This window comes from Arthrobacter sp. Bi83, from assembly GCF_918698095.1.
In the GTDB taxonomy this organism is placed as follows: domain Bacteria; phylum Actinomycetota; class Actinomycetes; order Actinomycetales; family Micrococcaceae; genus Arthrobacter.
In genome coordinates this window covers 1-40,632 of record NZ_CAKKLY010000045.1, presented here as the reverse complement: position 1 = coordinate 40,632, position 40,632 = coordinate 1, and the positions used below count along the sequence as shown (strand labels likewise).

Sequence of the window (40,632 nt, the reverse complement as noted above, 5' to 3'; positions counted from 1 at the left end):
CCTCCACCCCCTTCCACCCACCCCTCTGCTTTAAGGAACAACGATGTCCCAAATATCGCAGCTTCAGGCCATGGACACTGCCAGCCGGCGCAAAGAGGCGCGCACCGTCATTGCCTCCAGCTACCTGGGCAGCACCATCGAGTACTACGACTTTCTCCTCTACGCCACAGCTGCGGCCGTGGTCTTTCCCAAGGTCTTCTTCTCCGGCATGGACGACTGGGTGGGTGTGGTGGCGGCGTACGGAACGTTCGCTGCCGGCTACGTGGCTCGACCGCTGGGCGGCATCATTTTCGGCCACTTCGGGGACAAAATGGGCCGAAAGGGCATGCTGATCATCTCCATGCTGGTCATGGGCCTGGCCTCCACGCTGATCGGGCTGGTTCCAGGCGCCTCCGTGGCTGGCCCGTGGGGCGCCGTAATGCTCGTAATCCTGCGCGTCTTCCAGGGCATCGCGGTAGGCGGCGAATGGGGCGGCGCTGCCCTGATGGCCTTGGAGCATTCCGAATCGGGCAAACGCGGCTTTGCCGCTTCCTTCGTCAATGCCGGCGCTCCGACCGGTGCCGTCCTCGGCACGTTCATCATGGGTGCTTTCTCCTCGCTGCCCAACGACCAGTTCCTTGCCTGGGGCTGGCGAGTGCCGTTCCTGCTGTCTTTCGTGCTGCTCGGCGTGGGCATGTTCGTCCGGCTCAAGGTGTCCGAGAGCCCCATCTTCAAGGCGGCCCTTGAACAGGAACGGCTTGAACAGGGGAAACACGCAACGGCCGCGGCCAAGCAGGGGATTCCGCTGCTCCAGGTCATCCGCAAGCCCAAGACCCTGATCTTCACCATGCTCGCGGGCGCAGCCGGTTTCGCGCTGCAGGTAGTCCTGGCCACGTTCGCCGTCACGTTCGCGGTTTCCAAGGGCGCCGACAGGCAGGGCGTGCTGTATGCCTACGCGGCGGCCTCACTCATCTCCATCGCGTTCGTTGTGATGGGCGGACGGCTCTCGGACAAACTGGGGCGGCGGCCTGTCATGATCGGCGGGCTGGTGCTCTTTATCCTTTACCTGGTGCCGATGTTCCAGCTGCTGTCCTCCAACAACATCGCGCTGATCTTCGTTGCCTTCACCGTGGGCCTCATGATCCACTCCACGCTGTTCGGCCCGCTCGCTGCGTTTGTCTCCGAACAGTTCGGCACCACGTCCCGCTACACCGGTGCGTCGCTGGGCTACCAGCTCGCCACGCTCCTGGGCGCAGGGTTCACGCCGGGCATCGTGGCGCAGATTTTCAAGGACTCGGGCCAAAACACGGCTTCGGTGGTTTGGTACCTCGCCATCATGTCGGTTGTTTCCATCGTCTTCATCCTGCTCACCAAAGAACCGAAGAACAACGATCTGCAGACCGTGAAGCTCTGACCCGCCTCCGCAGGACTACCTTGAGATAAGAAAGGACCAACGATGGAGAATTCAGGCATCGGTTCGTGGCTGCGACGGCGCAGCCCGAAGTCCGGCACCAAGACCGCCCTCATTTCCGGGGACCATGAACTCAGCTACGAGCAGTTGGCCGAACGAGCCGACCGGCTCGCGAACGCCCTGCGGGACCGGGGCGTGGCCCAGGGGGACAGGGTTGGTTACCTCGGCGAGAACCATCCAGCTTTCCTGGAAACGCTCTTCGCCTGTGGCCTTTTGGGTGCCATCTTTGTTCCGCTCAACACCCGGCTGGCGCCTCCGGAAATCCAGTATCAGCTTCAGGACTGCGCAGCCGGGGTCCTGATTTACGCCGAAAGCCTCAGCGACCTCGCCGCCCGCGGCGCCGCCGGGACGGCGGTGGGCAGGCTCATCGCCGTCGACGACTCCGGGGACGGCTCAACTGGGGGCGGCCCAACCGCCGCCGGCCGTCCCGGTGATTCCGCACCGGCCACCGACCAAACCACTTCCGGCGGGAAGAGCCGGGCTGCCGGGCAGCCGGCGCGGGAGGAGTACCGCGACGTCGTGGCTTCCGGTGCGGCGCAGCCCCTTGATGAGGCCGTCGGCCTGGATGACGGTGCCATGATCCTCTACACCTCCGGCACTACGGGTCGTCCCAAGGGTGCCCTGCTCACCCACGGCAACATCACGTGGAACTGCATCAACGTCATTGTGGACTTTGACTTCTCATCCGCCGACGTGGCCCTGATGATTTCACCGATGTTCCACGTGGCATCCCTGGACATGGGTGTGCTTCCCACCCTTCTCAAAGGCGGGACAGTAATCCTGGAAGCCAAATTTGATCCCCAACGGGTCCTGCAGCTCATCGGACAGCACAGGGTCAGCACCATCAGCGGCGTTCCCACCACGTACCAGCTGCTCTGCGAGCATCCGGACTGGGCGACGGCGGACATCAGCTCGCTGAACAAGCTCACCTGCGGCGGTTCCGCGGTACCCCTTCGCGTGCTGGAGGCCTACGAAGCGCGGGGACTCAGGTTCTCCAACGGCTATGGCATGACTGAAACGGCGCCGGGGGCCACGACCCTCCCGGTGTCCCGGTCCCGGGACAAGGCTGGCTCCTCAGGCCTGCCGCATTTCTTCACCGACATCCGGATTGCGGACCCGCTCGGGAATCCCTCTCCGGCCGGAACAGTCGGGGAAATCCAGATCAAGGGACCGAACGTCATCCATGAATACTGGAACCGTCCCGAAGAATCGGCAGCCTCCTACGCCGACGGCGGGTGGTTCAAATCCGGCGACATGGGGTACAGGGATCCGGACGGTTTTGTCTTTGTCTCTGACCGGCTCAAGGACATGATCATCTCTGGCGGTGAGAACATCTACCCGGCGGAAGTGGAGCAGGCCATCATCGAACTTGAGGCCGTCGGAAGCGTAGCTGTCATCGGTGTGCCCGACGACAAATGGGGAGAGGTGCCCCGCGCGGTGATCCTGCTTCGCGAGGGCGCGGACCTGAGCGAACAGCAGCTCCGCGAGTATCTGGACGGCCGGCTCGCCCGGTACAAGATCCCCAAGTCGGTGATGTTCGTCAGCGAAATGCCCAGGACCGCCAGCGGCAAGATCAGGAAGGCCGAGCTGCGCCAGATGTCCAGCCAAGCCTGACCCTGCTGGCAACCGCCTTGGACCGGGCGGAGAATGGACGGTACCAAGACATTCGCCAGTTCCGCGTTTGTAAGGGGCGCCATGGAGGAATCACTGCGTCGGCCGGGGTCCGTTGCCGGTACAGCCGCGCCGGAGCGCGACCAGGCCATCGACTTGGCGCGGTTCGCATGCCTCACCCTTGTGGTGGTGGGACACTGCATGATGACCAGCCCGGTGCTGCACCCCGACGGCACGGTCACCACAGTCAACACCCTCGCGGAACAGGACTGGTTCGAACCCGTTATCTGGATCTTCATGGTGATGCCGCTCTTCTTTGTGGCCGGCGGCATCACCGGGCTGCAGTCATGGCGGCGCACGCAGGCCCGCGGCGGCAACGGCTATGAGTTCGCCCAGACGCGGCTGCTGCGGCTCATCCGGCCGGCGGCGGCGCTGCTGGCCGTGATGTTCCTCGGTTTGTGGGGTGCCCTGCTCCTTGGCGTTGCGCCCCAGGTGGTGGAACTCATGGCCAGCGGGGCCGGCATGCCGCTGTGGTTCCTCGCAGCCTATCTGGCGGCGCAACTGAACATCCCGCTCCTGGCCCGGCTCCATCGGCGCGCACCTTGGCTGACACTTTGCGGCCTGGCGTCCCTAATTGTGGCGATCGACTGTCTCCGCGGCGCCATGCCGCTGCTCGCCTATGTCAACATGATTTTCCTGTGGTGCGCCGTGCAGCAGCTCGGCTTTTTTGTGGCCGACGGTTATCTCGCCAGGCGCAGGATTTCCTGGCTGGTCGGGCTGATCGCCGCCAGCAATCTGCTGCTCCTCGTCGTTACGGGTCTGGGTCTGTACCGGAACAACATGCTGGTGAACCTGAATCCTCCCAACTTGTGCCTGCTGCTGCTCGGCGTTTCGCAGGCCGCCACGCTGCAGCTTTCCGGGCCCGTGCTGGGCCGGCTCGCTTCCATGCGGTGGGTTCGGACAGTGGTGGCATTGGTCGGCCGCCGTGCGATGACCGTCTACCTCTGGCACCTGCCCTTGCTCGCCGCCATGACCGGCTTGCTCCTGCTCACCGACTTCCCCAAGCCCGTGTCCGGAACCGCCGAGTGGTGGTGGTCGAGGCCGCTGGTGCTGCTTGGCGTTGTTGCCCTGCTATTGCCCGCCGTCGCATTGTTCGGCCGGCTGGAGGAACGGCCGACGGCGGCGCACTCGCGCGGGCGGCCTTCTGCCGCGGTGGTGACCGCCGTCGTCGTCGTCTTTATCCCCGTGGCTGACGCCGCGTTCAACGGGCTGACGCTCACCCTGCTGGGCGGGGGCGCCGCCTGCTTCACGCTCGCTGTCCTGCTGCTGGGCCGGGTGCCGGTCCGCGCGGAGGAGCCATTGCCAGCACAGTCATTAAGTGCCAATGTCGAACCATGACGGAGAACACGGTATCCACCGAGGACCAATTCACCCCGGATGTCACGACCTTCCGGAACGATGCGCTCCACCGCTACGAGCTGCACGTCGGCGGGAAACTGGCGGTCAACATCAGGATCATGGACAAACCCGGCCACGTCGACTTCATTCACACGGAGACGGCCGAAGAGTTTATGGGCCAGGGCCTGGCCAACGTGCTGGTGCACTTTGCGCTGGACGACGTCGTAGCCGCGGGAAAACGCATCATTCCGCACTGCCCGTTCACGGCGCACTACCTCCGCAAGCATGAGATTTACACGCAGTGCATCGACTGGCCGGAGGAGGCCGCCCCCAAGCTCCTCGGTACGTGAGAACTCCGCCGGATACGGCAGAACACCTCGGGACGGTCCACCGGCCTTAAGCTGGCGTGCGTGCCCCGGGCGTTGGCGCCAAGCGTTCGTGCCCGACGTTCGTGCCCGGTGCCGCGACTTGTGACGCCCGCGACAGTTCCGTACGATTAAGTCTGGGCTATGCAGTTGGCTTACGGACTTTCCCTTGGAGAATTCTTTGAATCACAAACTGCGTGTCCTGGTCCGCGTGGATCTCGATCCCGGACGTGTCACCCTCGAAATTGGTGGCTGCCTGACCCAGACGAACTTCCCCGTGCTGCTTCACCTCCTGCTCCGCGCCCAGAGGCTGGGTACCGGCCCATGCATCACCCTGGACTTCCGCGGGTCTTCGCACCTTGAGCCGTCAGTACTGTCCTACCTGCAGAACGCCGCACTGCCGGAACCGCATGACAACAGCGAACATGCGGACGTGCATCCTGAACTAGGAAATGCTGCCGCTGCTGCCCTTGAAGACGCAGACATGTTCCAACTGACCATCCTCGAACCCGACGACATCCCGGTCTGCCCCATTCATTCCGGGGACGCCGACACCGAGCTGGTACCTGGCGCGCTGCCGCCGCTGACCGGGGCGGTTGGCCACCTGCCCGCCGTGAACGGAAAACTTGCCGGGCTGGTTGAAGCGGGGAGTGCCAGATGAATGAGAAGGACCTTGCCCGATACCTCGACGAAACCGTCGATCCGGCGGCGACAGTGGCGGCGATGCCCGAATCCGCGCTCGCAGAACTGGCCGATGCCCTGTACCGGCATTTGGACACCCCCAGCCCCGCTTTCGGTGCCTACGCGTGGTACATCCAGGTCGCGGACGAACTCCAGATGCGGCGGCCGGCAGCCACCGCGCGTGAGGCGGCGGACTCCGATGATCACAGCTCCGGAGGGCTCGCCGGCCATTCCGGAGGGCTCGCCGGTACTGAGGTGCCGGCCGGATAGCTTACGCGGCTGCGGCTGAACGCGGGCACCGCACCACCCCGTCTGGTGGATCCGGGTGGATTACGACGGCGGGGGCTGCTTTTCGCGGTTGCTGCCCCACTGGGTGGCGTGCCAGAACAGGAGCCCCAGCAGGCCGAGGACTCCGGCGAACAGCAGGAAGGGTGCGAAGCTCATCCACATATAGCCCATCTGCGGGGACTCGACTGACGTTGGCGCGTTGAGGGATTCCTGAGCGACGTTGAACGCTCCGAAGGCGGCCAGGATCAGACCTGCAACAAGGACCCACAGGACCGCGATGAACGGGTTGACCGGGAAGCGGCCTCCCCGCGGGGTGAACCCTGCCCCGGAGGCCTCGGCCGAACTCCATTCGCGGGCGCCAGGGCCGTTGGCCCCGGGGCTGTGGGTCCCAGGTCCGGGCGGGGATTCGCGGCCGGGATTCGCACGACCGAAATGGGTCGGATTTCCGTGTACATCAATCTCGCGGAAGTCGATCGGGTCAGAACCGGCGTCGGGCATGTCCCCCTGCTTCCTGCCGCGCCCCGACTGTACGCCTGGGCACAGGCCCTGTTGAAACCTTGTAGGCACTCTACTCCGCGCTCCCTCCGGCAGCCACGGATTCTGCAGCGAACGGCCCGGAGGCAAACCGCCCGGATGCAATTAGGCTGGGGCCATGACACCCAGATCCGGCAGTACAGCCCTTGTCACCGGCGCCACCGCGGGACTCGGAGCGGAGTTCGCGCACCAGCTCGCGGAGCAGGGCCACGATGTGGTGCTGGTGGCCCGCGATGAGGCGCGGCTGCAGTCGGTGGCAGCAGAGCTGACGCGGCGGTTCGGAACCACGGCTGAAGTGCTGCCCGCGGACCTGACGGACGACGACGGCGTGGCCGCCGTCGTCGCGCGTCTCTCCGACGCTTCTCGTCCCGTCGAAATTCTGGTGAACAATGCCGGGATCGGGCTGCTGCACGATTTCGACCAGAACAGCATCGAGGACGAGAAGAAGCACCTGAAACTGCACGTGGAAACAGCCATGGAGCTCAGCCACGCCGCACTGCAGGGGATGCTGGAACGCGGATCGGGCAGGATCATCAACGTGGCGAGCGTGGCGGCGTTCCTTCCCCGCGGTTCATATTCGGCGGCGAAGGCCTGGCTGCTGAGCTTCAGCCGCTGGGCCAACCTCGCGTACTCCCCGAGGGGAGTAAAGGTCACGGCGGTCTGCCCGGGATTTGTCCATACGGAGTTCCACGACCGGATGGGGATGGATAAATCCGTGGCTCCCGGCTGGACCTGGCTGCGTCCGGGCAGAGTGGTCCGGGAAGGCCTGGCGGACAATGCACGGGGCAAGGCGGTTTCCATTCCCACCAAGCGCTATAAGGTCCTCGCTGCTGCCGCGCGGATCCTGCCGGACCGGATCACGGCCGGGCCCCCGAAGAAGCCGAAGGAGCCGGGGCGGGCCTCCGCCGGGAACGGATAAGCACCACCACCAGGATGCCGGTCACGGCACCTACGAGGGTCTCCACGCCGCGCTCGGCAATGAGGATGTAGGGGTCGGCCGGAGCAGCCAGCTGCGTCATGAGGAGAATGACCGGGGTGAACGAGACCATGGCCAGGCCATAGTGCCGCGTCATGAACAGCTCAGTGGTGAACTGGAAGGTGATCACCAGGAATGCGAGGACGGCGGCTTCGGCTCCCGGAAAAAGGTGCAGCAGGGCCCACGGCCCCGGCAGCAGCACGACGGCGACGATCACCAGCCCGAGCAGCGTCCCGATAATGCGGTGGATGCCGCGGTGGACGCTGCTGGGCAGGTCGGCCCCCGCGAGCGGAACGGCGGCCGCCGCCATGGCCCAGTGCGGATGGCCGCTGCCCGTGAGGACGCCGACCGTACCGGCTGCTCCCACCGCCAGTACGTAGCGCGCGGCGTGGATGACGGCCTTCCGCCGTAGCCGTCCCTGCAGCCGGACGGAGTCCCTCGCCGCGCCGGGGTTCCAGACACGGCCGCGGACCCAGCCGCCGAAACCGACGAAGAGCGAGAACGCGGCCGATCCGGCGCCGATAAGCAGGGCGCCGTACCAGGGAACTGCCGTGGGGACTGAGGCGCAGGCGCCGAGGGCGAGAATGCCGAAAAAGGGGCCATTGGGCTTGAGGCGGACTTTGTCCGAGTAGACGGAACCCACCCCGGCAAGGAGGGCTTCGATGGCTACAAGCCACCACGAATGAAGGTGGTTGACGGAAAGGAAGACACCTACCCCGACGCCGGAGAGCAGCACCAGCGCCGCCTGCAGTTGGTGCCGCAGCCGGAGCTGGTGGGGCTCATTCCGTCCGTACATCCCGGTCAGTGCCCCGAACACGGCATAGATGATCAGGTCCGGCCGGCCGCAGAGGAGAAGCAGGAATGACGGAACCGCCACGCTGACGGCTACCCGCAGTGCGGAGAGATGGTCGTTGTTGGATGGCCCCAGGCTGTGCAGCTGCCGGACGTGGCGAAGGACAGGCCGCACGGGAGCTCCTCCAACCGTCTACGCTGGCTGCCCCCGGCTGGAGCAGCACCCTAGAAAAAGTAACACCGACGGAGTGACTCCGCAGTGGTTAAGGCGACACAGTGGTTAATGCAACACAGAGCGAAGGCCCGCCCGGCGTGCCGCCCCCAAGGACAGCACGCCGGACAGGCCTTCATCACGGAGACGGAGCTGCTACCGCATCAGGCGTTGGCAGGAACCTTGGCCTGGTCTGCGTCCCGGTCCTGTGTGTCCTGGGCCTCGAACGGCAGTTCGTCGAGGTCAATCAGCGGGTTCTCGTCCTGCGTGGCCACGAGTTCACGGGCCTCGGCCTGCGTGTCGACGCTGGGCATGGAGCCCGGCAGCGGCCGCTGCGCGGATTCCTTCAGGAAGTAGATCGCGACTGCACCGATGGCCGAGGTGGCCATGAGGTAGTAGGCAGGCATCATGTCATTGCCCGTGGCGCTGATCAGGGCGGCCACGATGAACGGGGTGGTGCCGCCGAAGATCGCTACGGCGAAGTTGTAGGCGATGCCCATGGCGCCGTAACGGCTTGCAGTGGGGAACTGGGCCGGCAGGGCCGAGGCCAGGTTTGCCACGTAGAACGTCACGGGGAAGGCGACCAGGGCCAGGCCGGCCAGCGTTGACCAGATGCTGCCGATGCCGATCAGCATGAAGGCCGGGGCGGCCAGCACCACGGTGCTCAACGCGCCGATCCAGAGCACCGGGCGGCGCCCGATTCGGTCAGACAGCTTGCCGGTCAGCGGAATGCAGAGGCTCATGATGACCAGCACGGGGATGGTCAGCAGCGTGCCGTGAACGGGATCGTAGCCCTTGGACTCTGTCAGGTACGTGGGCATGTAGGAGGTGAGGGCATAGCCGGCGGTGTTGGCGGCGGCCACCAGGATCATGGCCACGATGAGGGAACGCCAGTAGGCCTTGACGATGCCCAGAGGCCCCTTGACGGCAGTCTCGTCTCCGGCGGCTGCATCCTTGGCCTGGTCTTCCTGGGCGTCCAGGGTGGCCTGGAACTGCGGGGATTCTTCGATCTTGCTCCGGAAGTAGACGGCGATGAGGCCCAGGGGGCCGGCGAGGAGGAACGGCAGGCGCCAGCCCCACTCCTCCATGGCGGTCTGGCCAAGGGTCAGCTGCAGCACGGATACGAGGGCGGCGCCGAGGGCGAAGCCCAGGTAGCTGCCCATGTCGAGGAAGCTGGCAAAGAAGCCGCGCCGCTTGTCCGGGGCGTACTCGCTTACGAACGTGGTGGCGCCGGCGTATTCACCGCCCGTGGAGAAGCCCTGGATGAGCTTGAGTACAACCAGGAGCGCCGCGGCCCAGATGCCGATCTGCGCGTAGCCGGGCAGGAGGCCGACGGCGAAGGTGCTGGCGGCCATCAGCATCAGGGTTGCGGCCAGAACCTTCTGGCGGCCGACCTTGTCACCGAGCCAGCCGAAGATCACGCCGCCCAGCGGACGGGCAATGAAGGTCGCGGCGAAGGTGCCCAGCAGGAACAGCGTCTGGACTTTGGCATCCGCCTCGGGCAGGAACACCGGTCCCATGGTGGTGATCAGGTAGCCGAACACGCCGACGTCGTACCACTCCATGGTGTTACCCACGATGGTTCCGCCGAGCGCCTTCTTAAGCATGGGCTGGTCAACGACATTGACGTCGGACACCTTGAGCCGCCGACGTGCGAGCAGCTTTGGTTTCTTTACACCCTGGGGTGCCACTTGGTTGGTTCCGCTGGCGTTAATAACGCCTGCTGAAGAGTCGGTCGTGCTTCGGTCTGTGGGCATTTGGGCGACTCCTGTGGAGGTCATTTGCTTGCGACTTGTAGCTGCCCCGCTCCGGGCAGGCCTTCAATTTTACGCGATTTCCATGGCAAATCAGAGTTTGGTGCCGTATGATCAACAGTTTCACCGCCCTCAGGAAGCAAATATCAGATTTGTTTTGCCCGGTTTCACCGCGCCATTCCGGGGAATCCGGGCTCCGGGTGGCATCGTTATCAAACTTTTTGTTCCGGGGTCCGTTTGGGGCCGTATTTTCCGGGTAATGGGCCGCCCGCGAGCGCTTTTGGACTGCCTATCGAGGTACCCGAGAAGGTACCCTGCAGACGCGACAGAAGGCCCCTCGATTGGCACAACAGGCCTGCCGGCGCGGCCACAGGAAGCCAGGGCGGGAGTTCCCCGATTGAACCGTTCTTCGCCGGTGGTCGTCTGAGTGGGTAAACCCGGTATGGATGATCCGGGGAAGCCCGGAGCAGATTCGTTAATTCCAGACAGGGGTGTTCGGCATGGACTACGTAATCAACGGTCTGCCAATGCATGTGTTGCTGGTGCATGGCACCGTGGTCTTTGTTCCGCTGGCCGCCTTGTGCACCGTGCTGAGCATCGTCTGGCCAATTGCCCGGCGGCGGCTGGGAATCGTGACCCCGCTGATAGCCCTGGGGGCGCTGGTGCTGGTCCCGATCACCCAGCAGGCCGGGGAGTGGCTGATGAAGCGTGTGGATACGACCCCGGCAATCACCGCGCACACCGGCATTGCCAGCTCATTGCTGCCCTGGGTCATTGGCGTGTTTGTCGTAGCCATGGCGCAGTGGCTGTGGTTCCGGTACGGGACCACGCAGGCGGATGGAATGCGGAAGAAGCTGGGAACCGCCGGCTCCCGGATAGCGGGGGCGGTCGCCGTCGTACTGGTACTCATCCTGTGCGGCGGAACGGTCTTCAAGGTGGCGGAGATCGGGGAAGCCGGATCCCGTGCCGTCTGGGAGAACTCCTTTAGCCAAGAAGCCCAGGACTGATTGGCTTCCCGGGGGTTCCCGCGCGGCTGGTTTCTGCCTATCGTGGAGCCATGGGAACACTGATCTTTGAGTAGCTGGCCGGCTGGTGGCCTTCGGTTCGCGCCGAGTCCCAATGACACAACCTTTCGTGATTACAGCAGCGACGCCTGAATCACGGCCCTCATACGGGTGAACGCTTCGTTTCATTGCAGAAAGGAAGAACAAATGGGTGACATGAATATAGGAAGCTCCATCAAACCGGATGTGGCTGCACATCTGACTGAGTCTATGGACAGGCCGCCGCTGCCCACTCCGGAAACCATCGCCGTCACCGCGGCCATGGGCGGAGCGCGTCAGTGGCCAGACGGCAACGGTAAGCGCCGCCATCCCAAGGACCGCGGTTCGAGCCACGGCCGCGCAGGGCAAGAGGCTGCCGTGACCGCCGTCCACCGGACCGGCCGTCCCCAGATGCCGCACTCGTCCTAGTACCGTTCGAGACTGAAATGGTCTGGCGACACCCGAATTCGGGTGTCGCCAGGCCATTTGCGCGTCTTGGGCCGTTGTGCGCCTCCCGGTGACTTTGAGGTTGCCCGTCCGGGTCAGGAACCGGCGGATTCGGCGACGACGTCCTCCGGCTTCTTATCCAGCCGCCAGCCGCGCCACACCGGGTGCCGGAGTTTTCCGCTGCCGGTCCACTCGCCGAAAGTCACCTCGCCCACGAGGCCGGGCGTAACCCAGCGGGCGTCGGCTGCGTCGAGGGCGGGAACCTCTTCAAACGGCGAGGTCTTCCGGGTCAGCCCGTCCATGGTCTGGCGCAGTTCCTTCAATTCGCGGCTGCTGAAGCCGCTGCCAACGCGGCCCACGTAGCGGAGTTTCTTCCCGTCGGGTATGCCCAGCAGCAATGACCCCACGGTGTCCGACCGTTCACCCCTGCCCGGCCGCCAGCCGCCCACCACCACTTCCTGCGTCTGCTCAATCTTGAGCTTGATCCACGACCGGCTCCGCTGGCCGCTGACATAGCGGCTGTCAGCGCGTTTGGCCATGACCCCTTCCAGGCCAAGTTCCCGCGCACTTTCCAGGATGTGTTCCACACGCTCGTCCAACGTCTCGGAGAGCTCCACCGGGAACTCCGACGGACGGTAAAAGTCAGCGAGCCGGTCCCGGCGTTCCTCGAGGGGGAGCCTGCGCAGGTCCTCGCCGCCGTCGGCGAGCAGATCGAAAAGCATGAGCCGCACCGGGATGGCGGCACGGGCCTTCTTCACATCACCGGGTTTGGTTAGCTTCATCCGCCCCTGAAGGAGCCCGAAGTCCGGCCTGCCGCGGGGTCCGACGGCGATGATCTCACCATCCGCTATGAAGTCCTGCGGCGGCCAGCAGTCCCGGTCCGTCAGTTCCGGGTAGCTGGCGGACATGTCGTTTCCGTTGCGGCTGATGAGTCGGATCTTTTCGCTGTCCGCCACCACCAGGGCACGGATCCCGTCCCATTTGAGTTCGAAATGCCACTCGCTGCCGTGGAGGTCGGCGGTGGTGCCCGCGGTGGCCAGCATCGGGACAGGGTCCTCGATGATGCTGTTTCGTCGGGATGCGGCCTTCGTGGGTGGGCCATTGGTGGACGCGGCCTCGGCAGCGGTGTCCTCACCGGGCGCCGCCTTGGCGGGCGCAGACTCCGTTGCTGCCGTTGAGGCGGCGCGCTTTGTCCGGATACCGGATCCCTTGTCCATCAGGTGGATGAGCCACTGGCTTTGCTCGCTCTGGCCCTGCCCGGTGTGGATCAGGGCGAATCTCCTGGTACCGCCAAGCCCGCCGCCCTCCTGGCCAGTGAGCGTGGCGATGACTTCCTTGCCGTTAACCCACTTTTCCAGTTCGTACACGCCCCTGTCCCAGAGACTGACCGTGCCGGCGCCATATTGACCCTTGGGAATGGTGCCTTCGAAATCCGCGTAGTCCATCGGGTGGTCCTCGGTCTGGACGGCCAGATGGTTCTTGGCGCCGGTGTCCGGAACGCCCTTCGGCAGCGCCCACGAGACCAGTACGCCCTCGTGCTCAAGCCGGAAGTCGTAGTGCAGGCGGCTGGCATGGTGCTCCTGTATCACGAAGATTTCGTTCGCATCCTGGTTCCCGGCGTTCTCTGCTGCGCTGGCCTGGGCGTCTTCCAGGACCCGGTCGCCGCTGCCCTTGGCTGAGTGGTGCTTTTCGGCGGTAAAGGGCTCCGGCGTTTCACCCTGGTCCCGCAGGGAGCGGTACTTGTCCAGACGCGGATCCTCATGGCCGCCGCTTCGGCGAGCGCCGCCGTCGGCCGTTCCAGCGGCCGGCGTTGCGCTGTGGTGGCCGGTGCCGACGTGTCCGGGTAAGTGGTCCCCGTGGCTGTGGTCCGCGCTGGAGGGTACGGTGTGGGTGGCTCCGCTGCTCTCGTCAACGATGGCAAAGGGATCCTTGCCGGCTCCTACCCGGCGCATGACCTCCTCGTAGTCCAACTGCCGGAGGGACGCGGAACTCAGCTCCCGCCAGGTCCGCGGAGCAGCCACGGTGGGCGTCAGCCGTCCGCGCAGCGAGTACGGAACGATGGTGGTCTTGGCCGCGTTGTTCTGGCTCCAGTCCACCAGGACCTTGCCCGTTCGAAGTGCCTTTTTCATGTCGCTGACGGCAAGATCCGGGTGGTCGGCCTCGAGCGCGCGGGCCAGTTCATGGGCGAAATCGGAAATCTGGTCCGAGGTCTGCGTGCCGTCGAGGCCGGCGTAGAGGTGGATGCCCTTGCTGCCGCTCGTCACCGGAACCGGGTCCAGTCCCACGTCCTTGAGGATGTCCCGCGCCAGCAATGCCACCTGCACGCATTCAGGGAGGCCTGCCCCTTCGCCGGGATCCAGGTCCAGGACGATCCGGTCAGGCGGCAGCGCGTTGCCGTGCGAGTCCACCCTCCACTGCGGGACGTGGATCTCCAGCGAGGCGATCTGCGCCAGCCATGTCAGCGTGGCGGGGTCGTTCACCAGCGGATAGTAATTGGTGCTGGTCTTGTGGGTGATGGCGGCCCGGGGAACCCACCCGGGAGTGGAATGGTCGAGGTTCTTCTGGAAAAACATCTGCCCGGGCTCTTCCGCCGTCCCCACGCCGTGGACCCACCGCTTCCGCGTGGCCGGCCGGTTGGCTGCAGCCGGGATCAGCGCGGGGGCCACAGCGGCGTAATAGGCCAGGACGTCTGCCTTGGTGGTACCGGTCGCAGGGTAGAGCACCTTGTCCAGGTTGGTCAGCGTCAATTCGCGGCCGCCGACCCGCACCCGTTCCTTACCGCCGGCCAAAGGGCTTCACCTCCGGCGAAGTGTGATGTTCACTTGTCTCATGAGAGCGATCTGGAAAGGCGCGATTGCGTTCGGGCTGGTCAACGTCCCGGTCAAGGTGTACAGCGCCACCGAGGACCATGACATCAGCCTCCATCAGGTGCACAACGCCGACGGCGGCCGGATCCGCTACCAGCGCCGCTGTGAGGTCTGCAGCAAGGTCGTGGACTATGCCGATATCGACAAAGCCTTCGAGGACGACGGCCGGACCGTGGTCCTTTCCCGCGAGGAGCTCAAGGCCATTCCCGCGGAAAACAGCCACGAGATCGAAGTGGTCCAGTTCGTTCCGTCCGAGCAGCTTGATCCGATCATGTTCGAGAAGAGCTACTATCTGGAACCGGATTCGAAGTCGCCCAAGGCCTACATGCTGTTGCGCCGGGCGCTCGAGGACACCGACCGTGTGGCAATCGTGCAGTTCGCCCTGCGGGACAAGACGCGGCTGGGTGCTCTGCGGATCCGGGACGACGTCCTGATGCTGCAGGCCCTGCTGTGGGCCGACGAGGTGCGTGAGGCAGGTTTTCCTGCCCTGGAGACGACCATCCGGATCTCCGCCCAGGAACGTGAAATGTCCGCCGCGCTGGTGGAGTCTATGGCCTCCGATTTCGAACCGGAGCAGTTCACGGACGACTACCAGTCCCAGCTGCGCCAGCTCATCGAGGCCAAGCTGGAGAAGGGCGACTCCCTGGATACGGAAGAGACCTTCGGCGTCGAGGCCGGGGAGTCCGGCAACGGGGAAGTCATCGACCTGATGGAGGCGCTCAAGCGCAGTTTGGACCGGAAACGCGGGGCAGGCGGCGGTGAAGAGGTCGGCGGTGCCTCCAAGGCTCCGGCAAAGACGGCCGCGAGGTCCGGTACCAAAACTGCGGCCAAGGCAGCGTCCAGGACAGGCACGGCGGCGAAGACCGGTGCGGCCACCAAGGCTGCGGCCAAGACTGCGGCCACCAAGACTGCTGCCAAGCCGGCCGCCACCAAGACTGCTGCCAACAAGACGACGGCCACGAAGACTGCTGCCAAGCCGGCCGCCACCAAGACTGCGCGGAAGGGCGCTTGAGGAACCGGATACCCCGGCCGCCGGTCTCATGAGCGCACCGCTCAGGAATTTCTGAGCGCGGAAATGAGTTCGCTCTTCTTCTTGCCGGAATAGCCTTTGAGGCCGATCTCTTTGGCTTTGGCTTTAAGCTGGGCCACGGTCCAGTCGTCGTAGTCGCCGGACTTCCCGCCTTTGCGGCCAACTTCGGAGCGGCCCTTATTGGCGGCGGCGTTGGAGATGCGGGCCGCTTTCTGCTTCGAGGCTCCATCCTCACGGAGCTCTTCGTAGAGTTCGGGATCCTTGAGGCTCGGGTTCTTTCTCTCAGGCATGGCTACCTCCGCGGATCGTGGTTTGTTAGTGCGCATCCATTTACTCGGCGTCGACTTCTCCGCGATCCACGGACGAGCGCCAGGCGCCGGTCTCAATGCCGCGTGATTCGATGAACTCCTTGAAGCGCAGCAGGTCGGACGAAACCTGCGTTTCATCCACGTGCGCGGCGGCGCCGGTCTTTTCGAGGAGGCCCTCCGGCTCCCATTCAAGTTCCACGTTCACACGGCAAAGGTCCTGACCGAGGCTTTCAAAGGTGACTCTGCCGGCATTGCGGGGTTTATCCTTGCTGACCCAGGCGATGCACCGGTCCGGCGTTTGCTCAAGGATCTGCGCGTCGTATTCGCGCCTGATGCCGGCTACCCTCGTTCGGAAGTGGAGCGAGGTCTCGTCGATCTGCTCGACGGATTCAACCCCCTTCATGAACCGGGGGAAAGATTCGAACTGCGTCCACTGGTTGTAGGCGGTGTTGACCGGAACTTCGACGTCAATGCTTTCCTGCAAGGTTGTCACTTTGTCAGGCCTCCCTTCAGCCCGGGATGTCCGGGCGGTACTGAACGGCACGGGGCACAATTCCAAGCTAGTGGGGCTGAAGAGCAAAAACAAGAAACTGCTAAGTTTGCTTACCAGTCGGGATTTTTGATGGACAGCGAGAACTCAGAAACAGCGACGGCCGGCACCGGCGCAGTTCCCGGCTGTCGGGATGCTGCGCCGGAAGCCGGCCGTCGTGAGCCTGCTTAGACCTATTCGGCGTCGTGGTCGGTCTCGAGGATCTGGACCAGACGATCGAGGGCGACGTCGGCGCCATCACCCTCTGCCCGGAGCACCACAACGTCGCCGTGCGATGCGCCAAGGCTCATGAGGGACAGGATGCTGGCGGCGTCCATGGCTTCGTCAGCCGGCTCACCTTCGCGGGCGATAGTGATGTCGAGGTCAAACTCGCCGGCTGCCTCAGCGAAGATGGCGGCGGGGCGGGCGTGCAGGCCTACTCGGCTGGCGACGGTTGCGGTACGTTCGGACATTTTTGCTCCTTGCGATTGCGGTAGGGGGAATTGGGCTGCTGAAGAATCAGCGGGCGGGGACGGCTTCAGGGACGGTCTCCACCGTATCAACGGGCTTGCGGGCAGCCCAGCGCTTGAGTGCGACCACGATCAGCGCGCTGACAACGGTGCCGGCAAGGATGGCGACGATGAACATCACGACGTTACCGATGGCGAAGAACACAAAGATTCCACCGTGGGGTGCCTGTGACGTTACACCGGTGGCCATGGTGAGAGCGCCGGTGACGGCGCCGCCCACCATGCTCGCGGGGATGACGCGCAGCGGATCGGCTGCGGCGAACGGAATGGCGCCCTCCGAGATGAAGGAGGCACCCAGCAGCCAGGCTGCCTTGCCGTTCTCGCGCTCAGCCAGGCTGAAGAGCTTCTTGTCCAGAACGGTGGCCAGGGCCATCGCGAGCGGCGGGACCATGCCGGCAGCCATGACGGTCGCCATGATCTGCCACGGCGCCTGGTTGGTGGCGCTTCCTGCACCGAGCCCGGCGACGGCGAAGGCGTAGGCAACCTTGTTGACCGGGCCGCCGAGGTCGAAGCACATCATGAGGCCGAGGATGATGCCCAGCACGATGGCCGAGGCACCGGACATGCCGGAGAGCCAGGTGTTCAACCCCACAGTGATGGCTGCGATCGGTCCGCCGAGGAATAGGAACATAGCGCCCGAAGCGACGATGGAGGCGAGCAGCGGAATGATCACGACCGGCATCAGGCCGCGGAGCCAGCGCGGCACCGACCACGTCCCGATCACGTGTGCGATGTAGCCTGCGAGCAAGCCGCCGACGATGCCGCCGAGGAACCCGGCACCCATGAAACCGGATACGGCACCGGCCACGAAACCTGGCGCAATGCCCGGACGGTCGGCGATGGCGTAGGCGATGTAGCCGGCCAGTGCGGGCACCAGGAAGCCCATGGACAGGGCGCCGACCTTGAAGAAAACGGTGCCCAGGTAGAGGGCCAGGTTGCCGTCGGGAAGGTTGAGCAGGGTGTTGTTTGCCAGGATGTCGTTGGCTTTTGTGCCCAGGGCGATGTCGAAGCCAGCCAGCAGGAAGCCCAGGGCGATCAGCAGGCCGCCGCCGGCGACAAAGGGAATCATGTAGCTGACACCGGTGAGCAGGGCCCTCTTCAGCTTCTGGCCGATGTGTTCGCCCTTTTCGGTGGCCTCCTGCTCGGCCTGCTCTTCGGCGCCAAAGTGCGGGACGCGGCGGGCGTGCGGGTTGTCCGCGGCGTCCAGTGCTTCCTGGACCATCTTGGCGGGTTCGTCGATGCCGCGCTTGACCGGGGCATTGATGACGGGCTTGCCTGCGAACCGCTCCTTGCCGCGCACATCCACGTCCACGGCGAAGATCACTGCGTCGGCTGCGGCGATGATGGCAGGGTCGAGGGGCTTGGCGCCCGAGGAGCCCTGGGTCTCCACCTGGAGGTCCACGCCCATTTCCTGGGCCGCTGCGACGAGGGAGTCGGCTGCCATGTAGGTGTGGGCGATGCCGGTGGGGCAGGCGGTGACGGCGACGAGGCGCTTGGGGCCACCCTTCGCGGGGGCAGCGGCGCCGGCGGCTGCTGGTGCGGCTGCTGGTACGGGGGCTTGTGCAGCGGCGGGTGCCGCAGGCTTGTCAGCCAGGGCGCCCTCGACGAGTTCAACGATTTCCGTCTGGCTGGACGCGGCGCGCAGGGCACCGGTGAAGTCTTTCTTGATCAGCGACCGGGCCAGCTTGGACAGGAGCTTGAGGTGCTCCTGGTCTGCGCCGGCGGGGGCTGCGATAAAGAAGATGAGGTCGGCAGGGCCATCCTTGGCGCCGAAGTCGACGGGCTGGGAGAGGCGGGCCATGGCGAGCGTGGGAACGGTCACCGCGGACGAGCGGCAGTGGGGGATCGCGATGCCGCCGGGCACGCCGGTTGCCGTCTTCTGCTCGCGGGCGAAGGCGTCAGTGAAGAGGCCTTCGACTTCGCTCGCGCGGCCGGTGGCAGCAACCCTGCCAGCCAGGTGGCGGATCACGTCCTCGGGCGAATTGCCCAGGTTCTGGTCGAGCTCGACCAGGTCGGTGGTGATGAGCTGAGTCACTGTCAATCCTTCCGGAGGGCCGTGATGGTAACGGCGTCGGGGGTAGTTTGGTGGACTGCCGGAACTGTGGAGCCCGGCAGGGAAGCGGCTGCGGCGCCGTGCGCCACAGCTTGACGGAGGCAATCAGCCGGGGCGGCGCCCTGGCTGGCGGCGAGCAGATAGCCAGCCAGCGACGAATCGCCCGCGCCGACCGTACTGACCGCGGTGACCGGCGGATGCGTGGCCAGCCACGCGCCGTCGGCCGTCACAAGGACAGCGCCCTTTGAACCGAGCGTTGCCAACACGGCCCCTACGCCGGAACGCACGACGGCGGCGGCGGCTGCCGCGGCAGCCTCCGGATCCGCTTCGAGTTCCTCAGCCGTGCTCACCGAGGCGAATCCTGCCGCGGCGGCAAGTTCCGCGAGCTCCTCGGCGTTGGGTTTGAGCAGGTCCGGTTTCCCGGAGACTGCCCCTGATGCATCGCCGGCGATGGCCGCGGCGAGTGGTGCCCCGGAGGAATCGACGGCGATCTGCGGAACTCTGTTTCCAGTGTCCGCGGAACGAAGCCTCCGGGTGACAGTGGCGTAAAAATCGTTAGGAACTCCTGGCGGGAGGGACCCCGCGAGGACAACCCAGCTGGCGCCCTTGGCGCGTTCCAGGAGCAGCCCAATGAGCGCCTCCTGGGCGTCTTCGCCGAGCACCGGGCCGGGCTCGTTGATCTTGGTGGTGACGCCGCCGGGCTCAGTGAGGGCCACGTTGGTCCGCAGCGGCTCATGGATGGCCAGCGCGGCGAACGGCACCCCGGCGTCACGGAGCCCGGCCAGGACCGGATCGGAGTCCCCGCCGGGGAGCACCGCGACGGTCTCCAGCCCGGAGGCCACCAGGGCGCGGGAGACGTTGACTCCCTTGCCGCCGGACTCCTGGCTGACGGAGACGGCACGCTGGACCTCGCCGCGTTCGAGCGGGCCAGGGAGCGCCACCGTGCGGTCAAGGCTGGGGTTTGCCGTGAGCGTGACGATCATGCGATCACCAGCTCAACGCCGGCGTCGGCGAGGGCCGCGGCTAGTTCGGGGCTGGGCTTGCGGTCAGTGATCACGGTGTCCAGATCTTTCAATGAGGCGAACTGGACCAGCGTTTCCGCATCCAGCTTGGACGAATCGGCCAGCACCACAATGCGGCGGGCCGAGTGGACGAAGGCAGCCTTGACGGCGGCTTCTTCGGGATCGGGGGTGCTCAGGCCAAAGCTTGCATGGATGCCGTTGGTTCCCACAAAGGCGATGTCCGGGCGGAGCTTCTGGGCGGCGTCCACGGTTGCCTGGCCAACGGCGGCCTGAGTCAGTCCCCGGACCCGGCCGCCCAGGATCTGCAGGGCGATGCCCGGCGTACTGGCGAGTTTGGCGGCGATGGGAATGGCGTGCGTGATGACCACCAGTTCCTGATTCTGTTCGGCTCCGTTGTGCTTGGCTGATACGGCACTGCGGCGGGCCAGGATGTCGGCCAGGACCTCGGTGGTTGAGCCGGCGTCCAGGAGGATGCTGCTCGAGGGGCCCTGCGGCAGGAAGGCGAGGGCAGCCTCGGCGATGCGGTGCTTCTGCCCCTGTCGCTGGATGGTCCGCTCCAGGATGCTTTCTTCGGTGGTGCTGAAACGGTCCGCGGAAACAGCGCCGCCGTGAACGCGGCGGACGCTGCCGGCGGATTCAAGGGCGGCGAGATCGCGGCGGACGGTTTCGGTGGTGATCCTGAAGCGCTCTGCGAGGTCGGTCACGCTAGCGCGGCCGCTGGCTGCAACGAGCCCCGCGATCTGCTGCTGACGCTCCTCGGCAAACACATACCCTCCATTGCGTAAGTACTGCTCTGCGTGAATACTGCAAAATCGTCTGTCTCTTACTGATCAGCGAACGGCTTCCGGCTGGCTGTCTCCCCGGGGCCTACTGCCAGCGGCCGACACTCCAGCAATTGAAGCCTCAGTGACTGCCATCACACGATCTGTAATTACTTGACTTTATCTTCGATCATGTTGCTTTGTCAATGAAAAACAACATGAAAACAGACTGCCGGGCCGGACCGAAGGGTCTGGCCCGGCAGTCCGGTGCTTTATCTGGAGTTTCACGGAAGGGCACCGGCTGGATGCGGCGGGCAGCGGCGGGGCTACAGTCCGCCGTCGCGGCTTTCGTTGCGCGTGATGCGCTCGCCGGTGTTGGGGTCCACAACGGAACGTGTCTCGCTGATGCGGCGGCTTCGGCCGGGGGACGCCAGGACAAGCGAAGCGATCAGCCCGATAACTCCCACCGCCATCAGGATGTAGCCGACCAAAGTCTGGTCGACATTGGGAATCAGGCCGGGGGTGATGGCCCAGGCGAGGATGGCACCGATGGCAATGAGGAAGATGGCGGAACCGATTCTCATGACTTGCTCCTTGTGTTGGCGACTTCTCGCAACCTGGTAAGTGCGGCACTCGGTAAATCCGGCGAAGCATGCGCCACTCGCTAAGCATGCTGTCAATCGTCAGGCTACAGCGCAGTACCCCCTGTTTCAATCAAACGCGCAGGTCAGCACGCTGGCCGGCCTGCAGTTCCCGTACGGGGAGTCGTTAGGCTGTTCCGATGGAGACAGTCGTTTGGTCGAAGCCGGAAAATGAGCGCTCCGGCACGCCGCTGCTCGTGATGATGCATGGCTATGGCACGGACGAGTCGCGGATGGTGAATCTGTTCGACTACCTCCCGTCCGAATTCACCTGCGCCGCTCTCCGCGCGCCGATGCCGATCGCCGACGGTTACGGCTGGTTCCTGCTGGACTACTTCCTCACGAACGACTTCGCCGATGTCATTGCCGCCGCCAACTCGGTCTTTTCCTGGATTGACTCCGTCAAGGGCGGCCACAGCAGCGTGAGCCTGCTGGGGTATTCGCAGGGGATGGCCATGGCGAGCACCCTGCTGCGGCTGCGGCCGCGGGACTTTCCGGCCGTCGTCGGCCTTTCCGGCTTTGTGCTGGACAACGATCTGCTGGCGCTCAGTGAATCCTTCGACACCCCGCCGCCCTTTTTCTGGGGACGGGACAGGGCCGACCTGATCATCAACGAGGAAGCTGTTGCCTATGCCGAGGAGTGGCTGAATGCCCACACCCAGCTGACGGCACGCACGTACCCGGGCATGGGCCATGCAATGTCCAAGAGGGAGATGGTGGACGTCAGCGCGTTCCTGCGCCACTACGTCCTGCCCTGAGCCACGTCCTGCAACACTGACCCGTGTCCTGCAACTGAGCTGATGCAAAGCGCCAGGAGTTGGTCCCCGGGGAGTCAAACTCCTGCGGCTTGGTAAAAACAGTTGCACGCCAAATTTGTAAGCGCTTACACTCGTCTTCGGCCGAAACTACCGGTCCTTGACTGAGTGTTGAAAGGGCTGGGTCACGCGATGTATGTGCAAATGCCTCCGGGCGTGAATCCACGCGCGTTTGCCCTGACCGGACAACGGCCTCATGATGGAAGCAGACGTTTCTCAGAGCGACTGCGCATTTAAGCCACCTGAACGCGCCCCCGGGCGCTCCCCAGTCGAGGCATTGCGCCGTAAGATGCTCCACCCGCGGTCGCCGACGCCGCACCTCCTCCCCGCATGGTCCCCAACCACTGCTGTCCGCCATCCGAAAGGACACCGCACCAGGCATGACTGATCTTCTGAAGACCCTCCCCGGCAGCACTCCGAACAACTGGACGGACGCCGCCGCCATCCTGTTCGACCTCGACGGCGTGCTCACGCCCACGGCCGTGGTCCACGAGCGCGCGTGGCAGGAACTCTTTGACGGCTACCTCGAATCCAAGCCCGGGAAGTCCGGTTACCGCGGAAGCGACTACTTCGAGCACATTGACGGCAAGCCCAGGTTCGACGGCGTCCGGGACTTCCTGACGTCGCGCGGCATCGAGCTCCCCGAAGGTCCCACCGACGACTCGCCGGACAACGAGACAGTCCAGGGACTGGGCAACCGGAAGAACAAGATCTTCAACGACATCGTCGGCGCCGGCGTTGACCCTTACGCGGGGTCGGTGCGTTTCCTCACAGCCGCGCTGGCCCGGGGACTCAAGGTCGCCGTCGTCTCCTCGTCCCGGAACGCACCGTCCGTGCTGCGCGCGGCGGGGCTCGACGGCCATTTCCAGGTGGTGGTGGACGGCGTCGTGGCAGCCGCTGAAGGCCTTCCCGGCAAGCCCAGCCCGGCAACCTATGACTACGCCGCCCGGCTCCTTGAGCTGCCCAGCGAAGAGTGCGTCGTCGTCGAGGACGCGGTTTCCGGCGTGCAGGCCGGAAGCGCGGGCAGCTTCCACTCCGTCATCGGAGTGGACCGCGGCGCAGGGCGACAGACGCTGCTGGAGGCGGGCGCCACGTTAGTGGTCAACGACCTTGACGAACTCCTCTAGCACCGCCTTCACAGAGCTCTAGCTCCGCCTTCACGGAGCTCCGCCTCCACTGCGCAATCCTGCCAGGCCCCCAACCCTGGCCGCTCCTCCAACCGCCTAAGGAACGCCACTCATGGCACTCATCACTGCTGACCGCGTCCGCTTCCCCAACGATCCCTGGAAGCTCGTGGAGACCGGTCATGCCGCCGGCAATGCCGGCACCCTGGAAACGCTGTTTGCCCTTGGAAACGGACATTTGGGTATCAGGGGCGCCCATTGGGCGGCGGCGGATGCGGAGCTCCCGGGCAGCTTCATCAACGGGTTCCACGAAATCTGGGATATCAAGCACGCTGAAAATGCCTTCGGTTTCGCGCGCACCGGCCAGCGGATCCTGTACATTCCGGATGCCAACAACTTCACGGTGATCGTGGACGGCGAGATGCTCAGCCTCGCTGAATCGACGGTGCTGGACTACCGCCGTTCCGTAGATTTCGCCACCGGAATCTACGAGTGCCGCATCGTGTGGCAATGCCGTTCGGGCGCCACCGTCACCACCGTGGAGCGCCGCGCCGTGGGCTTCGAATCGCGCGGCTGTCTCGCTATTTCGCTGGAGCTCTCCGCGGACCGCGCCGTCTCCGCCGACGTCACCTCGTCCGTGATCAACCGCCAGGACCAGCCGGTGGACGACCACTCCGCGCACGATCCGCGCAGGGCGGGCCGGCACGCAGGGCGCGTCCTGCTGCCCTTGAGGCTCGACGGCGGCGACGGTTCGCTCCGCCTTTCCTGGGAAGCGGCGGAGTCGAAGCAGCGCGTGGGAATCGCCGTCGACCACTGGACCTCTGCAGGGCACCAGCCGTTCGATACGCTCGTGGACCAGGACGACAGCAGCGTCCGTTACGTGCTGGCAGTTGGATCCCATGAGCCGTTCCGGCTCGAGAAGAGCGTCAGCTACGCGGTGGCCCGGGGCGCCCGCATCGGGGTGCCGGCAGCGGCAGACGCCGAAACAGGCCAGGACCCGGCGGACACGGCAGCGGCGGGCCTGAAGCCGGTAGGTGAAGTCTTCGCCGAGAGCGAGGCACACTACCGCGACTACTGGTCCACCACCGACATCAAGGTGGGTGGCCAGCCCGACGTGCAGCAGGCCATCCGCTGGAACCTCTTCCAGTTGGCCCAGGCCACGGCCCGCGCCGGCGTAGCCGGCATTCCGGCAAAGGGCGTCAGCGGCTCCGGTTACGAGGGGCACTACTTCTGGGACCAGGAGGTCTACCTCCTCCCGTACCTGTCGTATTCAAACCCCGACGGCGCCCGTCAGGTTTTGGAGTTCCGGCACGAGATGCTGCCGGACGCCAAGATCCGGGCCAAGGAGCTCAGCGTGGACGGCGCACTGTTTCCGTGGCGCACCATCAACGGCTTGGAGGCCAGCGCCTACTACGCGGCAGGCACTGCGCAGTTCCACATTGCTGCCGCGATTGCCTTTGCCGCCAACCGGTACGTCTGGGCGAGCGGAGACTCCGACTTCCGCGATGGAATGGGCGCGGACCTGCTCGTGGAGACCGCCCGCATGTGGGTGTCCCTGGGGTTCTTCGGCAAGGACGGCCAGTTCCACATCCACGGCGTGACCGGTCCGGATGAGTACACGGCAGTGGTGAACGACAACCTCTACACCAATGTCATGGCCCGTTTTAACCTGCGCGCTGCGGCGGCGCTGGACCATCCGGAAATCGACGACGCCGAGCGGCAGCTTTGGGAGGCGGCGGCGTCCCGTATCCAGCTTCCGTTCGACGAGCATTTCCAGGTGTACTCGCAGGACAACGACTTCATGACCCTGGAGCCATGGGACTGGACGACGCCACGCTCCAAGTACCCGCTGCTGCTGAACTTCCATCCGCTGGTGATCTACCGGCACCAGGTGCTCAAGCAGGCGGACACGGTGCTGGCCATGTTCCTGCAGTGGCAGGAATTCACCGCCGAGGAGAAGCGCCGCGCCTTCGATTTCTACGACCCCATCACCACGGGTGATTCGACGCTGTCCGCGTGCGTCCAGGGCATCATGGCTGCCGAAGTGGGCTACCGGAAGGCGGCTCTTGAGCACTTCACCAACGCAGTGTTCATCGACCTGGATGATTCGCATGGCAACACGATCGACGGCGTGCACATCGCTTCGACCGGCGGCGTGTGGAGCTCGTTGGTATGTGGTTTCGCCGGCCTGCGGGACCAGGGTGCGGTGCCGTATTTCGATCCCCGGCTGCCCGAGGAATGGGACAGCCTTTCCTTCCACCTGAGGCTGCAGGGAAGGCTCCTCCTCGTGGAACTCGTCGACGCCAGCATCACGCTGAGCGTCTTGGAAGGTGAACCGCTGGACATCGACGTGCGCGGCGGGGTCTATTCCGTCGGCGCCGACTCCGTCCGCGTGGCCCTCGAACCGGTCGAAGTGCCGGAACCGTCGGTCTTCCCGAGCGGTCCGCCCACGGCAAGCCTTCCCGTGGTGCGCGCCCGCGCCTGATGCGCAAGACCGGCCGGCTGCCCGTTCCGGGCAGCCGGCCGCAGTTATTGTCGGCGGCTTTTGACGTCGGCGTCCGCGGAGATGCCGTGTTGCCGTTCCAGCGGGTGGGTTATCTCGTCCCCGGCCATCCGGGCCGCAAGCATCGCCACGATTGCCACCACAGGGCAGACGCTGCCTGCCACCAGGAAGATGATCCAGAGGGGCAGCACGGCCGCGACCGGTCCGGCCAGCGCCATCGAAACGGGCATGAGCGCCAGGGACACAAAGAAATCCAGGCTTGAGATCCGTCCCAGAAGATGAGCCGGCACGCGCCGCTGCAGCAGCGTTCCCCAGATCACCATCCCCACGCTGCCGGTGGCGCCGAAAATGAACAGCGCCAGGGCGAGCACCCAGAAATTGTCCATGAGTCCCACGGCGGCCAGCGGCAGGCTGCCTGCACCCCAGGACACCATCATCACCGTCAGGTACCGGCGCGGGAGCTTAAACGAGGCAGTGACCAGCGCGGCGGCGGCGCTGCCGATTCCCATCACGGCCAGCAGGAAGCCGAACATGGTGGAGTCCCCACCCAGCTGGTCGCGGACCACGAAGGGCATGAGTACCTCTATTGGCCCGATCAGGAACAGCACTGAGATGCAGGCCCAGAGCAGAGTCCAGAGCAGCCACGGTGTCCGCAAGGTGTAGGTGACGCCCTCGTGCAGGTCATGGAAGAAGGAATTCCGTGGCCTGACCACGTGCGGTCCGGCCGCGCCGGGCTGGGCGTCCCTCCCGACCGGGTTCCCTTCGTGCTCCGCGCGGTTGGCAGAAGCGCTGAGGGCGTGCTGGCCGAGGAAATTCAGAATGATGAAAGCCACCAGATGGCACGCCGCCACGCCCGTCACGGCATGGGACGGCGACAGCCCGGCCACCACGATGCCTGCAACTGCCGGACCGGCCGCCTGCTGCAGTATGGGGCGCATGGTCCCTTCCATGCCGTTGGCCGCCAGCAGATCCTCGGGTGGCAGGAGCCTCGGCAGGATCGCGGAGTAGGCAGGGAAGAAGAAGGCGGCGCCCACACCGAGCACGAAGGCGCCAACCACCAGATGCCAGAGCGCCAGCCAGCCCGCCATTGCCAGGCCGCTGATGCTTGCGATCACGGCCAGATTTGCGCCTTCCACGGCAATGATGAGCAGGCGCTGAGGCACGCGGTCGGCGGCGATGCCGCCTGCGAGGACGAACGCGACCAGCCCCACGCTTCCGGCCGTGGCCACGAGGGACAGCTCAAGAGGGCCGCCGCGAAGCTGAATGACTTGGTACACCATGGCGACAGCCCACATCCCCGAACCGAAGATGGACACGGCAAGGGCCGTGATCAGCACGCGGTATTCACGATGGGAAAATGGGCGCAGCGCTCGGGGGAGGGGCACACGGCAATTTTAGGCCGAGCCTCCCGGTGGGGGAACGCGCGCCGCGGGATAAGCTCGTGGGATGGGGAACACACCCGCCGGAACATGGCGGCGCAGCGTTGCGCTGATCGGGACCAATTGCGGCCTTGCCCTGCATCCCGTGGACGGGAATGGCGTCCACATTCCCGGTGAGCCGGCCAGCTGTTTCGCTTCCTTCTGGAAGGCCGAGTGGTCCAAATGGGGAACAGGGACGGCTCTGCTGGTGGCCACGCTCCAAGGCTGGCGCAGCTACGGCCCCAGCGAGCACTTCGCCCAAACCCTCGCATCCGAGCTGACTCGTTATTTACCGGAAGCCGCCCGCTTTCCACTTAACGCCATCAGCCACACCCAGGACGATTTCGACATGCACCTCGACCTTGAGCGCGGGTTCACGGCCACCGGGCGCCGGGCAGCACTCGAAATCTCCGGCGTGCTGGACCGCCGACAGTTTTCCGCACCTGAGTTTCAGCTCGGACGGGCCAGCGCTTCCCTCAGCAACGTCTACCTGCCGTGCAGCGCGGGCCGGCTGTCAGAATTCGGTGTTGAGTGGCCGGGCGCCCCCACCGTCTATGCCGGGCCGCGCGGGCCTTCTTCGTCCGCCTACCTGGCCGTCGCCGAATCCTGGGTGATGTAGCGCTGGGCCGGCCTGCTTCCCGGCCTGCGTCCCGGCCCAGGCCCGGCCCAGGCCCACAGGGTCAGGGCCGTGGCCTAGTGTTAAGGCCTAGGCGACAGCAACCGGCTGTCGATTTGTTCCGAAGTAATTGTTCCGAGGTAGAGGTGAAGATGGCCAACAGACGCAACCCGGCGATGAAAATCGCGCAGGAAACAGCACACAATGCGGTGTTCGATGCCCACGGCAATCCCAAGCCCGGCGTCCACAACCTGTTGCTGCGCGCGGTAAATATCCAGCGACCACTCGTCGTGGCCAACATCCGCAGGCTCCAACGCCGTCACCCCCATGCTTCTGCGTCCCAGCTTGCGGCGAGGCTGGAACGCGACTACCTCACTGCAGTCACTGGCGGCGGCGCCCTGGTGGGCGCAACGGCCGTGGTCCCGGGGGTCGGAACCATCGCCTCGCTGGGTCTCTCCGCAGCGGCCACCGTGGCCTTCCTCGAAGCGACGGCGCTTTACGCGACGTCCCTGGCGGAACTCCACGGCATCAGGATGACCGACCCCGACAAAGCCAGCACCATGGTCATGGCCGTGATGTTGGGCGAAGAGGGCACGGCGCTGCTTGGCTCGCTGAGCGGCCAGGCCCTCGGCAAGGGAAAGGGCGCCACCCAGGCCTGGGGAAGCGTTCTGGCGCGCAAGATGCCTTCCAATGGCTTCGGCGCCATTCGGGAGCGCGTCCAGAAAGTCTTTCTGCGGAGCCTGCTGAAGCGCCAGGGAACGGCGCTGTTCGGCCGGGCACTGCCGTTTGGAATCGGCGCCGTGGTGGGCGGCGCCGGCAACCTCATGATGGGCCGGGCGGTCGTGGCGAATGCCAAGGAGGCATTCGGCCCTATGCCGGACACCATTCCCGGGGAACTGACGGCCGCAGCGGGTGCATCGCCGGAAGCGGCAGCGCGGCTGAACCGTACGCTGGAAGGGAGCAACGGTGGATCTGAACGCTGACTTGGGCGAGTCCTTCGGCTCGTGGACCATGGGCGATGACCTTGCCATGTTCCAGCTCGTCACCAGCGCCAACGTGGCCTGCGGGTTCCATGCCGGTGATCCGGTGACCATGCTGGACAGCTGCCGCGCGGCCTTCGAACTGGACGTCACGGTGGGGGCCCACGTTGGCTACCGGGACCTCGCGGGCTTTGGCCGGCGCTCCCTTGACATGTCCTTTGACGAGCTTTTCGGGGATGTCCTGTACCAGTTGGGCGCGCTGGACGGAGTGGCGCATGCAGTGGGCGCCTCCGTGGACTACGTCAAACCCCATGGAGCCCTGTACAACCGGACATTCCGCGATGCCGAGCAGGCGGCAGCCGTCGTGGCGGCCGTCCAGGCCTACGACCCGGGACTTCCGGTTCTCGGGCTCCCCGGCTCGGAGTTGCTGAAGCACGCCCAGGAAGCCGGCCACCCCGTGTTCCGCGAGGCGTTCGTTGACCGCGCCTACCTCCCGGACGGCACCCTGGTGCCGCGCTCGCAGGAAGGTTCCGTGCTGCACGACGTCGGTCCAATCGTTGAGCGGGCCGTCCGGCTGGCGCTGAAAGGCGAGGTAGTGGCAGTGGACGGCACGGTGGTGCGGGTCGATCCGGATTCGCTGTGCATCCACGGTGATACGCCCGGCGCCGTGGGCATGGCCGCCGCCGTTCGCGCAGGGCTGCAAGAAGCCGGTGTGGAGCTTGAGCCTTTCGCCTGAGCGGCCTCCGTGCTTTATCGGGGTTTGAGTCCCGTCCCAAGCCGCTGCTCCAGCAGCCTCGCTGTCTCGGGGGTGCCGCTTGGAGGGCCGCTCTTCCGCACCACAGTGTTGAGTTCCGCAGGCTTGGTCGGCGAAAACAGCCACGTGGTGAAGAAGGCCCGCAGGTCCTGGCCGGACAGTTGCTGTGCGAGGTTCATGAAGTCCTCGCTTGAGACGTTGCCGCCGGCGTGGGACTCCGTCCATTCGCGGAGGATGTCGAAGAACACGTCGTCGCCCACCCGCGTCCGAAGTGCGTGCAGTGTCATGGCGCCGCGCGCATAGACACTGAAGTCGAACAGTGCCTTCGTTCCGGGGTCGCCGATTTTCACGGACCAGAACGGCGCTTCCGCGGGGATCGCCGTGGCGTAGAAGTCGAAGATCTGCTGCGGTGTCTCCCGTCCTTCGCTCTCGCTCCACAGCCACTCCGTGTAGGTGGCGAAACCCTCGTTCAGCCAGATGTCCCGCCACGCCCTGACAGCCACGTCATCGCCCACCCACTGGTGCGCCAGTTCATGGACCACCACCGAGTCGCCGCCCGTTGGAGTGTTGAAGAACAACTTGGAGTAGATGGGCCGGGTCTGGTTCTCCAGCGCGAAACCGAGGTTCTTCACGTCGTCCACGATGCCGCCGGCCGCAGTGAAGGGATATGGCCCCAGGAACCCGGACAGGAAGCGGATGATTTCGGGCTGCCGCTTGAAGGATGACTGCACCTTCTGGCCCAGCGATGGAGGCCCCTCCGTGCCTGCCGTCCAGTGAGTTTCGCCCGGGGGACTGTCAGCCGGCGGTCCTGAGGCCGCCCAGCCGTCCAGGATGTTTCCGTCGTCCTCGAACGACGTGGTGCCGTCCCCGGTGGAGACGGCGACGTCGTCTACGGACACACCGTCGAACGTAATGGCAGCGTCGCTGGCGTACGTGACGGAGACTTCGACTTTCTTCCCGGCGAAGAGGGCGAGGTCGACTGCCCACTGCTCCCAGCCCGTACCTTGCCCGGTTGCCGCCCACCATTTGCCTGACGTGCCCGTGGGCCGGCAGGCCCCCTTGCCGTTATCGGTTTGATAATGGGTGAGAAACGGGTGCAGGGACAGCAGTTCCTGGCAGGCGCGTCCAGTATCCGCCGCGGTGTGTCCGTTCGCATCGGGGAGGGTGGTCCAGTCCTGGGCGCCGGCCGTGTGGGCTTCCACGAAGGTGAAGTCCCGCCCTGCCTCAATGTTCCGCCACAGCCAGAAGGAAAGCCGGGCACCGCCTGGCGGAACGCTGATGACCTTTGTCAGACGCGTGTAGGACCTGTTGCCGTTGTGCGACCACGCGAAGTTGGTTCCTGTCCGCGGAGTCACCACAGGGGTGAAGAGGTCAGGATCGATGGCGTCCACAAAGCTGATCCCGCCGTCCCGGTATTGGCGGAGGTTGAACTGGCCCACGTTGGCCGTGGCGAGGTAGGTGGCCATCGGCGCTTCAGCACGCCAGGTCCACGTTGTTTTGCCATGCTCCGATTCCTTTTCCCGGAGCACTCCGTTCGCCACGACTTCCAGCCCGTCGGGAACAGTGATCCGGAAAGTGAAGGACGCCTTGTCCAGCGGGTGGTCATTCGCCGGGAACCAGGTAGCGGCCACGTGGGGCTGCCCGATCACGAGCGATCCGTCGTCGGTGTGCAAAAATCCTGAGGTGCCAAACTGGTCGTTGATGGCCTTTGGAATCCCGTCATAGGTCACGATGGCTTTGAAAGCATCTTCGTCCGCTATGCCGTCCTGCGGTGTTACGGTGAGCTCGGCTCCGCTTCGGCTGAAGGCCGCGGGTTCATCGTCCACTCTGACGGAGCGGACCGTCAGGCCGTCGAGGTCCAGATTGAATGCGGAGAGGTTTTGCGTTGCGCGGGCGCTGATGGTGGCCGAGCCGGCGAGCAGGCCGGTGGCGGGGTCGTAGCTGAGGTTAAGCAGGTAGTTCCGGACGTCATAGCCGCCGTTGCCGTCGAGCGGAAAATAGGGATCGCCCAGGCCGGGGGAGCCGGGCGCAAAGCTGTCAACTGCAGGCGGGCTTTTCGCAGCCGACGCAGATTTGGCCTGGACAGTCAGTAACTGGGCGGGGAGCGCAGCGGCCAGAAGCAGTGCCGCGAGGAAAAGGCCCGTGCGGTGCAGTGGCCTGCGGTGGGCGGGACGGGCGAAGGCGGCCCGGACCGCCGTCGGTTCTTTTGGGTTGGGACTCATGGCACCTCGTTCGGAACTCCACGATGGCAACGCCGCAGTGCCGGATCAGGGCCCGCGCCGCGACGGAACCGTATGAGCCGGCGGGAGACCAAGGGTGCGTTGTAGACACCAAGGTGGCCTCGGCCGCCCCTCCTGTCAAGAGTCCCGCTTTTTCCCGGCGCTGAGTAGCGGGCTGCGGTTCACGATGGCCGAACGTCAGCCGAACGCCAGGTGTGCCACCGCGAAGATGGCCAGGCCGGCCAGGGAGCCCACCACAGTGCCGTTGATCCGGATGAACTGCAGGTCCTTGCCCACTTGGAGTTCGATCTTCTGCGACGTCTCTTCGGCATCCCAGCGCGCCACGGTATCGGTGATTACCCCGGCAATGTCGGACCGGTAAGTCCGGACCAGGTAGCCCGCGGCGTCGCCGATCCAGGCGTTGACCTTGCCGGCGAGTTCGTCATCGTTGACCAGGCGTGTCCCGAAGTCGCGGACGGCGGCCTTGAACTTCACCGTCAGTTCACTGTCGGGATCGTCGACGGCGGTGAGCAGCGCGCCCTTGATGGTCGCCCAGGTCCGCGAGGCCAGTTCACGAACCTCCGGATCTCCGAGGACCTGTGCCTTAATGCCTTCGGCGCGGGCGATCATGGCCGGATCAAACTGGAGGTCCTGCGCAAGGTCCGTGAGGTATTTGTCGATGGACAGACGCACCTGGTGCTGTGGATCGGACTGAACAGCCTGTGCGAACTTCAGGATCTCAACGTAGACCTTGTCTCCCACGATCCCGTCCACGAAGCTGGGCACCCATTGCGGTGATCGTTCGGTGACGAGGCGGCTGACCGTCTCGTGATTGGCCGCCACCCAGTCCGCCGCCCGGTCCACCAGCAGGTCAACAAGCTTGTGGTGGTGACCTTCAGCGAAGATACGCTCGGCCATCCGGCCCACCGGAGGTCCCCACGGCGGAGCAAGCAGATGCTTGCGCACCATGCCCTCGATGACTGCCTGGACGTCGTCGTCATTCAACACCTTGAAGGCGCCGCGGATAACTGCGGCGCCCTCCTTGGCGACGCGTTCGGCGCCGCCCGGTCCGGACAGCCACTGGCCCACCTTGCCCGAAATGTTGATGCTGGCAAGTTTGTCCTGGACCACCTGTTCGGAGAGAAAATTGGTCTCCACGAACTCACCGAGCGACGCCCCGATCTGGTCCTTGCGCCGCGGAATGATGGCGGTATGCGGAATCTTCAGGCCCATGGGGTACTTGAACAGGGCTGTTACTGCGAACCAGTCCGCGAGGGCACCTACCATGCCGCCTTCGGCCGCGGCCCGGACATATTCGAGCCAGGGGTACTGCTTCTGCAGGGCAAACGCGAAGACGAACACAACTGCCATGGCGATCAGCAGGGCGAGGGCCACGAGCTTCATTTTCCGCAGGGCGGCCGCCTTTTCAGCGTCACCTGCAGCGAGCGGGTTCGGGGCGACGGCGGGACCCGCCTGGGCCGGACGGCCCTGGACGGGAGGGCCGGCGGGCGGAGGGGCCGGCTGCGTGGTTGGCTCAGAGTTCACCTGCATGTGCCCAGCCTAGCCCCGCTTCCCGGTCTGTCGTCGGCTAACGTGTCAGCATGACACCCGACGAGTCAGTTCCAGCCCGTCCCTTGGTCTACGCCCACCGTGGTGCCAGCGCGGACTTCGCGGAGCACACCCGAGCTGCGTATCTCCGCGCATTGGCTGACGGGGCGGACGGCGTGGAATGCGATGTGCAGCTGAGCCGGGACCAACATGTGGTTCTGCTGCATGATGCCAACCTGGACCGCACCTCGGACGGCACCGGCCCGGTGGCGGAAAGGACGATTGACGAACTGCGGCTCTTGGATTTCTCGTCATGGAAGGGTGTCCGTATTCCCGAGGCCTACGGGGCGCGCTCGGAACAGTTCCTGACCCTTCCCGATTTGCTGGACCTTCTCCGGGAATCCGGGCGGGACATCGGCCTCGCGATCGAACTGAAACACCCCAGCCCGTACCAGCTGAAACTCGAGGACCGGGTGCTGGAAGTCCTGAGGGCGGAGGGATGGGACCCGCGGACGTCCAGGCTGGGCAATATCCGGGTCACATTCATGAGCTTCAGCCCGGACTCCGTGCGTCATCTGTGCAAGACGGTTCCCGCTGAATTCATCTGCCAGCTGGTGGACGACATCAACGTCGCGGAAATCCGGGAAGAACTCGGCCTTGGTCCGCTGACCGGCGGCGCAGTGGCGAACGTTATGAAGGCCGCCCAGCTGGAGGGCGAACGGATCCTCAACGACTGCGAAGTGGGCATGGCCGGGCCCGGCATCGACTACGTGCGCGAGCATTCCCGCACAGTCCGGCGCTGGCTGGATTCGGGCCGCAGGTTCAGGGTCTGGACTGTGGACGCCACGAACGACGTAGCCCTGTGCCAGGGGCTGGGGATCCACGAGATCACCACCAATAAACCTGCCCTCGTACTCGCCCAGCTGTAGCCGGCTTCGCCCGGGCGTCACCGCTGTGATTGAGTGGTGCCATGCCCATCACCTGGCCGGCCCGGCTCCTGCAATCTCTGGCTGTTCGGGTAGGCCTGTCCATCAGTGTGGCCACAGGCCTGTACGGTGTGTCATTCGGCGCCCTTTCCGTTACTTCCGGCCTCGACTTCTGGCAGACGATGGCCCTGAGCCTGCTGCTGTTCAGCGGCGGCTCGCAATTCGCGTTCATCGGAGTGGTTGCCGGCGGCGGGTCCGGGCTGGCAGCCATGGGGGCCGCGACGCTGCTGGGGATGCGCAACGGAATCTACGGCATGCAGCTCAACGTACTGCTGCACCCGAAGGGATGGCGAAAGCTTGTCGCCGCCCAACTGACCATCGACGAATCCACGGCTACGAGCACCGGCCAGACCGATCCCGCCGAACAGCACCGCGGATTCTGGACCGCGGGAATCGGCGTCTTTGTGCTCTGGAATATTTTCACCGCCGTGGGTGCCCTCGCCGGAGGCGCGCTGGGCGATCCAAAGCAGTGGGGGCTCGACGGTGCTGCGGTGGCAGCCTTCCTTGGCCTGCTCTGGCCCCGGCTGAAGGGCAGGGAACCGGTTGCCATCGCCGTCGTCTGCGCGCTGGCCACCGTGCTGGCGGTGCCGTTCGTTCCTGCCGGCGTGCCCATCCTGATAGCTGCGGTAGTGGCCGCCCTCATCGGATGGTTCAGCCACGGACCCAAGGATGAAGGGCTGGAACCCGACATCGATCCCTACACCGGGCGCCGCCATGGCCCGCACCGGGAATCCGGAACGGCCCCCGGGGGTGCGGCATGAATCTGTGGGGATGGCTGCTCCTGTCGTGCCTTTTCGCATATGCCTGGAAGCTGCTGGGCTACTTGGTGCCGGCTTCGCTCCTGCAGAATCCCCGGATGTCGCGGGTCGCCGGAACAATGACCATCGGGCTGCTGGCCTCGCTGACGGTCGTCAACGCTGTGGCGTCAGGCCAGTCGCTGATCCTCGATGCCCGGCTCGGGGCGCTGGCCGCGGCCGCAGTTGCGCTCCTCTTCCGCGCCCCCTTCCTGGTGGTAGTCCTGGCCGGGGCAGGGGCAGCAGCCCTGCTGCGGCTGGCGGGCTGGAACTGAAATGGCGGCCTGCCCCGGCATTGACGTGTCAGGCTGGGTGTGAATGAGTAGACCGTAGAGTGACGCTCAATGTTGTTGAATTTCGGAGAGGACGGACCGACCATGAATGACGAATCAGCCCAGGAGGAAACAGCCTCCACCAGGGAAGTCTCGGAGAAATCGGGAGCCCCCTACATTGAGGTGGGCGGCTCCCAGGCCACCAGGGAGCTCCGCGATACGTCCCGCCGCCGCCGCGAGGCGGAGGAAAAGCTGCAGCAGCATCTGATTGAGGCGAAAGAGCACGCCCATGAGGCAGAGCATGCCCATGAGGCGGAGCAGGCCCATGAGGCGGAGCAGGCCCATGAGAAGGCGCACGGGCGGGCCGACGATACCGGTGACGATTCCTAGACGCACGCCAAGCGCAAGACGTCACGGACGTGCGCCCCTGCCGAGGTGCGCCCTGCTACGTGATCAGGCGGCAGCGAGATCAGGCGGCACCGTAAGCATCAGGAGAATCGGGCAACGAGCGCCGGGCCAGTTCTTCGCTGGCAAGGTCGTACCAGTCTTGGGCGCCGAGCACTGGCTTAGGGGTGTCCAGGTTCCGGTACAGCGCGTCCACGATGATGCCGAGCTCCTCGGTGGACGCGGATGTCAGGGTCGCTTCCGGGTCGCCGGTGTGCTTCATGAATTGGGCAAGTTGTGAGCGGTTCATGATGACGCTGCCAGCCGGACATATTCACACGTGAAGAGTGCCATTGTTCGCTCCATGAAGGAATGTACCGAGGCTGGCTGCCTAACCACTGGTCTGATCAGCTTACTGTGCCAGCCACTTCAGCGGAATATCCGGCGCAGCTTTACAGCATCGGACGTGGCCTCGCGGGAACGCCAAAAGCCGAGCCTCCGCCTACTCGAACTGCGTGCCCGGGAGCGGCACCTGGGGCGGCAGTGGCCGGCCCGGCCGTTCCGATCGGATGGCGTCCTCGACCAGGGCGGCCGGCCGCCGCCAGGCATCGGAGCCCGGTTCCATGGTGTCCACCACGCCGATCAGCATGGCGAGCAGACGCACCATGTCCGTCAACGAGATGTCCACCCGGAGGGTGCCCTGGCCCTGTCCCCGGCCCAGGAGCACGCCCACCGATTCGATCAGGCTGCCGGTGATGCCGGTCAGCAGGTCACGACGCCCGGCCACCGCACCAAGCAGATTGGCGTTCTCACTTGCGGCGGCCATGATGGCATCGATCACGCGGAAAAGGCCCTCGGCAGCATCCTGCCCCGCCAGTGCGACATCAATGACCGGATCAACGGTGAGACGGAGCTGGCGGTTCAGTGCTGCCAGGACCAGCTGTTCCTTGTCTGAAAAGTTCCGGAAGAGCGTCGCGGGACCCACACCGGCAGTGGCGGCGATCGTCTGCAGCGGAACATCCGGGCCGTAGTCGCGGAAGCACTCACGGGCTGCGTTAATGATCTTGTCCACATTGCGCGCAGCGTCGGCACGGAGGGGCTTGCGCTCTACTGCGAGGTTCATATCTAAAAGGTTAGCAACGCAGTCTCCCGCCGACTTCGTTACCGATTGGTAGCCTCGAATATGACGCAGGACACCCCGCCGGCGAGGTTCCCGGCGTGCCAGACTGGACCCATGTTGCTTGCATTCTCAGTTGCCCCGTCCGGAACTCCTGCCGATCCGACGCACCAGCGCGGGGCCGCGGACGCCTCGGTGCACGACGCCGTAGCCGCCGCAGTCAAAATCGTTAGGGAATCGGGACTCCCCAATCAGACGGACTCCATGTTCACCACAATAGAAGGTGAATGGGATGAGGTGTTCGCGGTCGTAAAGCGCGCCACCGAGGAAGTAGGCAAGTACGGCAGCAGGGTCTCGCTGGTGATCAAGGCCGACATCCGGCCAGGCTTCTCCGGCGAACTGACAGCCAAGGTGGAGCGGCTGGAAAACGTCATCGCCGGGGACTCCTGACCCGGACCGGCCGGTGACCGGCCCTGACAGGGTCGCGGCCCCGGACCGGCCCTAGCCGGGCTTGTCCTGTTACTGCGAGACTGGGGCCATGTTTGAGCATAAGCCGCAGCCCGGGTGGGTGGCCGTAGAAGAGTTCCTGTCCGCCGCCGTCGTTCATCCCGACGGAGCGCTGAAGCGCGCGGTGCAGTCCGCCGTCGAGGCCGGGATGCCGCCGATCGAGGTGACCCCGAACGCCGGCAAGCTGCTGAAGCTGCTGGTCATGAGTTGCGGCGCCCGCCGCGTACTGGAGATCGGCACCCTGGCAGGTTTCAGCACCATCTGGATGGCCCGGGGGCTTCCCGACGACGGGCGGCTGGTGACGTGCGAATACCTCGCCAGACATGCTGAGGTTGCCCGCGCGAACGTGGACGCCGCGGGCGTCGGCCACAAGGTGGACATCCGCACGGGCGCCGCACTCGAGACGCTTGCTGTCCTGGAGGCAGAAGGAGGAGGCCCTTTCGACTTCGTCTTCATCGATGCGGACAAGGAGAACAATCCGCACTACCTCGACTGGGCCATCCGCCTTGGCAGGCCGGGGACCACCATCGTGATGGACAACGTGGTCTGGGAAGGCGCAGTGCTGGACCCCTCCATGGACGAGATCAACGCCCCCGGCATCCTCGGTGCGCTGAAAATGATGGGCGAGGACAGCCGGCTGGACGCCACAGTTATCCAGACGGTGGGCTCCAAAGGCTGGGACGGATTCGCGCTTGCGGTAGTCCGCTAGAACCGAATGCAAGCATTGAGCAAAACTAAAAGGCACCGCCCGCGTACCGGGTGTACGCGGGCGGTGCCTTGGTTGAAGTAGGGAACTACACGATGGCGTTCATGGAGCTCCAGCCAGTGCCGATCAGGGACTTGCCGAGGAAACCGGTTGATCCGTTGCCACGGTAGAGGAGCATGTTTCCGCGGGAGTCGCGGGCCGTCAGGTCGGCCTTGCGGTCTCCGTTGAAGTCACCGGGAGCTACGATGCTGAGGCCGTTCCAGCCGGCACCGATCAGGACCCTTGCGAGGAACCCGCCGGAACCGTCGCCACGGTAGAGCCAGAGGTTTCCGGCGCCGTCGCGGGCTACCAGGTCCGCATTGGCGTCACTGTTGAAGTCACCGGGAGCCACGATGGCGTTCATGCCGTTCCAGCCGGTGCCGATCTGCATCCGCCCGGTGAAGCCGCCGGTTCCGTTGCCGAGGTAGGCGAACAGGTTGCCAGTGGCGTCGCGGACGGTCAGGTCCGGCTTCCGGTCTCCGTTGAAGTCACCGGGAGCGGTGAGGCTGTTGAAAGAGTTCCAGCCGGTCCCGATCTGGACCTTGGTGGAGAAGCCCCCGGCACCGTTGCCCTTGTAGAGATACAGCAGGCCGGTGGAGGTCCTGGCTACGATGTCGGCTTTACGGTCACCGTTGAAGTCGCCGGTGCTGACGATGGCCGTCATCGAATTCCAGCCGGCGCCGATCTTGGTCTTCGCCAGGAAACCGCCGGTTCCGTTGCCGCGGTAGAGCCAGAGGACACCGGCGGAATCGCGGGACACGACGTCCGCCTTGCCGTCGCTGTTGAAGTCCTGCAGCTTAGTCGTTGGTGCGGTGACAGTCGTGCCGATCTGCACGGTGCGGTTAGCCATTGCGCTGACGTTGCCGGCAGCGTCGGTGGCCCGGACGTTGAAGACGTACGTTCCGTTGACCTGTGCATCCCACGTCTTTGGTGAGGCGCAGGTGGGATCCCAGGTTGCGTTGCTGGGCAGCAGCTGGCATTCGAACCGGGCCCCGGCCTCACCCGTGAAGCTCAACGTGGGCGTGCTGTCCAGGCTGGGCGAGGACGGGAACGGTGCGGTCACCGAGACGGCGGGCGCCGCGGTGTCCACGGTGAAGGTGAGCTTCGCCGAGGTCAGGAACTGTGGCTGCGTGGGATCGGCGGCGAAGGCCGGGTTGGTGATGCGGGCCTGCACACTGTGAACGCCCTGGGCCAGTGCGGCCAGCGTGGCGGAGTAGCTGGAGCCGGTGAGCGTTGTGGCCCGGGGGGCACCGGTGTCGACAATCAGCTGCACGGGTCCCGCAGCGCCTGCCGGAAGGGTGCCGATGATGGTCGGCGTGGTGACCCGCGTGATGTTGTCGGTCGCGGAACGGCCGCTGTCGCTGGCCGTTGCCAGGTCAGGCGTGGAGGGCCCGCCGTCGGACCCGTCGGCGATAAGCCCCTGGACGGTGAAAGTGTTCACCGTGAGGGTGTTCACCCCGGGGCCGCCGGCGTTGGGACCCGTGATGGTGACAGCATTGGTCCCTGACGGGGCGCCGGTTACTGGCCTCGCGGTGTTGATGTCGCCGAGAGTTCCCGGAGCTGCTCCGACTTGGCGGAGGAACGTTGCGGTGGTGCCGGTGGCGTAGTTACCCAGGAAGGCCGCGCCTACTCCGGCCCAGTCGCAGGGCACTGTGGCCGAGGGAGCGCAGACGCCGGCGTCGATGGTTTGCTTGATCCGGCCACCTACCTTTGGGTCCGGTTCGGCAACGAATGTGTTGATGCCGTACGGGTGTGTAATCGTGTAGCTTGCGCCGGGAGTGAGGTTATCGACTATGAACCGCAGCCGGCCGAAGCCCATCTGCTCTCCCGGAACAACGGGGCCGTTGACGTGGGCTCCTTCGAGTGCCGCCTCATAAGTGCTGAGATTGCCGCCCGTCGCGGAGGCTTGGAACCAGAAGGCTTCTTCCGGGAAGTTGTCCGGATAGGATGCCGGCGAGTTCGGGTCGGGCGGCTCGGAGAGGCAGCCTTTGCCGGCCTCATAGCAGAGCTGCAGCTTGACCGATCCGTCCGAATACCAGGTGGGGAACCCGTTGGCAGAATCCACCGGCCCCATGCCGGCGGTCTCGGCGCTGGCGGGAAGGGCGCCCAGCGGCGCGAGGGCCGTGGCCAGCAAGGCGCCGGCGGCAACGGGGGCAATGCGGGCAGTTGCGGTGGTGGCGGACCGGCGGTGGGCCGGCCCTGAACGGTGTGCTCCGTCGGGCATCTTGGGCCTCATTACGGCGTGCGAGAACATGGTGACTCCTTATGGACACTCGATTTATGGCCCCCAGTACCAACAAGGCCAGATCGGGAGGTGCATTCCCAACCACCGCCAGAATGGCGCACCCACCTTGGATTAACGTCGGACAAAACCGATGGTGAAAATGGGCGGCTCCGGCACCGCGGGACGGGCGGCCGGCTCGGGCGCCGCAGGGGATACGGTGCCCGGTCCGGCAGCCCTGGTCCCTGTCCGCGCAGGCCAAGCTCCGGTTTTGGACCTGCTTCAGCCTGCCTGCCGGGACTTGGGAATTTCCCGCTGGGCCGCGCCCCGTATGGGCC

Annotated in this window: 40 protein-coding genes; 23 read left to right on the top strand and 17 right to left on the bottom strand. The window is 65.3% G+C overall.

Going from position 1 to position 40,632, the window contains the following annotated elements; all coding sequences use genetic code 11:
• Positions 1–43: 43 nt before the first annotated feature.
• From LQ144_RS18040 to LQ144_RS18015, 6 genes are all read left to right on the top strand, one after another.
• Complete coding sequence (locus LQ144_RS18040; protein ID WP_230120083.1) at positions 44–1,393, top strand: MFS transporter; 1,350 nt, start codon at positions 44–46, stop codon at positions 1,391–1,393.
• A 42-nt stretch (positions 1,394–1,435) separates the two neighbouring features.
• The gene (locus tag LQ144_RS18035; protein ID WP_230120082.1) at positions 1,436–3,064 is read left to right on the top strand and encodes a long-chain fatty acid--CoA ligase; all 1,629 of its coding nucleotides are present in this window, start codon (positions 1,436–1,438) and stop codon (positions 3,062–3,064) included.
• 81 nt (positions 3,065–3,145) lie between these two features.
• The gene (locus tag LQ144_RS18030; RefSeq protein ID WP_230120081.1) at positions 3,146–4,459 is read left to right on the top strand and encodes an acyltransferase; all 1,314 of its coding nucleotides are present in this window, start codon (positions 3,146–3,148) and stop codon (positions 4,457–4,459) included.
• Positions 4,456–4,809, top strand: a complete 354-nt coding sequence (locus LQ144_RS18025; RefSeq protein WP_230120080.1) for a GNAT family N-acetyltransferase — start codon at positions 4,456–4,458, stop codon at positions 4,807–4,809. The genes LQ144_RS18030 and LQ144_RS18025 overlap by 4 nt, the downstream gene beginning before the upstream one ends.
• A 196-nt stretch (positions 4,810–5,005) precedes the next feature.
• Positions 5,006–5,485: a hypothetical protein gene (locus LQ144_RS18020; RefSeq protein ID WP_230120079.1), complete on the top strand. Its 480-nt coding sequence runs from the start codon at positions 5,006–5,008 to the stop codon at positions 5,483–5,485.
• Complete coding sequence (locus tag LQ144_RS18015) at positions 5,482–5,775, top strand: hypothetical protein (protein ID WP_230120078.1); 294 nt, start codon at positions 5,482–5,484, stop codon at positions 5,773–5,775. The genes LQ144_RS18020 and LQ144_RS18015 overlap by 4 nt, the downstream gene beginning before the upstream one ends.
• A 60-nt stretch (positions 5,776–5,835) precedes the next feature.
• On the opposite strand, the gene LQ144_RS18010 is transcribed toward LQ144_RS18015, so the two are convergent.
• Entirely contained in the window at positions 5,836–6,291 is a 456-nt protein-coding gene (locus tag LQ144_RS18010) for a hypothetical protein (protein WP_230120077.1), read from the bottom strand.
• A 154-nt stretch (positions 6,292–6,445) separates the two neighbouring features.
• Between LQ144_RS18010 and LQ144_RS18005 the strand changes: the two genes are divergently transcribed.
• Positions 6,446–7,246, top strand: coding sequence for an SDR family oxidoreductase (locus tag LQ144_RS18005; RefSeq protein ID WP_230120076.1), 801 nt, complete (start codon positions 6,446–6,448; stop codon positions 7,244–7,246).
• Here the strand turns inward: LQ144_RS18005 and LQ144_RS18000 are convergent.
• Both LQ144_RS18000 and LQ144_RS17995 read right to left on the bottom strand, forming a co-directional pair.
• Positions 7,185–8,270, bottom strand: coding sequence for an FUSC family protein (locus tag LQ144_RS18000; RefSeq protein ID WP_230120075.1), 1,086 nt, complete (start codon positions 8,268–8,270; stop codon positions 7,185–7,187). The genes LQ144_RS18005 and LQ144_RS18000 overlap by 62 nt on opposite strands.
• Before the next feature lie 200 nt (positions 8,271–8,470).
• The gene (locus LQ144_RS17995; RefSeq protein ID WP_230120074.1) at positions 8,471–10,063 is read right to left on the bottom strand and encodes an MFS transporter; all 1,593 of its coding nucleotides are present in this window, start codon (positions 10,061–10,063) and stop codon (positions 8,471–8,473) included.
• Positions 10,064–10,560: 497 nt separating this feature from the next.
• On the opposite strand from LQ144_RS17995, the gene LQ144_RS17990 reads away from it, so the two are divergent.
• Positions 10,561–11,067, top strand: a complete 507-nt coding sequence (locus LQ144_RS17990) for a DUF2231 domain-containing protein (RefSeq protein WP_230120073.1) — start codon at positions 10,561–10,563, stop codon at positions 11,065–11,067.
• Positions 11,068–11,271: 204 nt separating this feature from the next.
• Positions 11,272–11,532, top strand: coding sequence for a hypothetical protein (locus tag LQ144_RS17985; protein WP_230120072.1), 261 nt, complete (start codon positions 11,272–11,274; stop codon positions 11,530–11,532).
• Positions 11,533–11,645: 113 nt separating this feature from the next.
• On the opposite strand, the gene LQ144_RS17980 is transcribed toward LQ144_RS17985, so the two are convergent.
• Positions 11,646–14,339 carry an ATP-dependent DNA ligase gene (locus LQ144_RS17980; RefSeq protein WP_230120071.1) on the bottom strand — a complete coding sequence of 898 codons (2,694 nt, stop codon included), beginning with the start codon at positions 14,337–14,339 and terminating at the stop codon, positions 11,646–11,648.
• A gap of 40 nt (positions 14,340–14,379) precedes the next feature.
• Here LQ144_RS17980 and LQ144_RS17975 point away from each other — a divergent pair, with 40 nt between their 5' ends.
• Entirely contained in the window at positions 14,380–15,429 is a 1,050-nt protein-coding gene (locus tag LQ144_RS17975; RefSeq protein WP_230120070.1) for a Ku protein, read from the top strand.
• Positions 15,430–15,470: 41 nt separating this feature from the next.
• On the opposite strand, the gene LQ144_RS17970 is transcribed toward LQ144_RS17975, so the two are convergent.
• The 7 genes from LQ144_RS17970 to LQ144_RS17940 form a co-directional block, all read right to left on the bottom strand.
• Positions 15,471–15,737 (bottom strand): Rho termination factor N-terminal domain-containing protein, encoded by a 267-nt coding sequence (locus tag LQ144_RS17970; protein WP_230120069.1) that lies wholly within the window; start codon positions 15,735–15,737, stop codon positions 15,471–15,473.
• Between the two features lie 40 nt (positions 15,738–15,777).
• Positions 15,778–16,248 carry an SRPBCC family protein gene (locus tag LQ144_RS17965; protein WP_230120068.1) on the bottom strand — a complete coding sequence of 157 codons (471 nt, stop codon included), beginning with the start codon at positions 16,246–16,248 and terminating at the stop codon, positions 15,778–15,780.
• 230 nt (positions 16,249–16,478) lie between these two features.
• On the bottom strand, positions 16,479–16,757 hold the full coding sequence (locus LQ144_RS17960) for an HPr family phosphocarrier protein (protein ID WP_230120067.1): 279 nt from the start codon (positions 16,755–16,757) through the stop codon (positions 16,479–16,481).
• 46 nt (positions 16,758–16,803) lie between these two features.
• On the bottom strand, positions 16,804–18,849 hold the full coding sequence (locus LQ144_RS17955) for a fructose-specific PTS transporter subunit EIIC (protein ID WP_230120066.1): 2,046 nt from the start codon (positions 18,847–18,849) through the stop codon (positions 16,804–16,806).
• 2 nt (positions 18,850–18,851) lie between these two features.
• On the bottom strand, positions 18,852–19,850 hold the full coding sequence (locus tag LQ144_RS17950; RefSeq protein ID WP_230120065.1) for a hexose kinase: 999 nt from the start codon (positions 19,848–19,850) through the stop codon (positions 18,852–18,854).
• Complete coding sequence (locus LQ144_RS17945; protein WP_230120064.1) at positions 19,847–20,656, bottom strand: DeoR/GlpR family DNA-binding transcription regulator; 810 nt, start codon at positions 20,654–20,656, stop codon at positions 19,847–19,849. The genes LQ144_RS17950 and LQ144_RS17945 overlap by 4 nt, the downstream gene beginning before the upstream one ends.
• A 320-nt stretch (positions 20,657–20,976) precedes the next feature.
• Positions 20,977–21,234: a DUF6458 family protein gene (locus tag LQ144_RS17940; RefSeq protein WP_230120063.1), complete on the bottom strand. Its 258-nt coding sequence runs from the start codon at positions 21,232–21,234 to the stop codon at positions 20,977–20,979.
• Between the two features lie 197 nt (positions 21,235–21,431).
• Here LQ144_RS17940 and LQ144_RS17935 point away from each other — a divergent pair, with 197 nt between their 5' ends.
• The 3 genes from LQ144_RS17935 to LQ144_RS17925 all read left to right on the top strand — a co-directional run bounded on the left by LQ144_RS17935 (position 21,432) and on the right by LQ144_RS17925 (position 25,715).
• Entirely contained in the window at positions 21,432–22,049 is a 618-nt protein-coding gene (locus LQ144_RS17935; RefSeq protein ID WP_230120062.1) for a phospholipase, read from the top strand.
• 437 nt (positions 22,050–22,486) lie between these two features.
• A complete protein-coding gene (locus tag LQ144_RS17930; RefSeq protein WP_230120061.1) occupies positions 22,487–23,233 on the top strand; it encodes an HAD-IA family hydrolase in 747 nt (248 codons plus the stop codon).
• Positions 23,234–23,345: 112 nt separating this feature from the next.
• Complete coding sequence (locus tag LQ144_RS17925; protein WP_230120060.1) at positions 23,346–25,715, top strand: glycosyl hydrolase family 65 protein; 2,370 nt, start codon at positions 23,346–23,348, stop codon at positions 25,713–25,715.
• A gap of 44 nt (positions 25,716–25,759) precedes the next feature.
• Here LQ144_RS17925 and LQ144_RS17920 read toward each other — a convergent pair whose 3' ends face one another.
• Positions 25,760–27,118: an MFS transporter gene (locus LQ144_RS17920; protein ID WP_230120059.1), complete on the bottom strand. Its 1,359-nt coding sequence runs from the start codon at positions 27,116–27,118 to the stop codon at positions 25,760–25,762.
• A 61-nt stretch (positions 27,119–27,179) separates the two neighbouring features.
• Between LQ144_RS17920 and LQ144_RS17915 the strand changes: the two genes are divergently transcribed.
• The 3 genes from LQ144_RS17915 (at position 27,180) to LQ144_RS17905 (ending at position 29,483) form a co-directional block, all read left to right on the top strand.
• Complete coding sequence (locus LQ144_RS17915; protein WP_230120058.1) at positions 27,180–27,770, top strand: hypothetical protein; 591 nt, start codon at positions 27,180–27,182, stop codon at positions 27,768–27,770.
• Between the two features lie 149 nt (positions 27,771–27,919).
• Positions 27,920–28,750 (top strand): hypothetical protein, encoded by an 831-nt coding sequence (locus tag LQ144_RS17910; protein WP_230120057.1) that lies wholly within the window; start codon positions 27,920–27,922, stop codon positions 28,748–28,750.
• Positions 28,734–29,483, top strand: a complete 750-nt coding sequence (locus tag LQ144_RS17905; RefSeq protein ID WP_230120056.1) for a 5-oxoprolinase subunit PxpA — start codon at positions 28,734–28,736, stop codon at positions 29,481–29,483. Before LQ144_RS17910 ends, LQ144_RS17905 begins: the two co-directional genes overlap by 17 nt.
• Before the next feature lie 14 nt (positions 29,484–29,497).
• On the opposite strand, the gene LQ144_RS17900 is transcribed toward LQ144_RS17905, so the two are convergent.
• Both LQ144_RS17900 and LQ144_RS17895 read right to left on the bottom strand, forming a co-directional pair.
• Positions 29,498–31,723 carry a M1 family metallopeptidase gene (locus tag LQ144_RS17900; protein WP_230120055.1) on the bottom strand — a complete coding sequence of 742 codons (2,226 nt, stop codon included), beginning with the start codon at positions 31,721–31,723 and terminating at the stop codon, positions 29,498–29,500.
• A 195-nt stretch (positions 31,724–31,918) separates the two neighbouring features.
• Positions 31,919–33,271, bottom strand: coding sequence for a DUF445 domain-containing protein (locus LQ144_RS17895; protein ID WP_230120054.1), 1,353 nt, complete (start codon positions 33,269–33,271; stop codon positions 31,919–31,921).
• A gap of 50 nt (positions 33,272–33,321) precedes the next feature.
• On the opposite strand from LQ144_RS17895, the gene LQ144_RS17890 reads away from it, so the two are divergent.
• The 4 genes from LQ144_RS17890 to LQ144_RS17875 all read left to right on the top strand — a co-directional run bounded on the left by LQ144_RS17890 (position 33,322) and on the right by LQ144_RS17875 (position 35,710).
• Positions 33,322–34,197, top strand: a complete 876-nt coding sequence (locus LQ144_RS17890; protein ID WP_230120053.1) for a glycerophosphodiester phosphodiesterase family protein — start codon at positions 33,322–33,324, stop codon at positions 34,195–34,197.
• Positions 34,198–34,238: 41 nt separating this feature from the next.
• On the top strand, positions 34,239–35,015 hold the full coding sequence (locus tag LQ144_RS17885) for an AzlC family ABC transporter permease (RefSeq protein ID WP_230120052.1): 777 nt from the start codon (positions 34,239–34,241) through the stop codon (positions 35,013–35,015).
• Positions 35,012–35,323 carry an AzlD domain-containing protein gene (locus LQ144_RS17880; RefSeq protein WP_230120051.1) on the top strand — a complete coding sequence of 104 codons (312 nt, stop codon included), beginning with the start codon at positions 35,012–35,014 and terminating at the stop codon, positions 35,321–35,323. The genes LQ144_RS17885 and LQ144_RS17880 overlap by 4 nt, the downstream gene beginning before the upstream one ends.
• A 102-nt stretch (positions 35,324–35,425) precedes the next feature.
• Positions 35,426–35,710, top strand: coding sequence for a hypothetical protein (locus LQ144_RS17875; RefSeq protein ID WP_230120050.1), 285 nt, complete (start codon positions 35,426–35,428; stop codon positions 35,708–35,710).
• Between the two features lie 79 nt (positions 35,711–35,789).
• Here the strand turns inward: LQ144_RS17875 and LQ144_RS17870 are convergent, their stop codons facing one another.
• Together LQ144_RS17870 and LQ144_RS17865 are read right to left on the bottom strand one after the other, a co-directional pair.
• Complete coding sequence (locus LQ144_RS17870; RefSeq protein WP_230120049.1) at positions 35,790–36,014, bottom strand: hypothetical protein; 225 nt, start codon at positions 36,012–36,014, stop codon at positions 35,790–35,792.
• Positions 36,015–36,206: 192 nt separating this feature from the next.
• On the bottom strand, positions 36,207–36,827 hold the full coding sequence (locus LQ144_RS17865; protein ID WP_230120048.1) for a TetR/AcrR family transcriptional regulator: 621 nt from the start codon (positions 36,825–36,827) through the stop codon (positions 36,207–36,209).
• 111 nt (positions 36,828–36,938) lie between these two features.
• Between LQ144_RS17865 and LQ144_RS17860 the strand changes: the two genes are divergently transcribed.
• Both LQ144_RS17860 and LQ144_RS17855 read left to right on the top strand, forming a co-directional pair.
• Entirely contained in the window at positions 36,939–37,271 is a 333-nt protein-coding gene (locus LQ144_RS17860) for a thiamine-binding protein (RefSeq protein ID WP_230120047.1), read from the top strand.
• 88 nt (positions 37,272–37,359) lie between these two features.
• Complete coding sequence (locus tag LQ144_RS17855; RefSeq protein WP_230120046.1) at positions 37,360–38,037, top strand: O-methyltransferase; 678 nt, start codon at positions 37,360–37,362, stop codon at positions 38,035–38,037.
• 85 nt (positions 38,038–38,122) lie between these two features.
• Here LQ144_RS17855 and LQ144_RS17850 read toward each other — a convergent pair whose 3' ends face one another.
• Entirely contained in the window at positions 38,123–40,327 is a 2,205-nt protein-coding gene (locus LQ144_RS17850) for a VCBS repeat-containing protein (protein ID WP_230120045.1), read from the bottom strand.
• Between the two features lie 121 nt (positions 40,328–40,448).
• On the opposite strand from LQ144_RS17850, the gene LQ144_RS17845 reads away from it, so the two are divergent.
• Positions 40,449–40,632: hypothetical protein (locus LQ144_RS17845; RefSeq protein WP_230120044.1), on the top strand; the 184-nt coding region annotated here is incomplete at its 3' end.

What these genes read in the sequence shown, in the direction of transcription:
- LQ144_RS18040 (WP_230120083.1), top strand. Translation starts at nt 44, where the DNA reads ATGTCCCAAATATCGCAGCTTCAGGCCATGGACACTGCCAGCCGGCGC.
- LQ144_RS18035 (WP_230120082.1), top strand. Translation starts at nt 1,436, where the DNA reads ATGGAGAATTCAGGCATCGGTTCGTGGCTGCGACGGCGCAGCCCGAAG.
- LQ144_RS18030 (WP_230120081.1), top strand. Translation starts at nt 3,146, where the DNA reads ATGGAGGAATCACTGCGTCGGCCGGGGTCCGTTGCCGGTACAGCCGCG.
- LQ144_RS18025 (WP_230120080.1), top strand. Translation starts at nt 4,456, where the DNA reads ATGACGGAGAACACGGTATCCACCGAGGACCAATTCACCCCGGATGTC.
- LQ144_RS18015 (WP_230120078.1), top strand. Translation starts at nt 5,482, where the DNA reads ATGAATGAGAAGGACCTTGCCCGATACCTCGACGAAACCGTCGATCCG.
- LQ144_RS18010 (WP_230120077.1), bottom strand. Translation starts at nt 6,291, where the DNA reads ATGCCCGACGCCGGTTCTGACCCGATCGACTTCCGCGAGATTGATGTA.
- LQ144_RS18005 (WP_230120076.1), top strand. Translation starts at nt 6,446, where the DNA reads ATGACACCCAGATCCGGCAGTACAGCCCTTGTCACCGGCGCCACCGCG.
- LQ144_RS17995 (WP_230120074.1), bottom strand. Translation starts at nt 10,063, where the DNA reads ATGCCCACAGACCGAAGCACGACCGACTCTTCAGCAGGCGTTATTAAC.
- LQ144_RS17990 (WP_230120073.1), top strand. Translation starts at nt 10,561, where the DNA reads ATGGACTACGTAATCAACGGTCTGCCAATGCATGTGTTGCTGGTGCAT.
- LQ144_RS17985 (WP_230120072.1), top strand. Translation starts at nt 11,272, where the DNA reads ATGGGTGACATGAATATAGGAAGCTCCATCAAACCGGATGTGGCTGCA.
- LQ144_RS17975 (WP_230120070.1), top strand. Translation starts at nt 14,380, where the DNA reads ATGAGAGCGATCTGGAAAGGCGCGATTGCGTTCGGGCTGGTCAACGTC.
- LQ144_RS17970 (WP_230120069.1), bottom strand. Translation starts at nt 15,737, where the DNA reads ATGCCTGAGAGAAAGAACCCGAGCCTCAAGGATCCCGAACTCTACGAA.
- LQ144_RS17960 (WP_230120067.1), bottom strand. Translation starts at nt 16,757, where the DNA reads ATGTCCGAACGTACCGCAACCGTCGCCAGCCGAGTAGGCCTGCACGCC.
- LQ144_RS17950 (WP_230120065.1), bottom strand. Translation starts at nt 19,850, where the DNA reads ATGATCGTCACGCTCACGGCAAACCCCAGCCTTGACCGCACGGTGGCG.
- LQ144_RS17940 (WP_230120063.1), bottom strand. Translation starts at nt 21,234, where the DNA reads ATGAGAATCGGTTCCGCCATCTTCCTCATTGCCATCGGTGCCATCCTC.
- LQ144_RS17935 (WP_230120062.1), top strand. Translation starts at nt 21,432, where the DNA reads ATGGAGACAGTCGTTTGGTCGAAGCCGGAAAATGAGCGCTCCGGCACG.
- LQ144_RS17930 (WP_230120061.1), top strand. Translation starts at nt 22,487, where the DNA reads ATGACTGATCTTCTGAAGACCCTCCCCGGCAGCACTCCGAACAACTGG.
- LQ144_RS17925 (WP_230120060.1), top strand. Translation starts at nt 23,346, where the DNA reads ATGGCACTCATCACTGCTGACCGCGTCCGCTTCCCCAACGATCCCTGG.
- LQ144_RS17915 (WP_230120058.1), top strand. Translation starts at nt 27,180, where the DNA reads ATGGGGAACACACCCGCCGGAACATGGCGGCGCAGCGTTGCGCTGATC.
- LQ144_RS17910 (WP_230120057.1), top strand. Translation starts at nt 27,920, where the DNA reads ATGGCCAACAGACGCAACCCGGCGATGAAAATCGCGCAGGAAACAGCA.
- LQ144_RS17900 (WP_230120055.1), bottom strand. Translation starts at nt 31,723, where the DNA reads ATGAGTCCCAACCCAAAAGAACCGACGGCGGTCCGGGCCGCCTTCGCC.
- LQ144_RS17895 (WP_230120054.1), bottom strand. Translation starts at nt 33,271, where the DNA reads ATGCAGGTGAACTCTGAGCCAACCACGCAGCCGGCCCCTCCGCCCGCC.
- LQ144_RS17890 (WP_230120053.1), top strand. Translation starts at nt 33,322, where the DNA reads ATGACACCCGACGAGTCAGTTCCAGCCCGTCCCTTGGTCTACGCCCAC.
- LQ144_RS17885 (WP_230120052.1), top strand. Translation starts at nt 34,239, where the DNA reads ATGCCCATCACCTGGCCGGCCCGGCTCCTGCAATCTCTGGCTGTTCGG.
- LQ144_RS17880 (WP_230120051.1), top strand. Translation starts at nt 35,012, where the DNA reads ATGAATCTGTGGGGATGGCTGCTCCTGTCGTGCCTTTTCGCATATGCC.
- LQ144_RS17875 (WP_230120050.1), top strand. Translation starts at nt 35,426, where the DNA reads ATGAATGACGAATCAGCCCAGGAGGAAACAGCCTCCACCAGGGAAGTC.
- LQ144_RS17870 (WP_230120049.1), bottom strand. Translation starts at nt 36,014, where the DNA reads ATGAACCGCTCACAACTTGCCCAATTCATGAAGCACACCGGCGACCCG.
- LQ144_RS17865 (WP_230120048.1), bottom strand. Translation starts at nt 36,827, where the DNA reads ATGAACCTCGCAGTAGAGCGCAAGCCCCTCCGTGCCGACGCTGCGCGC.
- LQ144_RS17860 (WP_230120047.1), top strand. Translation starts at nt 36,939, where the DNA reads ATGTTGCTTGCATTCTCAGTTGCCCCGTCCGGAACTCCTGCCGATCCG.
- LQ144_RS17855 (WP_230120046.1), top strand. Translation starts at nt 37,360, where the DNA reads ATGTTTGAGCATAAGCCGCAGCCCGGGTGGGTGGCCGTAGAAGAGTTC.
- LQ144_RS17850 (WP_230120045.1), bottom strand. Translation starts at nt 40,327, where the DNA reads ATGTTCTCGCACGCCGTAATGAGGCCCAAGATGCCCGACGGAGCACAC.